The 55704-nt window shown below is 71.5% G+C and carries 57 protein-coding genes (2 of these 57 only partly in view); 33 read left to right on the plus strand and 24 right to left on the minus strand.

Annotated elements, in window-relative coordinates; genetic code table 11:
* On the plus strand, nt 1-78 hold the 3' end of the coding sequence (locus ABZ911_RS19370) for an ankyrin repeat domain-containing protein (protein WP_358057045.1). 1275 nt of this gene lie to the left of the window's left edge; the window shows 78 of its 1353 coding nt (coding positions 1276-1353); its start codon lies beyond the left edge, outside the window; its stop codon occupies nt 76-78.
* On the opposite strand, the gene ABZ911_RS19375 is transcribed toward ABZ911_RS19370, so the two are convergent.
* From ABZ911_RS19375 to ABZ911_RS19385, 3 genes are all read right to left on the minus strand, one after another.
* Complete coding sequence (locus tag ABZ911_RS19375; protein WP_358057048.1) at nt 67-957, minus strand: maleylpyruvate isomerase family mycothiol-dependent enzyme; 891 nt, start codon at nt 955-957, stop codon at nt 67-69. The two genes, ABZ911_RS19370 and ABZ911_RS19375, sit on opposite strands and share 12 nt — an antisense overlap.
* On the minus strand, nt 957-1508 hold the full coding sequence (locus ABZ911_RS19380) for a sigma-70 family RNA polymerase sigma factor (RefSeq protein ID WP_358057051.1): 552 nt from the start codon (nt 1506-1508) through the stop codon (nt 957-959). Before ABZ911_RS19380 ends, ABZ911_RS19375 begins: the two co-directional genes overlap by 1 nt.
* 61 nt (nt 1509-1569) lie before the next feature.
* A complete protein-coding gene (locus ABZ911_RS19385) occupies nt 1570-2103 on the minus strand; it encodes a hypothetical protein (protein ID WP_358057054.1) in 534 nt (177 codons plus the stop codon).
* A gap of 106 nt (nt 2104-2209) precedes the next feature.
* Between ABZ911_RS19385 and ABZ911_RS19390 the strand changes: the two genes are divergently transcribed.
* Nucleotides 2210-2761 (plus strand): hypothetical protein, encoded by a 552-nt coding sequence (locus ABZ911_RS19390; protein WP_358057057.1) that lies wholly within the window; start codon nt 2210-2212, stop codon nt 2759-2761.
* Between the two features lie 33 nt (nt 2762-2794).
* Here ABZ911_RS19390 and ABZ911_RS19395 read toward each other — a convergent pair whose 3' ends face one another.
* Together ABZ911_RS19395 and ABZ911_RS19400 are read right to left on the minus strand one after the other, a co-directional pair.
* Entirely contained in the window at nt 2795-3832 is a 1038-nt protein-coding gene (locus ABZ911_RS19395; RefSeq protein WP_358057060.1) for a hypothetical protein, read from the minus strand.
* Entirely contained in the window at nt 3825-4331 is a 507-nt protein-coding gene (locus tag ABZ911_RS19400) for a sigma-70 family RNA polymerase sigma factor (protein WP_358057063.1), read from the minus strand. The genes ABZ911_RS19395 and ABZ911_RS19400 overlap by 8 nt, the downstream gene beginning before the upstream one ends.
* A 137-nt stretch (nt 4332-4468) precedes the next feature.
* On the opposite strand from ABZ911_RS19400, the gene ABZ911_RS19405 reads away from it, so the two are divergent.
* The gene (locus tag ABZ911_RS19405) at nt 4469-4897 is read left to right on the plus strand and encodes an OsmC family peroxiredoxin (protein WP_358057065.1); all 429 of its coding nucleotides are present in this window, start codon (nt 4469-4471) and stop codon (nt 4895-4897) included.
* Between the two features lie 63 nt (nt 4898-4960).
* On the plus strand, nt 4961-7105 hold the full coding sequence (glgX, locus tag ABZ911_RS19410) for a glycogen debranching protein GlgX (RefSeq protein ID WP_358057068.1): 2145 nt from the start codon (nt 4961-4963) through the stop codon (nt 7103-7105).
* Here the strand turns inward: glgX and ABZ911_RS19415 are convergent.
* A complete protein-coding gene (locus ABZ911_RS19415; protein ID WP_358057071.1) occupies nt 7102-7485 on the minus strand; it encodes a hypothetical protein in 384 nt (127 codons plus the stop codon). The two genes, glgX and ABZ911_RS19415, sit on opposite strands and share 4 nt — an antisense overlap.
* 160 nt (nt 7486-7645) lie before the next feature.
* On the opposite strand from ABZ911_RS19415, the gene ABZ911_RS19420 reads away from it, so the two are divergent.
* Genes ABZ911_RS19420 through ABZ911_RS19430 form a run of 3 tightly spaced genes read left to right on the plus strand, consistent with a single transcriptional unit; the run spans nt 7646 to nt 9865 of the window.
* Nucleotides 7646-8365 (plus strand): pyrimidine reductase family protein, encoded by a 720-nt coding sequence (locus tag ABZ911_RS19420; protein ID WP_358057074.1) that lies wholly within the window; start codon nt 7646-7648, stop codon nt 8363-8365.
* Between the two features lie 22 nt (nt 8366-8387).
* The gene (locus ABZ911_RS19425; RefSeq protein WP_358057606.1) at nt 8388-9488 is read left to right on the plus strand and encodes an ATP-dependent DNA ligase; all 1101 of its coding nucleotides are present in this window, start codon (nt 8388-8390) and stop codon (nt 9486-9488) included.
* Between the two features lie 26 nt (nt 9489-9514).
* Complete coding sequence (locus ABZ911_RS19430; RefSeq protein ID WP_358057077.1) at nt 9515-9865, plus strand: hypothetical protein; 351 nt, start codon at nt 9515-9517, stop codon at nt 9863-9865.
* A gap of 91 nt (nt 9866-9956) precedes the next feature.
* Here the strand turns inward: ABZ911_RS19430 and pgeF are convergent, their stop codons facing one another.
* Nucleotides 9957-10667, minus strand: coding sequence for a peptidoglycan editing factor PgeF (gene pgeF, locus ABZ911_RS19435; RefSeq protein WP_358057080.1), 711 nt, complete (start codon nt 10665-10667; stop codon nt 9957-9959).
* A 52-nt stretch (nt 10668-10719) separates the two neighbouring features.
* On the opposite strand from pgeF, the gene ABZ911_RS19440 reads away from it, so the two are divergent.
* The 3 genes from ABZ911_RS19440 (at nt 10720) to ABZ911_RS19450 (ending at nt 12778) form a co-directional block, all read left to right on the plus strand.
* Nucleotides 10720-11568 carry a tetratricopeptide repeat protein gene (locus ABZ911_RS19440; RefSeq protein ID WP_358057083.1) on the plus strand — a complete coding sequence of 283 codons (849 nt, stop codon included), beginning with the start codon at nt 10720-10722 and terminating at the stop codon, nt 11566-11568.
* Between the two features lie 9 nt (nt 11569-11577).
* Nucleotides 11578-12219: an epimerase gene (locus ABZ911_RS19445; RefSeq protein WP_358057086.1), complete on the plus strand. Its 642-nt coding sequence runs from the start codon at nt 11578-11580 to the stop codon at nt 12217-12219.
* 142 nt (nt 12220-12361) lie between these two features.
* Nucleotides 12362-12778: a peptidase inhibitor family I36 protein gene (locus tag ABZ911_RS19450; RefSeq protein WP_358057089.1), complete on the plus strand. Its 417-nt coding sequence runs from the start codon at nt 12362-12364 to the stop codon at nt 12776-12778.
* Nucleotides 12779-12829: 51 nt separating this feature from the next.
* Here the strand turns inward: ABZ911_RS19450 and ligD are convergent, their stop codons facing one another.
* Nucleotides 12830-13849 carry a non-homologous end-joining DNA ligase gene (gene ligD, locus ABZ911_RS19455; RefSeq protein WP_358057092.1) on the minus strand — a complete coding sequence of 340 codons (1020 nt, stop codon included), beginning with the start codon at nt 13847-13849 and terminating at the stop codon, nt 12830-12832.
* 315 nt (nt 13850-14164) lie between these two features.
* Between ligD and msrB the strand changes: the two genes are divergently transcribed.
* The 3 genes from msrB (at nt 14165) to ABZ911_RS19470 (ending at nt 16431) form a co-directional block, all read left to right on the plus strand.
* On the plus strand, nt 14165-14566 hold the full coding sequence (gene msrB, locus ABZ911_RS19460) for a peptide-methionine (R)-S-oxide reductase MsrB (protein ID WP_358057095.1): 402 nt from the start codon (nt 14165-14167) through the stop codon (nt 14564-14566).
* 243 nt (nt 14567-14809) lie between these two features.
* Complete coding sequence (locus tag ABZ911_RS19465; protein ID WP_358057097.1) at nt 14810-15223, plus strand: hypothetical protein; 414 nt, start codon at nt 14810-14812, stop codon at nt 15221-15223.
* 182 nt (nt 15224-15405) lie between these two features.
* On the plus strand, nt 15406-16431 hold the full coding sequence (locus tag ABZ911_RS19470; RefSeq protein ID WP_358057100.1) for a WD40 repeat domain-containing protein: 1026 nt from the start codon (nt 15406-15408) through the stop codon (nt 16429-16431).
* A gap of 22 nt (nt 16432-16453) precedes the next feature.
* Here ABZ911_RS19470 and ABZ911_RS19475 read toward each other — a convergent pair whose 3' ends face one another.
* Nucleotides 16454-17104 (minus strand): hypothetical protein, encoded by a 651-nt coding sequence (locus ABZ911_RS19475; protein ID WP_358057103.1) that lies wholly within the window; start codon nt 17102-17104, stop codon nt 16454-16456.
* A 197-nt stretch (nt 17105-17301) separates the two neighbouring features.
* On the opposite strand from ABZ911_RS19475, the gene ABZ911_RS19480 reads away from it, so the two are divergent.
* Nucleotides 17302-17970 carry an ATP-binding protein gene (locus tag ABZ911_RS19480; RefSeq protein ID WP_358057106.1) on the plus strand — a complete coding sequence of 223 codons (669 nt, stop codon included), beginning with the start codon at nt 17302-17304 and terminating at the stop codon, nt 17968-17970.
* 12 nt (nt 17971-17982) lie between these two features.
* Here the strand turns inward: ABZ911_RS19480 and hemQ are convergent, their stop codons facing one another.
* Together hemQ and hemG are read right to left on the minus strand one after the other, a co-directional pair.
* The gene (hemQ, locus tag ABZ911_RS19485; protein WP_358057109.1) at nt 17983-18669 is read right to left on the minus strand and encodes a hydrogen peroxide-dependent heme synthase; all 687 of its coding nucleotides are present in this window, start codon (nt 18667-18669) and stop codon (nt 17983-17985) included.
* A 4-nt stretch (nt 18670-18673) separates the two neighbouring features.
* A complete protein-coding gene (hemG, locus tag ABZ911_RS19490; protein WP_358057112.1) occupies nt 18674-20086 on the minus strand; it encodes a protoporphyrinogen oxidase in 1413 nt (470 codons plus the stop codon).
* 199 nt (nt 20087-20285) lie between these two features.
* On the opposite strand from hemG, the gene ABZ911_RS19495 reads away from it, so the two are divergent.
* Nucleotides 20286-21215, plus strand: coding sequence for a DUF4349 domain-containing protein (locus tag ABZ911_RS19495; protein ID WP_358057115.1), 930 nt, complete (start codon nt 20286-20288; stop codon nt 21213-21215).
* A gap of 17 nt (nt 21216-21232) precedes the next feature.
* On the opposite strand, the gene hemE is transcribed toward ABZ911_RS19495, so the two are convergent.
* The gene (gene hemE, locus ABZ911_RS19500) at nt 21233-22258 is read right to left on the minus strand and encodes a uroporphyrinogen decarboxylase (RefSeq protein WP_358057118.1); all 1026 of its coding nucleotides are present in this window, start codon (nt 22256-22258) and stop codon (nt 21233-21235) included.
* 611 nt (nt 22259-22869) lie between these two features.
* Between hemE and ABZ911_RS19505 the strand changes: the two genes are divergently transcribed.
* The 5 genes from ABZ911_RS19505 to ABZ911_RS19525 all read left to right on the plus strand — a co-directional run bounded on the left by ABZ911_RS19505 (nt 22870) and on the right by ABZ911_RS19525 (nt 27972).
* Nucleotides 22870-23475, plus strand: coding sequence for a DUF3000 domain-containing protein (locus ABZ911_RS19505; RefSeq protein WP_358057121.1), 606 nt, complete (start codon nt 22870-22872; stop codon nt 23473-23475).
* A gap of 42 nt (nt 23476-23517) precedes the next feature.
* Complete coding sequence (locus ABZ911_RS19510; RefSeq protein ID WP_358057124.1) at nt 23518-24744, plus strand: ribonuclease D; 1227 nt, start codon at nt 23518-23520, stop codon at nt 24742-24744.
* A gap of 68 nt (nt 24745-24812) precedes the next feature.
* A complete protein-coding gene (locus ABZ911_RS19515; protein ID WP_358057127.1) occupies nt 24813-25958 on the plus strand; it encodes a Gfo/Idh/MocA family oxidoreductase in 1146 nt (381 codons plus the stop codon).
* On the plus strand, nt 25955-27118 hold the full coding sequence (locus ABZ911_RS19520; RefSeq protein WP_358057130.1) for a dihydrodipicolinate synthase family protein: 1164 nt from the start codon (nt 25955-25957) through the stop codon (nt 27116-27118). The genes ABZ911_RS19515 and ABZ911_RS19520 overlap by 4 nt, the downstream gene beginning before the upstream one ends.
* Nucleotides 27115-27972, plus strand: a complete 858-nt coding sequence (locus ABZ911_RS19525) for a sugar phosphate isomerase/epimerase (RefSeq protein WP_358057133.1) — start codon at nt 27115-27117, stop codon at nt 27970-27972. The genes ABZ911_RS19520 and ABZ911_RS19525 overlap by 4 nt, the downstream gene beginning before the upstream one ends.
* Here the strand turns inward: ABZ911_RS19525 and ABZ911_RS19530 are convergent.
* From ABZ911_RS19530 to ABZ911_RS19540, 3 genes are all read right to left on the minus strand, one after another.
* Entirely contained in the window at nt 27957-28733 is a 777-nt protein-coding gene (locus ABZ911_RS19530; protein WP_358057136.1) for a sugar phosphate isomerase/epimerase family protein, read from the minus strand. The two genes, ABZ911_RS19525 and ABZ911_RS19530, sit on opposite strands and share 16 nt — an antisense overlap.
* Nucleotides 28730-29761, minus strand: a complete 1032-nt coding sequence (locus tag ABZ911_RS19535; RefSeq protein WP_358057139.1) for a LacI family DNA-binding transcriptional regulator — start codon at nt 29759-29761, stop codon at nt 28730-28732. Before ABZ911_RS19535 ends, ABZ911_RS19530 begins: the two co-directional genes overlap by 4 nt.
* A 118-nt stretch (nt 29762-29879) precedes the next feature.
* The gene (locus tag ABZ911_RS19540; protein WP_358057142.1) at nt 29880-30821 is read right to left on the minus strand and encodes a hypothetical protein; all 942 of its coding nucleotides are present in this window, start codon (nt 30819-30821) and stop codon (nt 29880-29882) included.
* Between the two features lie 204 nt (nt 30822-31025).
* Between ABZ911_RS19540 and ABZ911_RS19545 the strand changes: the two genes are divergently transcribed.
* The 4 genes from ABZ911_RS19545 (at nt 31026) to ABZ911_RS19560 (ending at nt 35509) form a co-directional block, all read left to right on the plus strand.
* Nucleotides 31026-31739 (plus strand): hypothetical protein, encoded by a 714-nt coding sequence (locus ABZ911_RS19545; RefSeq protein WP_358057145.1) that lies wholly within the window; start codon nt 31026-31028, stop codon nt 31737-31739.
* Between the two features lie 60 nt (nt 31740-31799).
* Complete coding sequence (locus tag ABZ911_RS19550; protein ID WP_358057609.1) at nt 31800-32978, plus strand: thiolase family protein; 1179 nt, start codon at nt 31800-31802, stop codon at nt 32976-32978.
* The gene (locus ABZ911_RS19555) at nt 32975-35047 is read left to right on the plus strand and encodes a 3-hydroxyacyl-CoA dehydrogenase NAD-binding domain-containing protein (RefSeq protein WP_358057148.1); all 2073 of its coding nucleotides are present in this window, start codon (nt 32975-32977) and stop codon (nt 35045-35047) included. The genes ABZ911_RS19550 and ABZ911_RS19555 overlap by 4 nt, the downstream gene beginning before the upstream one ends.
* 72 nt (nt 35048-35119) lie before the next feature.
* The gene (locus tag ABZ911_RS19560; RefSeq protein WP_358057151.1) at nt 35120-35509 is read left to right on the plus strand and encodes an SSI family serine proteinase inhibitor; all 390 of its coding nucleotides are present in this window, start codon (nt 35120-35122) and stop codon (nt 35507-35509) included.
* On the opposite strand, the gene ABZ911_RS19565 is transcribed toward ABZ911_RS19560, so the two are convergent.
* From ABZ911_RS19565 to dxs, 3 genes are all read right to left on the minus strand, one after another.
* Nucleotides 35499-36191: a hypothetical protein gene (locus ABZ911_RS19565; RefSeq protein ID WP_358057154.1), complete on the minus strand. Its 693-nt coding sequence runs from the start codon at nt 36189-36191 to the stop codon at nt 35499-35501. The genes ABZ911_RS19560 and ABZ911_RS19565 overlap by 11 nt on opposite strands.
* 36 nt (nt 36192-36227) lie before the next feature.
* A complete protein-coding gene (locus ABZ911_RS19570) occupies nt 36228-37688 on the minus strand; it encodes an amino acid permease (protein WP_358057157.1) in 1461 nt (486 codons plus the stop codon).
* A 91-nt stretch (nt 37689-37779) separates the two neighbouring features.
* Nucleotides 37780-39669 carry a 1-deoxy-D-xylulose-5-phosphate synthase gene (dxs, locus tag ABZ911_RS19575; RefSeq protein WP_358057160.1) on the minus strand — a complete coding sequence of 630 codons (1890 nt, stop codon included), beginning with the start codon at nt 39667-39669 and terminating at the stop codon, nt 37780-37782.
* A 170-nt stretch (nt 39670-39839) separates the two neighbouring features.
* Between dxs and ABZ911_RS19580 the strand changes: the two genes are divergently transcribed.
* The 4 genes from ABZ911_RS19580 (at nt 39840) to ABZ911_RS19595 (ending at nt 43152) form a co-directional block, all read left to right on the plus strand.
* A complete protein-coding gene (locus tag ABZ911_RS19580; RefSeq protein ID WP_358057163.1) occupies nt 39840-40643 on the plus strand; it encodes a neutral zinc metallopeptidase in 804 nt (267 codons plus the stop codon).
* Between the two features lie 61 nt (nt 40644-40704).
* A complete protein-coding gene (locus ABZ911_RS19585) occupies nt 40705-41496 on the plus strand; it encodes a neutral zinc metallopeptidase (RefSeq protein ID WP_358057166.1) in 792 nt (263 codons plus the stop codon).
* Between the two features lie 34 nt (nt 41497-41530).
* Complete coding sequence (locus ABZ911_RS19590; RefSeq protein ID WP_358057169.1) at nt 41531-42328, plus strand: neutral zinc metallopeptidase; 798 nt, start codon at nt 41531-41533, stop codon at nt 42326-42328.
* A 41-nt stretch (nt 42329-42369) separates the two neighbouring features.
* A complete protein-coding gene (locus ABZ911_RS19595) occupies nt 42370-43152 on the plus strand; it encodes a neutral zinc metallopeptidase (protein WP_358057172.1) in 783 nt (260 codons plus the stop codon).
* A gap of 28 nt (nt 43153-43180) precedes the next feature.
* Here the strand turns inward: ABZ911_RS19595 and ABZ911_RS19600 are convergent, their stop codons facing one another.
* The gene (locus ABZ911_RS19600; RefSeq protein WP_358057175.1) at nt 43181-43906 is read right to left on the minus strand and encodes a sulfite exporter TauE/SafE family protein; all 726 of its coding nucleotides are present in this window, start codon (nt 43904-43906) and stop codon (nt 43181-43183) included.
* A gap of 69 nt (nt 43907-43975) precedes the next feature.
* Here ABZ911_RS19600 and ABZ911_RS19605 point away from each other — a divergent pair, with 69 nt between their 5' ends.
* Complete coding sequence (locus ABZ911_RS19605) at nt 43976-44716, plus strand: neutral zinc metallopeptidase (RefSeq protein ID WP_358057178.1); 741 nt, start codon at nt 43976-43978, stop codon at nt 44714-44716.
* Between the two features lie 50 nt (nt 44717-44766).
* Nucleotides 44767-46701 (plus strand): S41 family peptidase, encoded by a 1935-nt coding sequence (locus ABZ911_RS19610; RefSeq protein WP_358057181.1) that lies wholly within the window; start codon nt 44767-44769, stop codon nt 46699-46701.
* Nucleotides 46702-46880: 179 nt separating this feature from the next.
* Here the strand turns inward: ABZ911_RS19610 and acnA are convergent, their stop codons facing one another.
* The 3 genes from acnA to ABZ911_RS19625 all read right to left on the minus strand — a co-directional run bounded on the left by acnA (nt 46881) and on the right by ABZ911_RS19625 (nt 51934).
* Nucleotides 46881-49595, minus strand: a complete 2715-nt coding sequence (acnA, locus tag ABZ911_RS19615) for an aconitate hydratase AcnA (RefSeq protein ID WP_358057184.1) — start codon at nt 49593-49595, stop codon at nt 46881-46883.
* A gap of 164 nt (nt 49596-49759) precedes the next feature.
* Nucleotides 49760-50488 carry a metal-dependent hydrolase gene (locus ABZ911_RS19620; protein WP_358057187.1) on the minus strand — a complete coding sequence of 243 codons (729 nt, stop codon included), beginning with the start codon at nt 50486-50488 and terminating at the stop codon, nt 49760-49762.
* Between the two features lie 165 nt (nt 50489-50653).
* Entirely contained in the window at nt 50654-51934 is a 1281-nt protein-coding gene (locus ABZ911_RS19625; RefSeq protein WP_358057190.1) for an MFS transporter, read from the minus strand.
* A gap of 63 nt (nt 51935-51997) precedes the next feature.
* On the opposite strand from ABZ911_RS19625, the gene ABZ911_RS19630 reads away from it, so the two are divergent.
* From ABZ911_RS19630 to ABZ911_RS19640, 3 genes are all read left to right on the plus strand, one after another.
* Nucleotides 51998-52537 carry a CGNR zinc finger domain-containing protein gene (locus tag ABZ911_RS19630; RefSeq protein WP_358057193.1) on the plus strand — a complete coding sequence of 180 codons (540 nt, stop codon included), beginning with the start codon at nt 51998-52000 and terminating at the stop codon, nt 52535-52537.
* A 66-nt stretch (nt 52538-52603) separates the two neighbouring features.
* On the plus strand, nt 52604-53344 hold the full coding sequence (locus ABZ911_RS19635; protein ID WP_358057196.1) for a helix-turn-helix transcriptional regulator: 741 nt from the start codon (nt 52604-52606) through the stop codon (nt 53342-53344).
* 26 nt (nt 53345-53370) lie between these two features.
* Nucleotides 53371-53949 (plus strand): DUF1707 domain-containing protein, encoded by a 579-nt coding sequence (locus tag ABZ911_RS19640; RefSeq protein WP_358057199.1) that lies wholly within the window; start codon nt 53371-53373, stop codon nt 53947-53949.
* A gap of 18 nt (nt 53950-53967) precedes the next feature.
* Here the strand turns inward: ABZ911_RS19640 and ABZ911_RS19645 are convergent, their stop codons facing one another.
* Nucleotides 53968-55368, minus strand: coding sequence for a sugar porter family MFS transporter (locus ABZ911_RS19645; protein WP_358057202.1), 1401 nt, complete (start codon nt 55366-55368; stop codon nt 53968-53970).
* Nucleotides 55369-55493: 125 nt separating this feature from the next.
* Nucleotides 55494-55704, minus strand: the end of a protein-coding gene (locus ABZ911_RS19650; RefSeq protein WP_358057205.1) for a polynucleotide kinase-phosphatase. 2309 nt of this gene lie beyond the right edge of the window; only the last 211 of its 2520 coding nucleotides appear in the window; the start codon falls outside the window, past its right edge; it ends in the stop codon at nt 55494-55496.

Genomic DNA, 55704 nt, shown 5'->3' on the forward strand with positions numbered 1-55704 from the left:
AAGCGGGTGCTGGCGGAGAGCGACGACGACTACGCCCGCGACCTGGTCACCGAGGCCGCCACCAAGCTAGGGACCTGACAGCGCCGGGGCGGACCTGAGGACGTCCCCGGCCAGGCCGACGTCGCCGCCGAGTTCGGCGGCGACGGTGCCGGGCTCGCCCCGACCGCCCAGCAGGAAGCAGAAGTCCACCACGTCGGCCGTGACGTACGCGTCGATCGGCCCGCCGGGCGGGTCCTCGACGCCGAGCGGCACGTCCCAGGCGCCGCCGCCGGCGCCGGTCAGCGTCAGCCGCAGCGTGCGGCCGGTCCCGTCCAGGCCGGACAGCAGCATGGTCCAGGGCAGCAGCCGCGCGCACAGGTCGGCGGTCGGGTGCACGTGCTCGGGGACGGGGTGCGGCAGCCGCAGGCCCGCGATCCTGGCCGCGTCGTCGGTGTGCACCCAGGTCTCCAGTCCCCTGGCCAGCACCTGGTCGCGGACCGGCGCGGCGGGCCCGCCCGCGCTCACGATCCGGTCCGGGTCGGCGCCGGCCACGTGGCGGCAGAGCGCGTCGGCCTGCGCCCGCCAGTCGCGCCGGGTCTGCTCGGGGCTGCGGGCCCGCTCGTGCGCCTGCATCTCGGCGGTACGGCCGAGCGCGTCACCGGCCCCGATCGGCGGCCCGAGCACGGGCGCGCCCACCGCCGCGGCCACCAGCCCGTCCTTGGCGGCCAGATGCGCGACGAGCTCCTGCAGCGTCCCGCCTTCGACGATCACCCGCGACCAGTCGTCGTCGACGGCGGAGGCGAGCAGCGCGTCCAGCGCGGCCACCCGCCCCGCGTACGGCGCGGCCCAGCTCACGGTCGCCGCCGCGGGCCTGCGCCTGGCCCTGGCCCCCGCCAGCAGTTGGGGCCGCAGGGAGCGCTCGGGCACCGGGGAGTCCTCCGCCACGGCGTCGAGGTACAGCCGTCCGACCGGGTCCATCACGCCTCCTGTTCCGCCAGGTCCTCGGCCAGGCGGCGCAGCGCCGTCCTGATCCGCGACTTGGCCGTGCCCTCGGGCACGCCGAGCTCCTCGCCGACCTGCCGGTAGGTCCTGCCACCGTAGTAGGCCAGCTCGACCGCCGCCCGCAGCGCCTCGGGCAGCCGCCGTACGGCCCGTCGCACCCGGTCGGCCTCGTCGGCGTCCAGCACCGTGTCCTCCAGCCGGGGCGGCGCCGGCTCGAAGAGCCGGGGGGCCAGCACGGACACGCGGCGGCGTTCCTCGGCGCGCACGTGGTCGACGGCCCTGCGGTGCGCGATGGTGGCCAGCCAGGCGCGCAGCGAGCCCCGGTCCGGGTCGTAGGCGAGGGGGCGCTCCCAGAAGATCAGGAACACCTCCTGGGTGATGTCCTCGGCGATCACCCGGTCCCTGGTGACCCGGACCGAGAGGCCGAAGATCAGTGAGGAGAGCCGATCGTAGATCTCCCCGAGTGCGGACTCGTCGCCGCCGACCACCCGCTGGTGCAGCAGGCGATCGTCGTTCGGTGCCGCCACTGGCACCACGCTCCCGTGATCCGGACCAAGGCGGCAGGGGCGCCGCGACCCGAGCATGTCATTATTCGCCGGAAAAGTTGAGTCGGATGACGTAATCCCGGACGACCTGCCGGTGGTAGTCCATGACGATCTCCACCAGCTTCCGGTCGCCCCCGAGCAACTCGGCCAAGGGGCCCGCGTCGCGGCGGGCGAACGACTCGGCCCACCAGTCACGGGCGACCACCGACCACGGCAGCCCGCCTGGCCTGGTCGGGCAGAGCCGCGCGATGGCGCGCCACTGCGGGGTCTCGTCCAGCGCGTCGAGGTCGCACAGCGCGTGGGCCACCAGGTGCCGGGCGGGCGAGGCGGAGCGCGGCATGCCCTGGCCGAGCACCAGGACCCGGGCGACGGCGCCGCGCCTGCTCCGGCACACGTAGCCGATGCTCCGCTCGGCCAGCCACAGCTCGTCGATGCTGGCGGCGAGCCGTACCGCGAGTTCGGGCTCGAGGTCGGCGAGGTCGCGCGCGGCGGTGGCGACCTCGGTGCCGGGCAGGCCCGTGTCCGGGTCCCAGAGGCGGTTGATGACCTGTTCCAATTCACCGCAATGGGTCGTCATTGGTCGTGCCTCCTTCTGGGCCCTGTGAATGTCAGAAGTCCGGCAGCGGAAATGGCATTACAGCTACCCTGCTCCCGGTTCTGGAATTCAATAGTCAGGAGAATGCGTGAGAATCAGACTGACCGTCGCACTCGTGCTGTTCGGCGCGGGCTGGCCGGCCGTCCCTGCGGGGGCGGCCGTGGCCGACCACGACCAGTGCCTGATCGACACCGAGCTGGCCATCGCCCGCCAGCTTGAGAGCCATCCCGGCGGCCGGCGGGTCGGCCCCGACACCGTCGCCTACGACCGCGGCGCCCTGCTCATCACCTTCAGGCCCGACTCGTGCCTCCGGTTGCGCTCGTTCTCCGCCTGCCAGATCGCGGGCAGCAACCGCCGCTTCGCCTGTCTGTGGACCCGGCCGAACACCGAGGGTGACCTGCGCAGATACGACATCAAGAACAAGTGGATCAATCTCCGGGCCGACCCGCTCGCCATCCGCGCCTTCGGCTCGCTGGAGAACGACCACCCCGGCGATCTGCTGATCAAGAAGACCAGGTCCGGCGTGGCCAAGGCCTACCGCACCGGCTCGATGGACCCCGACACCCTCGACGGCACGAACCCCGTCGGTTACTGGCCGCTCATCTGCCTGAAGACGGCGGCACGCGGAAGCTGCGCCTGATCTTCCCGGTGAGTGCCGGTCCGCGCCCGGCACTCACCACGCCGCCGCCCATTCCTGGCTGATAAATGTCTGATAACCCACGGTCGCCGGTCCTTTGGGCGTGGAAAGGGAAATATCTTCGGCGGCGATAAGGCGACCCGTTTCAGGACTGATGACAATAATCCGCATTCGCGGTGGGCCGTCGTCGAATCCGATCGCGCGGCCCGCCCGCCCGAGCCGGTCGGCCACCGCCCCCAGGTCGTACAGGTCGGGGCGCTCGGCCAGCACCCGCCACAGCGCGGCGGCGAGGCCCGGCTCGACGGCCTCGCGCGCGTGCAGGTCGAGGACGGCCTGCAGCAGCCGGGCGGTCGGCGGGCGCCCGGGATCCTGGCCCTCGGCGAGCTGGTCGCGCAGCGTCGCGGGCGTCCTGGACAGGCGCGCCGCCCACGGCCCCATCGACGCCCGCACCGGCTGCACCCGGTCCCGCGCGGGCGCGGGCGAGGCGGGCCACACCGGCCGCACCCCCGCGAACCCCTCCAGGTGCGGTTCGCCGGGCCGCTCGTCCCTGCGGTACACCCCGGTGCCGCTCACCGGCATCCACATCTCGACGATCCTCGGCACGATCACCGCGTCGGCCGCCGCCGCGCCGATCGTCGCCTCGGTGCTCCACTCCTCGATGACCAGATGGCTGTACGGCAGGCCGGGCTCGCGGGTCCACGGCGGCTGCCGCTCGGCCGCCTCCGCCAGCCGCAGCAGCCGCTCCCCCGCCGGGGCGAAGGCCGCCGCGCGCAGCCCGCCGCGCGAGGACGCGCTCATCGTGCGGTAGTTGCGCTCCACCATCGCCAGCACCGAGCCCGGCGGCCCGCCCGCGCCGTCGCGCAGCACCACGACGGCGAGCAGGCAGCCCGCGAGCGCGAGGGACGCCGCGAGCGCGGGGAAGCCGAACCGCCGCCACCGCGGCGCCCGCCCGCACCGCAGGCGGGCCAGGATCGCCTCCCGCGCGTGCGCGGTGAGCAGGGCCCCGGCGGCGTCTCCCGGCACCGGGTTGTGCCCGGCGATCAGGGCCCCGAGCCGGTCCTCGCGCTCAGACATCACAGGTCCTCACGATCTCCTCCAGCCGCCTGCGGGCTCGGTGCAGCCGCACCGCGGCCGCGTTCGGCTTGCACCGCAGCACCTCGGCGACCTCGCCCACGGTCAGCTCCTCCCAGTAGTGCAGGCGCAGCACCTCGCGGTCCCGCGCGGGCAGCCTGGCCATCAACTCCTCGAAGGTGACCCGGTCGGCGACCTCGCCCGCCGGGTCGGGTACGGCGGAGCTCTGCCGTACCCCCTTCATCCGGCCGAGCAGCCGGCCGCCGCGCAGTTCGGTGCGCAGGCCGTTGCGGACGTGGCCCCAGGCCACGCCGTACAGCCAGAAGAGCGCCTGGTCGTCGGACTCCGGGATGGCGTCCACCTTGCGCCAGGCCGTCTCGAAGGTCCTGGACACGACGTCCTCCACCATCGCCGCCGGCACGCGGCGCGCGGCGTAGGCGGCGACCTGCCCGCAGAACGCGTGGAACAGTGTCACCAGCCGCTTGTCGTCGTCGTCGGTCACCAAGGCCCTCCCAAGGCATGGAAGTCCGCACGGCCGCCACTGATTACACGCCCGTTCACCCCTGTCACGGAAGGTAGCCATGAGGTATGCGCGATATGTTCGGAGCTGAACAGCAAGCGATTGAAGGGATATCCGCCATGGCGACGACCCGCACCGCGACCACGCAGTGGAAGGGCGCACTGCTCGACGGTTCCGGTTCCGTGAAGCTCGAATCCTCGAGGGTCGGCACCTTCGACGTCTCGTGGCCGTCACGTGCCGAGGCCCCGAACGGCAAGACCTCCCCTGAGGAGCTCATCGCCGCGGCCCACTCCTCCTGCTTCTCGATGGCGCTCTCGCACGGCCTGGCCGGCGCGGGCACGCCGCCGCAGACGGTGGAGACGACGGCGGACGTGACGTTCCAGCCGGGCGAGGGCATCACCGGCATCGTCCTCAGCGTGAAGGCTCAGGTGCCCGGCATCACCGCCGAGCAGTTCCAGCAGGCGGCCGAGACCGCCAAGGCCAACTGCCCGGTGAGCAAGGCCCTGGCCGGCACCACCATCACGCTCAACGCCGAACTGCTGGCCTAGCAGGTGAAACGGCCTCGCCGCCCGCCCGGCGGCGGGGCCTCTTCCATGCGAGAATGGGGCCACATGCGAGAGATATGGCCGGGCGAGCCCTATCCACTCGGCGGCACCTGGGACGGGGTGGGCACCAACTTCTCGGTGTTCTCCGAGGTCGCCGAGCGCGTCGAGCTGTGCCTGTTCCACGACGACGGCTCCGAGGAGCGGGTCGATCTGCCCGAGGTCGACGGCTTCGTCTGGCACGGCTACCTGCCGGGAATCGCCCCAGGTCAGCGGTACGGCTTCCGCGTCCACGGCCCCCATCGGCCGTCGACCGGGCATCGGTGCAATCCGGCGAAGCTGCTGCTCGATCCGTACGCCAAGGCGATCGAGGGTGAGCTGCGGTGGAACGAGGCGGTCTTTCCGTACCACTTCACCGATCCGGGCAAGGTCAACACGGTGGACAGCGCGCCGTACATGCCGAAGAGCGTGGTGATCAATCCGTTCTTCGACTGGGGGACCGACCGGCGGCCGCACACGCCGTACCACCAGACCGTCATCTACGAGGCGCATGTGCGCGGGCTCACCATGCGGCACCCGGCGGTGCCTCGGGAGCAGCGCGGCACCTACGCGGGGGTCGGGCATCCCGCGATCATCGATCACCTGCTGTCGCTGGGGGTCACGGCGGTCGAGCTGATGCCGGTGCACCACTTCGTGCCCGAGCACTTCCTGGTGGCGCGGGGGCTGACCAACTACTGGGGCTACAACACGATGGCCTACCTGGCCCCGCACGGGCCCTACTCCAGCGCGGGGCAGCGCGGGGAGCAGGTGCTGGAGTTCAAGGCCATGGTGCGGGCGCTGCACGAGGCGGGCATCGAGGTGATCCTCGACGTGGTGTACAACCACACCGCCGAGGGCGATCACATGGGGCCCACGCTGGGCTTCCGCGGCATCGACAACGCCGCCTACTACCGGCTGCACGACGGGGACCGGCGCTACTACCTCGACTACACGGGGTGCGGCAACTCGCTGAACGTGCGGTCGCCGCACGCGCTGCAGCTCATCATGGACTCGTTGCGCTACTGGGTGCTGGAGATGCACGTCGACGGGTTCAGGTTCGACCTGGCCTCGGCGCTGGCCCGTGAGCTGCACGACGTGGACCGGCTGTCGGCGTTCTTCGACCTGATCCAGCAGGATCCGGTGATCTCGCAGGTTAAGCTGATCGCGGAGCCGTGGGACGTGGGTCCGGGCGGGTACCAGGTGGGCAACTTCCCGCCGCTGTGGACGGAGTGGAACGGGAAGTACCGGGACGTGGTCCGGGACTTCTGGCGCGGGACGGGGTCGGCGATGCCCGAGTTCGCCTCCCGGCTGGCCGGGTCCGCCGACCTGTACGCCTCCTCCGGGCGCCGTCCGGTGGCCTCCATCAACTTCGTCACCTGTCACGACGGGTTCACCCTCACCGACCTGGTCTCCTACGACCGCAAGCACAACCAGGCCAACGGCGAGGACAACCGCGACGGCACCGACGACAACCGGTCCTGGAACAGCGGCGCCGAGGGCCCGGTCGAGGACCCCGCGATCGTCCGGCTGCGGCAGCGGCAGCGGCGCAACTTCCTGACCACGCTGTTCCTGTCACAGGGGGTGCCGATGCTCTCCCACGGCGACGAGATCGGGCGCACCCAGCGGGGCAACAACAACGCCTACTGCCAGGACAACGAGATCGCGTGGGTCGACTGGTCGCTCCTGCACACCGAGGCCGACCTGCTGGAGTTCGTCCGCGCGCTGTCCGACCTGCGCCGGGCTCACCCGGTCTTCCAGCGGCGCCGGTTCTTCCACGGGCGCTCGCCCGAGGACGGCCGGCGCGACCTGGTGTGGCTGACGCCCACAGGGAAGGAGATGACGGCGGGCGACTGGCACACCGGGTACGCCAAGTCGATGGGCGTCTACCTGAACGGCGAGGCCATCACCGAGCCCGGCCCGCGCGGGGAGCGGATCGTGGACGACTCCTTCCTGCTGCTGATCAACGCCCATCACGAGGACATGACGTTCACCCTGCCGGGGGCGGAGTTCGGCAGCAGGTGGACGACGGTGCTGGACACCGCCGATGACTCCCCCCGGCCGGAGGCGCCCGCGGACGAGGACCGGCGGCCGGGGGCGCGGGTGACGGTGACGGCCCGCAGCGTCCAGGTGATGCGTCACCCGCTGTCGTCCGGCCCGTACGACGGCACCCGCTAACCGATCGCCACCGCCGCCGCCAGCAGCACCAGCACGAACGTGGTCACCCCCGCCAGGCCGTGCAGCACGACCGCGATCAGCGGGAAGCGCTTCTCGGCCCCCTTGGCGTGCCGGCCCGCGCCCAGCCACCGGGTGAACATCGTGAACCCGAGCAGCGCCGACGTCGCCAGCACGGCGAACGCCACCCACGCCATCACCCGCGACCCGGTGACCAGGTGCACGATCCAGCAGGCCAGCGCGGAGAGCGCGAGCATGGGGTGGGAGAAGATCAGCGCGGCGGGGAAGCGCGTGACCTTCGCCGCCTGCTGCCGCATCCCGCCACCCGACAGCCACAGGTAGAGCAGGTAGATGCCGACCATCGCGGTGATCAACCATGTCACGACAGTGACCAGACCCACTGGGCCTCCTCGAAGTCCCCGATCCCTGCCGCCACGCTATGCACAAGAGCCGACGCACGTCACCGGATACACCAAAGTGCTATCCGTCCTACGAAATCGCCCGCCGAGCCGGCCTGTCGGTGGCGTGTGCCAAGGTAGAGGAGTGCGTCGCATCCATCCCGACATCGAAGACAATCCAGACATCGAACAGGCCTACGCCTACCCGCCCGACCGGCCCTGGCTGCGCCTCAACATGGTCTCCAGCGCCGACGGCGGCGCCTGGCTGAAGGGCCTGTCCGCCGGCCTGTCCAGCAAGGGCGACCGGCGGATCTTCGGAGTGCTGCGCGGGCTGAGCGACGTGATCCTCGCGGGCGCCGCCACCGTCAGAGCCGAGGGGTACGGCCCGGCCAAGCCCCGCGAGTCGTGGCGCGGCCTGCGCGCCGGGCGCCCCGCCGCCCCGCCGGTCGCCGTCCTGACCCGCCGCCTCGACCTCGACCTGTCCCGCCCGCTGTTCACCGAGGCCCGGCCGGACGCCCGCCCGATCGTCATCACCTGCGCCGCGGCGCCCGCCGACCGGCGCGCCGAGGCCGCCGCGCTGGCCGAGGTGATCGTGGCCGGTGACGACCGGGTCGACCTGGAGCGGGCGGTGCGCGAGCTGCACGACCGCGGGCTGACGCGGATCCTGTGCGAGGGCGGGCCGAAGGTCAACGGCCAGCTCGCGGCGGCGGGCCTCATCGACGAGCTGTGCCTGAGCGTCAGCCCCCTGCTGATCGGCGGCGACGCGGCCCGCGTGCTCAACGGCGAGACCTGCCAGGTGAACCTGACCCTCCGGCAGGTGCTGGAGGAGGACGGCGCCCTGTTCTGCAGCTACGTGAGGGAGTGACGACATGGACGAACCCGTCGAGATGAGGCTTCCGGTCCTGCCGCCGGTGGCGCCGATGCTGGCCAAGGCGGTCAAGGGCATGCCCGCGCAGGACGGCACGCTGTTCTACGAGCCGAAGTGGGACGGGTTCCGCTGCATCATCTTCCGGGACGGCGACCAGGTCTTCCTGGGCAGCCGCAACGAGCGGCCGTTCACCCGCTACTTCCCCGAGCTGGTCGAGGCGGTCAAGGCCGAGCTGCCCGAGCGGTGCGTGGTCGACGGTGAGATCGTCCTGCGCAAGGGGCAGGAGCTCGACTTCGAGGCGCTGCAGCAGCGCATCCACCCGGCGGCGTCGCGGGTGCGGATGCTGGCCGAGCAGACCCCGGCCTCGTTCGTCGCCTTCGACCTGCTGGCGCTGGGCGACGAGTCGCTGATGGAGACCCCGTTCGCCGAGCGCAGGACGCGACTGGAGTCCATCTTCGGCGCGGCCGGCCGGTCGATCAGGCTGACCCCGATCTCCACCAGCGACGGGCAGGCCGCCGACTGGTTCGAGATGTTCGAGGGGGCGGGGCTCGACGGCATCATCGTCAAGCCCGGCGACCAGCCGTACGTGCCGGACAAGCGGACGATGTTCAAGGTCAAGCACGAGCGCACCGCCGACGTGGTGATCGCGGGCTACCGCGAGCACAAGAGCGGGCCGATCGTGGGCTCGCTGCTGCTCGGGCTCTACGGCGACGACGGGCGGCTGCACCATGTCGGGGTGGCGGCCTCGTTCCCGATGGCGCGCAGGGCCGAGCTGGTCGAGGAGCTCAAGCCGTACCTCGCCGAGCTGGGCGAGCACCCGTGGGGGCACTGGGCCGAGCAGGCCGCCGCCACCGTCGGCCAGCCCGCGGCGGGGCCCGCGACGGGCGGGCAGCGGGTGCCGGGGGCGATCTCGCGGTGGAACGCCAAGAAGGACCTGTCGTTCATCCCGCTCAGGCCGGAGCTGGTGATCGAGGTGGCCTACGACAGCATGGAGGGCGACCGCTTCCGGCACACCGCGCACTTTCGGCGCTGGCGGCCCGACCGTACTCCGCGGTCGTGCACCTACGAGCAGTTGGAACGACCGATTTCGTACAACCTTGATGACATCCTTGCCCGATAGCGAAGAAATGCGTTATATCTCGTCTCATGAGCAGTTCTACCGGTGACGAGCTGAAGGCGGCCGTTTCCGCGCGCCGCGACCTGGGCCCGGACTTCGAGGACGCCATCGTCGAGTCGTTCCTCGACAAGATGGGCCAGGAGGTCGACCGGCGGGTGGACGAGCGCCTGGCCGCCGCCGCCCCGTCGATGCGGCAGGTCACCAACGACAAGGTCGCCGACGGGCAGCGCCTGGCGCTGGCGATCGTGTCCCTGGTGATGGGCACGGGCGCCACGATCGCCATGGCGGAGAGCAAGTCCCCGATGGAGATGTTCCTCATCGTGTGGCTGGGCATCGTGGCGCTCAACGCCGCCTTCACCCTGGGCCGCCGCCGCTCCTGAACCCCGCCGCCCTGAAGCCGTGCCGGTCCTGAAGCCCGCCGCTTCTGAAGCCCGCCGCTTCTGAAGCGCGCCGGTTCTGCGACCGCGCCGGTCAGGGGGCGAGCCAGATGAGGCCCGCGAAGCGGCCGGCTCGCTGCTCCCTGCGGTGGGAGTAGAGTTCCGCCGACTCGATGGTGCAGCGGGCGTCATGGCGTACCTCGCCGACCCCGGCCGCGCGGAGCTGGGCGTCGATACCGGCGCGCAGGTCGAGCGCGGGGGTGTCCCAGGAGGTCCGCGACCAGGTCTCCGGCACCCGGCCTGCCACCCGCTCGCGCAGCTCGGCCGGCACCTCGTAGCAGCGCCCGCACGCCCCCGGCCCGACCAGCGCCACCATCCGCGCCGGACGGGCGCCCTCGGCCGCCATCGCCTCGACCAGCGCCGTCGCCACCCCCGCCTCGGTGCCCGGCCGCCCCGAGTGCGCCGCGCCGACCATCCGGGCGACGGGATCGGCCACCAGCACCGCCGGGCAGTCGGCCCCGAGCGCCGCCAGCGCCAGCCCCGGCTCGGTGGTGAAGACGGCGTCGAGCGGCGGCGGGTCGTCGCCGAACGGCCCGCTGACACGAGCGACGTCGGCGCCGTGCACCTGGCGCATGAACACGATGTCCCGCACGCCCAGCTCGGCGGCCGTCAGCCGCCGGTTCTCCCGCACGGCCGCCGGGTCGTCGCCGACGAGCCCGCCGAGGTTGCGCGAGCCGTACGGCGGCGCGCTCACGCCACCGTGGCGATCGGTCACGACGGCGTGTACACGGTCGGCGAGAAGCATGCCTCGATTTTAGGCCGCTGCCCGCGACGATCATCCGGATATGATCGGTTAGATGAACGCGGATGCCGACGAAGCCGCGCGGGGCCGCGCGAACGTCCTCTACAGCAGGGCCGAGTCGTACTTCAACCTCGACCGCAACGACGCCGCCATCGCCGACCTGACCGAGGCGATCACCCTCGTGCCCGGCATGGCCAGGGCCTGGCGGATGCGCGGCGAGTGCCACCGCCTGAACGACCGCTACGACGCGGCGCTCAGCGACTTCGACGAGGCGCTCAAGCTCGAACCGGACAGCGCGTTCTCGATCGGCTCGCGCGGCCAGGTGTACGCCGCGCTCGATCGTCCCGAGGAGGCGCTGGCCGACTTCGAGCACGCGCTGACGCTGGCCCCCGGCGAGCACTGGATCCTCGACTCCAGGGCGGGGCTGCTGGCCGACCTCGGCCGCTGGGACGAGTCGCTGACCGACCTCACCAAGCTCATCGAGCTGGACGGCGAGTCCGCCCGCTCCTGGTCGCGCCGGGGCGACCTGTACTACCGCATGGACCTGTACACCGAGGCGCTCGACGACTTCACCCAGGCGTTGCGCGTCGAGCCCGGCAGCGTGCGGGCGCTCACCGGCCGCGGCGACACCCTGCGGATGCTGGACCGGGACGAGGAGGCGCTCGCCGACCTCACCTCCGCCGTGCAGCTCGCGCCGGACAACGCCAGCGCCCTCGCCAGCCGCGGCGCGACCCTCGCCGACCTCGAACGCTTCGAGGAGGCCATGGCCGACCTCGACCGGGCCGTCGAGGCCGCCCCCGGGTACGCCTGGGCCTACCAGGTGCGCGGTGGGGTGCTGCAGACCCTCGACCGCCATGAGGAGGCGGTGGCCGACTTCACCAGGGCACTCGACCTTGAGCCGTAACATGCGGGCATGAAGGTCATCCTGTTCGGCGCCACCGGCATGGTGGGACAGGGGGTCCTGCGCGAGTGCCTGCTGGACCCCGAGGTCGAGTCCGTGCTGGCCGTGGGCCGTACCGCCACGGGGGTACGGCACGCCAAGCTGCGCGAGCTGCTCCGCCCCGACCTGTTCGACCTGCCCGCCCTGGACGGCTTCGACGCCTGCTTCTTCTGCCTGGGCGTGTCGTCGGTGGGCATGAGCGAGCAGGACTACCGGCGGGTCACCCACGACCTGACGCTGTCGGTCGCCGGGCGGCTGGCCGGGCAGGAGAAGCTGACGTTCGTCTACGTCTCCGGCGCGGGCACCGACGAGCGGGGCAGGAGCATGTGGGCCCGGGTGAAGGGCCGCACCGAGAACGCGCTGCTCGCCCTGCCCTTCCAGGCGTACATGTTCCGGCCCGGCTACATCCAGCCGCTGCACGGCATCACCTCCAGGACCAGGTGGTACCGGCTGGCCTATGTCGTCGTCGCCCCGCTCTACCCGCTGCTGCGGCGGCTGTTCCCGGCCCAGGTGACCACGACCGAGCAGATCGGCAGGGCGATGCTCGGGGTGGCCAGGCGCGGGTGGCCGCGCCGCGTGCTGGGGCCGAAGGACATCAACGAGGTCCGGCCGTAGCCTGGCGGCCGCGTCGCCACCCCGGCGTTCACCGTCGGCGGCATGAGACGCGCGCTCGGGCTGATCTGGGTAGGGGGGTACTCATGCCCGTTCTCTCCCGTTGCCGGATGCTCAACGCAGCCACTGACAAGGGGAGAACGACATGTGGAGCATCCGAAAGACAGCGGGGGTGGCGGCCTCGGCCGCTCTGCTCTTCTCGATGGCGGGTACGGCCGCCGCGGCTGAGGCGTCCAGCGCGCCGCCGTGGAAGTCCTGCGCCAACGGGTCGGCCTGCCTGTACGAGAAGGCCAAGGGCCAGGGCGTGCGGACCACGCTCGACTGCGGCCTGACCTTCCTGCCCGCCGGCGTCGCCAACAACACCGTCTCCGCCTGGAACAAGTCGGGCCAGCCGCTCTACCTGTTCGACGCGCTGGCCGGCGCGGGACAGCCCGACATCCTCGACATCATCCCGGTCGACGACAAGGGGACGAAGGAGAAGGAGAACCAGGTCGCGCTCGACGCCGACGCCGCCAAGAAGGCCGACTTCGCCTTCTACGCGTGCGCCGACGAAGAGGATTGACCCTAACGCCCCCGGCCCGCCGCCCCCTCCAGGGCGGCGGGCTTCACAGGTTCAGCCCGGCCCGTCTTCCTCACTCACAGCCCTGGCCTTGCTGGGCTGGACCCTCATCGGCTCGCCCGGCATCTTCGGGTAGTTCGGCGGGTACGGCATGTCCCCCCGTTCGTCCCGGTCGTACCACTCCAGGAGTGTCTCGAGGGAGAACGCGCGGTCGTCGATGGCCGCGTGCACATCGCCCAGTTTGGCGAAGCGCGCGGGCACGGTACGGATGTCGAAGTCGGCCGGGTCGGCGTCGACCAGCTCCTCCCAGGTCAGCGGGGTGGAGACGGGCGCGTGCGGCTTGGCCCGCACGGAGTAGGCGCTGGCCACGGTGCGGTCGCGGGCGTTCTGGTTGTAGTCGATGAAGACCTTCTCGCCGCGTTCCTCCTTCCACCAGTTGGTGGTGGCCAGCGCGGGCGCCCGGCGTTCGATCTCCCGGGCGAAGGCGATGGCGGCGTGCCGTACCTGGGTGAAGTCCCACTGGGGCGCGATGCGGACGTTGATGTGGATGCCGCGGCTGCCGGAGGTCTTGGGGAAGCCGATCATGCCCAGCTCCTCCAGGACGGCCCTGGCCTCGAAGGCGACCTTGCGCGCCTCGTCGAAGCCGGTGCCGGGCTGCGGGTCGATGTCGATGCGCAGCTCGTCCGGGTGCTCGACGTCGCCCGCGCGGACCGGCCACGGGTGGAAGTCGATGGTGGCGAGGTTGGCGCAGTAGGCGATAGCGGCCACCTCGGTCACCTTGAGCGCGTCGGCGCTGCGCCCGCTGGGGAAGCGGATCGTGACGGTCTCCAGCCAGTCGGGCCGCTTGGCGGGCATCCGTTTCTGGTAGATCGCCTCGGTCTGCACCCCATCCGGGTGCCGTTTGAGGTAGGTGGGCCGATCCTTGAGCGCGCGCAGTGCCCCCTCGCCGACGCTCACGTAGTACTCCACCAGCGCCCGCTTGGTGGCGCCGATCTCCGGAAAGTAGATCTTGTCGGGATTGGTGACCTTCACGGTCCGCCCCCCGACCTCAAGCTCTATGTACGGCGATGCCATGAGGCGAACCTACCCGGGGATAGGCGGGGGTGTCCCGGAGCGGCCACGGCGGCGGGACCGGGCGGGCTCGACAGGACACCCCGACGACCACCCGCCGATCTCGCCGGTCGGGCGCTGGCGCGCCACCCGGCCGGCCATGACAGGTCGCCGACGGCTCCAGCACGGGCGTTGGCTGTGCCGCCACTGCGACCTGGCAGGTGATCTCACCCTCTGGAAGGCGATGTCACCCCCCATAACCATAAAGACGCATATTTCACCAGAAGGGATGCTCGACGGGTGGATATCTTCTTTGACCTGCCTGGTTAGGCTGGGAGCATGGACAAGGTGGTCAAGAGCGACGCCGAGTGGCGCGTACAGCTGTCTCCCGAGGAGTTCCACGTGCTCAGGGAGGCCGGCACCGAGCGCCCCTACACCGGGGAGTACGTCGACACCAAGACCGAGGGTGTCTACTCCTGCCGCGCGTGCGGGGCCGAGCTGTTCCGATCCGACTCCAAGTTCGAGTCCCACTGCGGCTGGCCCAGCTTCTACGAGGCGCGGGACTCCGACGCGGTGGTGCTGATCGAGGACCGCGCCCACGGCATGCTCCGTACGGAGGTCCGGTGCGCGACCTGTGACAGCCATCTGGGCCACGTCTTCCACGGCGAGGGCTACGCCACGCCCACCGACGACCGCTACTGCATCAACTCGGTCTCCCTGAGGCTCGAACCCGCCAAGTAGGCCCCCTGGTCTCGGCCGTACAGACCCCGCAGAGCGTCAACCGACGGGAAATCCCGCACTTCGGCGCCCTCGGAGATGGCACGATAGGCGCTCACACGGAGCACCCGGCCGGTCGCGCGTTGTGTCCGCGCTCGCCGCCGGGCTCCGCGTCCGATTCAGGCGAACGATACGTCGACGCCGGCCGTCGCGCCTGTCGTGGTGTCGGTGGGTGGCGTCCGCGCCGTCCAGAAGGCGGGATGGATCGTGCAATGGCAGCAAGTGGTGATGCTGGGCGCCACCGGCGGGCTGGTCGTCGAGGTCATCACCCTCTGGGGGCATCTGACCTCATGGCAGCGTGCCCGGCACATCGCCCGGGTGGGCAGGAAACGCGTCCTGCCCTCACTGTCGCAGTACATCGACCCGCAGGCGGACACGCTGGTCGCGGTCACCCGGCTGCTGCTGGGCGCCGCGGCCGGCGTGCTCATGCACGATCAGATCGACGGCCCGATGGCGGCGATCGCGGTGGGCGCCGCCGGTCCCGCGCTGCTACGCCATCTGGGGTCGGGCCGTACCGTCCATGACGCCCTGGCGCGCGGCGAAAGCCCGGCGCGGCCCGCCGCGGACGCCCCGGTGGTCCCGCCCGCGAGGCAACGGCAGAAGCAGGGGGCGGTCGAGTGAGAACGCAGTCCTCTCTGCGGCGCCGGTACTGGGAGTCGCTCACCGACGCCTCCCCAGGAGATCCCCGGGGTTGTCCGGGCCGCGGTCTGCCGCACCGCTACCGCGCCGCGCTCTTGGGTGCCTGCCCTCCTCCCCGTGACGCCGAACGGGCTGTGGAGCGTCCTCCGCGAAGGACGCAGAACGTGTCCGCCGTCTTGTCCGGGCTGCTGGTCGCGGCCACGGTCCTCGGGGTCGTCGCCATCCGTTTCGCTCACGAGAGTGCCACGGTGGCGCTCTCGCCCCGCCGCACCGGCCCCGTGAACTCGGTGGCGTTCAGCCCCGACGGCCGCACCCTGGCCAGCGGCAGCACCGACGGCGGCATCCGGCTCTGGGACACGCTCACCCGCCGCCCCCGCGTCACCCTCACCGGCCACACCGGCCCCGTGAACTCCGTGGCGTACAGCCCCCTCCGCCACACGCTGGCCAGCGGCAGCGCGGACCGCACCATCCGGCTCTGGGACACGCTCACCAACCGCCAGATCGCCGCCTCCACCAACAGCGGCCCGGTGAGCTCACTGGCCTTCAGCCCCGACGGCCGCATCCTGGCCAGCGGCGGCACCGACGGCGGCATCCGGCTCTGGGACACCCTCACCCGCCGCCCCCGCGTCACCCTCACCGGCCACACCGGCCCCGTGAACTCGGTGGCCTTCAGCCCCGACGGCCGTATCCTGGCCAGCGGCGGCACCGACCGCACCATCCGGCTCTGGGACACCCTCACCAACCGCCAGATCGCCGCCTCCACCAACAGCGGCCCGGTGAACTCGCTGGCCTTCAGCCCCGACAGACGCACCCTGGCCAGCGGCAGCCAAGACCGGATCATCCGCCTCTGGGACACCACCGGCCGCCGGATCGGCTCCTTCTTCACCGGCCACATCGGCCCCGTGAACGCCCTGGCCTTCAGCCCCGACGGCCGCACCCTGGCCAGCGGCAGCGGGGACCGTACCGGTGACGGCACCGTGCGCCTCTGGGACATGACCACCGACCGCAGGGTCGGTGTCGCCTTCACCCACCACACCGGCCCCGTCAAGTCCGTGGCCTTCAGCCCCGACGGCCACACCCTGGCCAGCGGCAGCGCCGACGGCACCCTGCGCCTCCGGGACACGGCGATGCCGGGCCAGGGGAGACCCGGCTGCCGGGACAGGAAGCCCGCCGAGGGCGCCGCCTGCTGAGCGCGGAGAAGCCAGGCTTGGCTCAGCCGGGCTCCGGGTGGGTCACCTTGCAGCTGTCGTCGTCCGGGCCGAGGATGTTGGCGAGGACGGGGTTGCCGTTCTCGCCGAACTTCGCCTGGACGAACACGACCGGGACGGCGACGCCCCGCTCCCTGAGGTACTCCAGGCCGCGCTCGCACAGGGTGATGGCCTGCGACGAGTTGTCCGCCGACTCCGGCAGATCCGTGTAGATCCTGAGATAGCCACCCACAGTCCGGATGTCCTTCAGTCTCTTGGCCGCCTTGTCGCTGTTGCCCCACCGCTCGGTGAAATACGCGGCAGCCCTCTCGTCGGTGTGCTCGGACTTCGCCCGCACACCCTGCTCACCGGCGCCCGGCTGCACTGGTGGTGGCCCGCCCTGTCCGGCCGCGAGGTGCCCGCCCGCGTCCTGCGCGACCGGAGGCCGGACGTCCGGGACCGGTTCGCCGGCGTCCCGCCCACCCGGGACCGGCGCCCCGGCCGGGGGCACCAGCTGGATCACCACCCCGCCCGGCGTCCGCGACGGCTCGTCCGCGAGCGTGCTGCCCGCCACCACCAAGCCCGCGACCGCCAGCGCCGCCACCACGGCCGACGCCTCCAGCGCCCAGCCCCGCCGCCTCGGCCTGCGCCGCCGTCCCGCCCGTCTGGATCGCACCTGGCCGCCGCCTTCGTCCACCCGTTGCCTCGCTAGGACAGGGATTTCCGCTGATTATGGCAAACGCGGACGGATCAGGACCGGTACATCACCGATCCGGAATGGTCCCGAGAAGATCAGGGCGCTGGTCCCATGCCCTTGGGAAGGCGGGCATGGCTGAATAGGGCATCCGGTCCGAACCAGTCCGAGGGGGTCTGATGGTGCTGGGGTGGAACGTCTACGCCCTGCAGTGCGTGCTGGGTGCGCTGGTCGAGGCGGCCAGGCGCGAGGAGCGGCGGCGCCTCGGCCAGGACCTGCACGACAGTCTCGGCCTGGCGCTGACCGGGATGGGGTTCGCGCTCGACGCCGTGGCGCGCATGCTGCGCGCCGGGGAGCACGAGGCGGCGCTCGCCCTCGTCGGGGAGATTAGGGGCCAGCTCAGTGAGACGGCGGCGGGCGCGCAGGCCGTCGTACGCGGCCTGCGACCGCCGGAGCTGGACCGGCTGGGCCTGACGGGGGCGGTCCGGGAGGCCACGACGGCGCTGTCGTCCAGCGGCGTCGAGGTGGACGTCGAGGCCGACGACACCGGCGGCCTCGACCCCGAGGTCGAGACCGCCGCCTACTGGACGGTGCGCGAGGCGCTGGCCAACGCGGCCAGGCACGCGACCCCACGCAGCTGCTCGGTACGGCTGCGCCGCAGCGGGGACGCCCTCGCGGTGACGGTCAGCGACAACGGCCGCGGCCTGCCCGCCCGCGCGGTGCCGGGCACCGGCCTGTCGTCCATGCGCGAGCGGGTGACCAGGCTCGACGGGGCGTTCACCATCGACACCGGCGCCAAGGGCACCACGATCGCCGCGTCCATCCCGCTGGTCAGAACAGCCCTCTGACGGGACGCCCGGCTAGGGCAGCGTGGCGATGAGGTCGCCGATCGGCTTGCGGACGCCGGTGAAGAACGGGGTCTCCTCACGGGTGTGCCGCCGCGCTTCGGCGCCGCGCAGCGTACGCATCAGGTCGACGATGCGGTGCAGTTCGTCGGCCTCGAAGGCGAGCATCCACTCGTAGTCGTTCAGCGAGAAGCAGGCGACCGTGTTGGCCCGCACGTCCGGGTACTCACGGGCCATCTTGCCGTGCTCGGCCAGCATCCTGCGCCGGTCGGCGTCGTCGAGGAGATACCACTCCAGCGAGCGCACGAACGGGTAGACGCTGACGTAGCCGCGCGGCTCCTCCTCGGCCAGGAACGCCGGGATGTGCGACTTGTTGAACTCGGCCGGCCGGTGCAGCGCCATCGCCGACCAGACCGGCTGGCTGAGCCGTCCGAGGGTGGTGCGCCGGAAGCGGGAGTAGACCTCCTGCAGGTCCTCCGCGGTGGGCGCGTGCCACCAGAACATGTAGTCGGCGTCGGCCCTGAATCCGGCCACGTCGTAGCAGCCGCGGGTCACCACGTCCTTCTCGGCCATCTGCTCAAGCAGTTCGTTGACCTCGTCGGCCATGCCTTCCCGGTTGCCGGGGCTCTGCTCGGTGGTCTTGAACACCGACCACATGGTGTAACGGATGACCTGGTTCAGATCGCGTGCCTTCAAGCTCATGGCCTCATTCTCCTCCGAGGGACAGGTGGTCCAGAATCCGGGCCGCCGCCGTACGGGCGGTGGACACGCAGGCGGGGACGCCGAGGCCGTCGTAGGCCGCGCCGCAGACGGCGAGGCTCGGCTCGACGGCCACGGCCGCGCGGACGCGGGCCACCCGGTCGAGGTGGCCGACGTTGTACTGCGGCAGACCGCCGCCCCAGCGGCTGACCCGGCTGTCGCGCGGCAGCCCGCGCACGCCCAGCACCTCGCTCGCCTCGGCCATCGCCAGCGAGACCAGCTCGCCGTCCTCGCGGTGCAGCAGGTGCTCTTCGCCGATCCGGCCGATCGAGTAGCGCAGCACGATGAGGTCGGGCGCGGACCGGGCCACGTGCGGCCACTTGATCGAGGTGAACGTCGAGCCCTTGATCGGGCGCCCGTCCACCGGCGGGACCAGGTAGCCGCTGCCGGTGGGGATCTCCGGGAAGGCGGTGCGCGGGAAGGCGAGGGTGATGATCGCCATGCTGGCGTAGTCGATCCTGGCCAGTTCGGCGGCGGCCTTGGGCACCTCGTCCGCGAGCAGCCTGGCGGCGGCGGGGCCCGGCGCGGCGACGATCACGGCGTCCGCGTCGATGACCTCCGGCCGGGGCACCGGCCCCGTCACCAGCCGCCAGCCCTCGGGCGTGCGGTGCAGCTCGCGCACGGTCACGCCGGTCCTGACGTCCGCGCCGGAGGCCTTGGCGACCGCCTCGGGCAGCGTGCCGAGGCCGCCGCGCAGCGTGGTGAAGACCGGGCCCGCGTTCTTGGGCGTGTCGGCCACGATCTCCCTGGCCGCCGACAGCAGCGAGCGCTCGGAACGTGCCACCGCGGCGATCCTCGGCATGGTCGCCTCCAGCGACAGCATGTCGGAGCGGCCCGCGTACACGCCGCCGAGCAGCGGCTCGACCAGGCGCTCGACCACCTCGGCGCCCATCCTGGCGCGGATGTAGGCGGCGACGGACACGTCCGTGCGGACCAGCGTGGCCGGCAGCACCTGGTCCAGCGGCACCCGCAGGAGCCCGCCCGGCGAGACGATGCCCGATCTGGCCAGTTCGGCGAGGTCCGCGGGCACGCCCATGACCTGCCCCTTCGGCATCGGCCGCAGCGCTCCCCTGGTGTAGACCGCTCCACCGGTCGGGCCCGGCGCCACCAGGTCGTCGGCCAGCCCCACCTGGGTCGCCAGGTCCTTGCCCTCGGGCCGCCTGGCCAGCATCGCCTCGGCGCCCTCGTCCACGCTGACGCCCGCTATCTCGGAGGCGATCAGCTTGCCGCCGATGCGGGAGGCGCCCTCCAGCACGGTCACCCGAAGTCGTTCGCCCGCGCTCTGGCGGAGAAACCACGCGGCGGCGAGGCCTGAGATCCCGCCCCCGACGATCACTACATGCCGTCGATTCCCGTCCACGTCTCAAGACGCTACCGCCTCGGGTGTCCGCCCTTCATCGTGACCACCCGGAAGACGGAACGTGACGCCTTCGAGACACCTCAGATCAAACCGACCTGAACCCACACCCGTCGTACAGGGCATGAAGAGTCTCCGGTACGGCGTTGCACTCACGGCGGCGTGTGCTGCCCTCCTCCTGTCGGGTTGTGGCGGGGGTGAGATGAGCCAGACGCTGAGCAGGGGCGGCGGCGCCGCCCCCGTGGCCCCCGCAGCGGAAGGCCCCATGCAGGACGCCGCCAGCTCTGCGATGCAGCGGAACGACGGCAAGACCGCCGAGCAGGTGAAGATCACGCCGGAGCAGCGCTCGATCGTCTACGTGGCCGAGATGACCGTCCGAGCAAAGGATGTGAGCACCGCCTCCGACCAGGCCAAGCAGCTCGTCGCCGGCGCCGGTGGCCATCTGGCCAGCGAGGAGTCCAACTCCTACGACAGCGGCGACGGCTCCGCCACGCTGGTCTTCAAGATCCCTCCGGCCCGCTACCAGGAGGTGCTGAACAAGCTCGCCAAGGACCTCGGCAAGCGCGAGACGCTCCAGCAGAACACCACCGACGTCACCGAGCAGGTGGCCGACGTGGAGAGCAGGCTGAAGTCGTCGGAGCAGGCGCTGGCCTCGCTGCGCACGCTGCTGAAGCGGGCCGACACCATCGGCCAGGTGCTGCAGGTCGAGCGGGAGATCTCCGCGCGCGAGGCCGAGCTGGAGTCGCTGCAGGCCAGGCAGAAGTCGCTGACCTCGCAGGTCGCGATGGGGACGCTTACGCTGCGCCTGGTCGGCCCTGCCGCCCTGGTGGTCGAGCCCGAGGACGAGCCGGCCGGCTTCCTCGGCGGCCTGAAGTCGGGCTGGGACGGCCTGGTGTCCTTCGTCAAGGTCGTCCTGACCGTGGTCGGCGTCCTGCTCCCCTGGCTGATCGTGATCGTCCCGCTGACGTTCCTGGCCCTCGCCCTGGTACGGCGCCGCCGCGCCAACCGCCCCCGCCCCGGTCCCGCGCCGTACTTCGCCACGGGCTCCGACCTGCCGCCGCACCACCCGGGTGAAGCCTCGTCGCGCCCCGCTGACGACGACGAGCCGTCAGGCGCGACCCGCGCCCAGTGACACGCGGGGTGCCGCGGTCAGGCGGCGCTGGTCTCGTGGACCAGGTCGGTGAGGCGCTTGAGCTGGTCGGGGTCGGTCGAGGGGAGCACGCCGTGGCCCAGGTTGAACACGTGCCCCTCGGCCGCCTTGCCCCTGTTCAGGATGTCGAGGGCCTTGCCCTCGACCGCCTCCCACGGCGCCAGCAGGATGGCGGGGTCGAGGTTGCCCTGCAGCGCCTTGCCGGGCCCGACCCTGCGCGCGGCCTCGTCCAGCGGCACCCGCCAGTCGACGCCCACCACGTCCGCTCCCGCCTCGCCGAGCAGCCCGAGCAGCTCCCCGGTGCCCACGCCGAAGTGGATCCGCGGCACCTCCCCGAGCCCCTCAAAGATCCGCCGCGTGTACGGCAGCACGAACTCGCGGTAGTCGTCCGGCGCCACCGCACCCACCCAGGAGTCGAACAGCTGGATCGCCGAGGCGCCCGCCCGCACCTGGATGCGCAGGTGCTCCAGGACGATGCCGGTCAGCCGCTCCATGAGGGCGTGCCACAGGCGCGGCTCGCCGTACATCATGGCCTTGGTGTGGTCGTGGTTCTTGGACGGGCCGCCCTCGATCAGGTAGGAGGCCAGCGTGAACGGCGCGCCCGCGAAGCCGATCAGCGGCGTGTCGCCGAGCTCGCCGACCAGCCCCTGGATCGCCTCGGTGACGTACGGCACGTCGTCGGGCTCGATGGGGCGCAGCACCTCGAGCCCGGCCGCGTCGCGGATCGGGTCGGCGACGACGGGACCGACGCCGGGCTTGATGTCGAGGTCGACGCCGATGGCCTTGAGCGGCACCACGATGTCGCTGAAGAAGATGGCCGCGTCCACGCCGTAGCGGCGCACCGGCTGCATGGTGATCTCGACGATGAGGTCGGGGGTCGCGCAGGCCCGCAGCATCGGCACCCCCTCGCGCACGGCGAGGTACTCGGGAAGCGAGCGCCCGGCCTGGCGCATGTACCACACCGGGGTGTGCTGGACGGGCTGGCGGCGGCAGGCGCGAAGGAACGCTGACTCGGCGAGACTCACTCTCCAAGGGTCCCACGCCGGGGCTCCGCCCCCGTCATCAGCCACTGGGCGCAGTGTCGGAAAAGTAGGCATTGCACTACTCAAATCATCATCAGGCGCGCGGGCCAAGGTTTAGCGGCGGCATCCGCGACCCGCCTGCCGCGCGGCCACCGCGGGTACAGTGCGTCTCACGGATGGCCACTACACCCGTCCGGACTGGACCAAATGTTCGCCAAGTCACCGCGCGGCATCGATTACGGCACCACTTTCGGGACACGCCGAGCGCGTTGCGCGGAATTGTCAGCGAGGCGTGCCAACGTCGGAGCCACGACCCGAAGAAAGGCTCCGGTGCGATGACCGCGTTGTGGAGTTCCCCCGAGTGCCGCAGAGAGCACTGTGCTTCCTGCGCTGCCGAGCGGCTGTTCACGCAGCCGCCCTGCCTCGACGGACACCAGTCCGGCGAGTGCCCCGAATGGGCATGCGCCGACTGCGGCCACGCGATCATCATCGGCCTCGCCGAGCCCGTCAGGTCGGTGGAACGCCTGGTTACGGCAGCGGCTTGAGCGACTTGATCGGATCCCATGCGCACCCCTGTGGTCCCCACCCGCCCGTCTTCGACCTACGCTTCGGCTATGACCACCGGTGACGAGCCTTCGGCCCCCGCCGCCTTCCGGCGGGCCGCCGAGAGCCTGCGTCCAACCGAGGTCAGGCCGGAGATCGAGCTCGAGGACCTGCCCGCGCCGCAGCGGCTCGCGCCGCACGCCGCGGCCATCGGCGCGTCCGTGTACCGCGATGACGAGGAGATCGCGGTAGGCAGGCTGATCCTGCTGTTCGACCCCGAAGGCCAGCGCGGCTGGGACGGCCCCTTCCGCCTGGTCGCCTACGTCCGGGCGGACATGGAGCCGGAGATCACCTCCGACCCGCTGCTCGGCCCCGTCGCGTGGAGCTGGCTGACCGAGTCGCTCGACGCGCACGAGGCCGGCTACTCCGCCGCGGGCGGCACGGTGACCAAGGCGGTCTCGGAGGGGTTCGGCAACAAGGGCGACGACCCTGTCACCACCGAGCTGGAGCTTCGGGCGTCCTGGTCTCCCGCGGGGGAGGACCTCTCCGGCCATGCCGCCGCCTGGTGCGATCTGATGTGCCTGGCGGCGGGCCTCCCACCCCTCCCACCCGACGTGGCCGCACTGCCACGCCGCCGCGAAGATCCGGAGTCCTTCAGGCGTGACCGAACGAAGTAAGGGAACGAACCCCATGGTCCTGAGACCGTCCAAGGAGGTCTCATGACCGAGGAACCGACCATCGTCCCGCTACTGGAGCCCCGCGAGGGGATCCCGCCGGTCGTCACCGACGCGGTGGCGCTGGCCGAGACCGTCGAGGCGTTCGCGGCGGGCACCGGCCCGGTGGCCGTCGACGCCGAGCGTGCCTCGGGTTACCGCTACGGCGGGCGCGCCTACCTGGTGCAGCTCCGGCGGGCGGGCGCGGGCAGCGCGCTCATCGACCCCATCGCCTGCCCCGACCTGTCCGCGCTGCACGACGCCGTGACCGGCGCGGAGATCGTCCTGCACGCCGCGTCCCAGGATCTGCCGTGCCTGGCGGAGGTGGGGTTCAGGCCGCGCACGATGTTCGACACGGAGCTGGCCGGGCGGCTGCTCGGCTACGAGCGGGTCGGGCTCGGCACGATGGTGGAGACCGTGCTCGGCCTGCGCCTGGAGAAGGGCCACTCGGCCGCCGACTGGTCGACCAGGCCGCTGCCCGAGGACTGGCTGCGCTACGCCGCGCTCGACGTCGAGGTGCTGATCGAGCTGCGCGACGTGCTGCACGCCGAGCTCGTCGACAGCGGCAAGCTGGACTGGGCGCGCGAGGAGTTCGACGCGATCCTCGCCACCCCGCCGACCGCGCCCCGGCCCGACCCGTGGCGGCGCACATCGGGCATCCATCGGGTGCGCAACGTGCGGGCGCTGGCCATCGTGCGCGAGCTGTGGACCATGCGCGACCGGATCGCCCGCGAGGGTGACATCGCGCCCGGCCGGGTGCTGCCCGACACCGCGATCATCACCGCCGCGCTCGAGGTGCCGCGTACCAAGAAGGCGCTGACCGAGATCTCCGCCTTCACCGGCCGCAGCGCGCGCCGGCACATGGGCGACTGGCTGGCGGCGGTGGCCAAGGCGCGCACGCTGCCCGACGCAGACCTGCCGCAGCCGAGCACGCCCGGCGACGGGCCGCCCCCGGCCAACCGCTGGGCCGACCGCGATCCCGCCGCCGCCAAGCGGCTCGCGGCCGCCCGCGCGGCGGTCGCCGCACTGGCCGACGAGCACCGCATGCCGACCGAGAACCTGCTGCAACCCGACGTGGTGCGCCGGCTGACCTGGGAGCCGCCCGCCGACATCACCGACGAGACGGTGACCGGCAGGCTGCGCGAGCTCGGCGCGCGCGAGTGGCAGATCTCGCTGACCGCGCATCCGCTCACCAAGGCCCTCGACAGGCTGGAGACCAGGGGCGAGATCTGAGCCACTCTTGACGGCCCTCCCGGGCCGCCGTACGGTCATCTGGAAAGCGCTTTCCAGAGGAGACATCAATGAGCGTGCGTACCCTCGGCGTCGTGATGAACGGCGTCACCGGGCGGATGGGCTACCGGCAGCACCTGCTGCGCTCGGTTCTGGCCATCAACGAACAGGGCGGCCTCACGCTCGCCGGCGGCGACCGGGTCACGCTGAAGCCGGTGCTGGTCGGCCGCGACGCGAACAAGATCGCCGACCTCGCGGCCAGGCACGGCATCGCCGACCACACCACCGACCTCGACGCCGCCCTGGCCGACGACGGCAACGTGATCTACTTCGACGCCCAGGTGACCCAGGCCAGGGTGAAGTCCGTGCTCAAGGCCATCGAGGCGGGCAAGCACGTCTACACCGAGAAGCCCACCGCCGAGTCGGTACGGGAGGCCGTCGCGCTGGCCGAGGCCGCGACCGCCAAGGGCGTCAAGAACGGCGTCGTGCAGGACAAGCTCTTCCTGCCCGGCCTGCTCAAGCTGAAGCGGCTGATCGACGGCGGCTTCTTCGGCCGGATCCTGTCGGTCCGCGGCGAGTTCGGCTACTGGGTGTTCGAGGGCGACTGGCAGCAGGCGCAGCGGCCCTCGTGGAACTACCGGGCCGAGGACGGCGGCGGCATCATCCTCGACATGTTCCCGCACTGGCACTACGTGATGGAGAACCTGTTCGGCAAGGTCACCTCCGTGTACGCCAAGGCCGTCACGCACGTGCCCGAGCGGGTGGACGAGCGGGGCCTGGCGTACCGGGCGACCGCCGACGACGCCGCGTACGGCATCTTCGAGCTCGAGGGCGGGATCGTCGCGCAGATCAACTCCTCCTGGACGGTCCGGGTGAACCGCGACGAACTGGTGGAGTTCCAGGTGGACGGCACGCACGGCAGCGCCGTCGCCGGGCTGCGCGGCTGCCGGTTCCAGCACCGGGCCGCCACCCCCAAGCCCGTCTGGAACCCCGACCTGCCGGTGACCGCGCGCTTCCGGGACGGCTGGCAGGAGGTGCCCGACAACGCCGAGTTCGACAACGGGTTCAAGATCCAGTGGGAGCTGTTCCTGCGGCACGTGCTGGAGGACGCGCCCTTCCCGTACGACTTCGCGTCGGGGGCCCGTGGCGTACAGCTCGCCGAGCTGGGGCTGCGCTCGTCGGCCGAGGGGCGCAGGATCGCGGTGGAGGGGCTGTGAGGATCGACCTGCCCGGCGGGCCGTACACCCTGCGCGAGCCGGTGACCTGGCCGGTCGTCGAGCGGCCCGCCGCGAGCCGGGTCGTGTACGCGGCCGCGCACGTGGTCGCCGACCCGCTCGGCGACAACACGCCCGGCTCCCCCGCCGCCGTCGACTGGGACGTCACGCTGCTGTTCCGCCGCCACCTGTGGTCGCACGGGCTGCGCGTCGCCGACGCGATGGACACCGCCCAGCGCAACATGGGCCTCGACTGGGAGGCCACCCGCACGCTCATCCGGCGCAGCGCCGCCGAGGCGAAGGACTTCGGCGACCCGGCGACGCTGGTGGCCTGCGGCGCGGGCACCGACCACGCCCCCGAGGCGGCCACCCTCGACGCGATCACCGCCGCGTACGCCGAGCAGCTGGCGACCGTCCAGGAGGCGGGCGCCGGGGTGATCGTGATGGCCTCCCGCCAGCTCGCCCGGATCGCCACCGGCCCGCAGGACTACCGGCGGGTGTACGACAGGCTGTTCGAGCTGGCCGACCGCCCGGTGATCCTGCACTGGCTCGGCCCGATGTTCGACCCGAACCTGGCGGGCTACTGGGGCTCCCCCGACATCCCCGCCGCCACCGACTCCCTGCTGGACCTCATCCACGCCAACGCCGCCCTGGTCGACGGCGTGAAGGTGTCCCTCCTCGACGAGCACCACGAGGTACGGCTCCGCGCCGCGCTGCCGCCGGGTGTCCGGTTGTACACCGGGGACGACTTCAACTACCCGTCGCTGATCAGGTCGGGCTCGCACGCGCTGCTCGGGATCTTCGACGCGATCGCGCCCGCCGCCTCGGCCGCCCTCCAGGTGCTCGACGCCGCCGAGGCCGCGTGCGACGAGTCGGGCCGGGACCGGCTGCTCGCCGCCTACGACGAGATCCTCGCCCCCACCGTCCCGCTGTCCCGCAAGATCTTCGAGGCGCCGACGTACCACTACAAGACCGGCATCGTCTTCCTGGCCTGGCTCAACGGCCACCAGGACGCGTTCACCATGGTCAACGGGGCTCAGGCGGCGCGGTCGCTGACCCACCTGGCGGAGGTGTTCCGGCTGGCCGACCAGGCAGGGCTGCTGGCCGACCAGGAGCTGGCCGTGCACCGGATGAGGGCGTTGCTGGCGGTGCACGGACTGTGAGCCTCTCGTTGAACCAGTGGACGACCAGGCGGTGGTCGGTGGCCGAGGCCGTGGACGGGTGCGTGCGGCATGGCGTCGAGGCCATCGGGCTGTGGCGGCAGGAGGTCGCCGCCCAGGGGCTGGACGAGACGATCGCCCTGGTCGAGGCCGCGGGCCTGCGGGTGTCGTCGCTGTGCAGGGGCGGCTTCCTGACCGCGGACACCTCCGCCGCCTTCGCCGCCGCGCTGGACGACAACCGGCGCGCCGTCGACGAGGCCGCGGCGCTCGGCGCCTCCTGCCTGGTCATGGTCGTCGGCGGCCTGCCCGGTGTCACCCCCGGCGAACCCCTGGCCGCGTTCTCGCGGGACCTGGCCGGGGCGCGGGCACGGGTGGCCGAGGCGCTCGCCGCGCTCGCGCCCTACGCGGGCGAGCGCGGGGTACGGCTGGCGCTGGAGCCGCTGCACCCCGTGTACTGCCCGGACAGGGCGGTTCTGTCCACCCTGGGGCAGGCGCTCGACCTGGCCGAGCGGTACCCGGTGGAGCAGGTCGGGGTCGTCGTCGACACCTTTCACGTGTGGTGGGATCCGCAGGTGTTCGAGCAGATCGCCCGCGCGGGTGACCGGATCGCCTCCTACCAGGTGTGCGACTACCTGCACCCGCTTCCGGCCGACGTGCTGCTGGGCCGGGGCATGATGGGCGACGGCGTGATCGACTTCGCCCCGATCACCGAGGCCGTCCGCGCGGCGGGCTACACCGGGGACGTGGAGGTCGAGATCTTCAACGCCGCCGTCTGGGCCGCCGACCCCGACGAGGTCGTCACCACGATGAAGGCCCGCTACGCCTCCCTCGTGGAACGGCCTCAGCGGGCCGTGTAGCGCTCGACCCAGGTCGCGGCGGCCGGGAGGATCTCCTCGACGGAGGGCACCTGCGGGTACCAGGTGCGTTCCCACTCCAGCGACGCCCAGCCGTCGTACCCGTGGTCGCGCAGCAGGGCGCCCGCCTCGTCGAGAGGGGCGGCGCCCGTCCACAGGGGGACCGGGGTGGTGTCGTCGGCCGACACGGCGTCCTTGATCTGGACGTATGCCAGATGCGGGGCCAGGTGGCGCAGGGTGTCGGCGGGGGACTCGCCGTTACGCCAGGGGTGGAGCAGGTCCCAGAGCGCTCCCGTGGTCTCGGGGCGGTCCGTCTCGTCGAGGAGGCGGGCCACGGCGGCGCCGGTGGCCATCAGGTCGTGGGTCTCGACGAGGACGCGTACACCGAGGGCGCCCGCCGTGTCCGAGACGGCCCTGAGCCTGCGGGCGCCGACCGACGGGTCCGCTCCTCGCGGGAAGACGCGCACCCCCGGGGCGCCGAGGGCGGCGGCCAGCTCAAGGTCGGCGCGCAGCCCGTCGAGCACCGGCTCGTCCGGACCCGGCTCACAGATACGGATGTATCCGGCCAGCGCGGCGACCTCTAGGCCCGCCTTCTCGATCCGCCGCCGCGCCTCCACCCGTTCCGCGTCCGTCAGTCCGGCGTGGACACCGGTGTCCGGATGCAGGCGCAGCTCAAGCCCTTCGCACCTGTACTCACGAGCGATCCCGATCGCGTCGTCGAGCCCCAGCCCGGGCATCCCGAGCGTGCTGACCGCCAGTCTCATCCTGCCTCCACCTCATCAGTCGTTGTCCTCGGGGCGCCGGGCAGGCGGCGGACGCTGTCGCGGAGGACGACGGTTCCCGGCACTCTCTCCACCGTGGGCGTCCGCTCACCCGACAAGGCCAGTTCCAGCGCCCGCGCACCCATGCCGGCCAGCGGCAGCCGTACCGTCGTCAGGGCCGGCACGTGGTCGCGCAGCGTCACGATGTCGTCGAACCCGGCCACCGACACCTCGTCCGGCACCCGCACCCCCCGCTCCCGGTACGCGGCCAGCGCGCCCACCGCCATGACGTCGTTGACCGCGAACACGCACGTCGCCTCACCGGTACGGGTGGCCGCCTGGTATCCGCCGTCCCGGTCGAACGCCCCGTGCACCACCTCCGGCTCCGGGAGGCCCAGCGCGGCCAGCTCCTCCAGGAACCCGGCGCAGCGATCGGCCGCGGTCAGCAGGTCCGGCGGCCCGGCCAGGACGGCGAAGCGGGTGTGACCAAGCTCGGCCAGCGAACGGGCCAGCGCTGCCGCCCCCTCCCGGTTGTCGGGCGCGACGGTGTCGGCGCCGAGCAGATCCTGCCCGACGCAGGCGACCCGGCCGCCGCTCTCCTTGTAGCGGTCCAGCTCCTCGCGCAACCTGGCGGTGACGCCGGGGTCGGCGACCCGGGAACCGGCCAGCAGCACGGCACGCACCCGCTGGGCGTTGAGCGTGGCCACGTACGCGATCTCCTGCTCGGGGTCGCGGTGCGTGGTGGCGACCATCACGAGCTGGCCGTGCCCGGCGGCGACCCGCATGGCGCCGTCGGCGATCGCGGCGAAGTACGGGTCGGTGAGGTCGTGCACGACGATGCCGATGACGTTGCTCGCGCCCCGGGCCAGCGTCTGGGCGGCCACGTTGGTGCGGTATCCCAGGTCGGTGGCGGCGCGTTCGACCCGCGCCCGCATCGAGGCGCCCACCTGGCGGGTGCTGCCGTTGAGCACGCGCGAGGCGGTGGCGAGTGAGACGCCCGCCTGCCTGGCGACGTCTTCCAGCGTGACCACGAGGACCTCCAGGAAAGCGATTTCCCCAGTCTGGCAGACGGGAAGGTGCGGGCGCATCCACGCGCGATGCTACGGCCGGCAGGGCTTCCCCGCACGAAACCCGCCACCGCATCGGCCTCTAACCGAGCAGCCAGTCCAGCAAGCCGCCGCCGCGCTTCTCCTCGGGCTGCTCGTTCTGGATCGGGGGTTCCTGCGTCGGGGCGGTCTCCTGCGTGGGCTCCTCGGTGGGCTCGGACTTGACCTGCTGCTCCGGCGTGGACTTCTCCTCCTGCTGCCCGGTCTCGCCGCGCAGCGTCTCCTGTGGCTTGGCGGTGGCCTGGCGGGTGGGGGTGCCGATGCGCGTCGGGGTGGCGCGCGGGGTGGGCGTGCGGGTGGCCCGGGGCGGGTCCACCACCGGGTCGGGCGTCTCGCTCTCGGTCGCCGACGCCTCGGGGGTCAGCTCCGGCTCCGCCTCGGTGGGCTCGGGCTCGGGCAGCGGCGCCTCGGAGATGGACGGCGCCACCTGGCCGATCGACGCGCACCCCGCACCCGCGCACGCGCCGTCGGACGACGACCCGCTCAGCAGCCAGCCGCCCATCGCCCCGACCAGCACCACAGCCGCGGCTCCCACCAGCAGCACCTTGGTACGGCGCCGCACCTCGCCGTCGGCCTCCTGCTCCTCGGTCCACCCCGACCCGAGGAACCCGCGCGAGAGCTTGTCCGCATCAGCCTCGTATCCGAGGTCGAGCGGCAGGTAGCGCGCCTCTCCCGCCCCCTGCTCCCCCGTCGGCCGGTAGCCCTGCGCGAGCAGGGCGTCGTCTGACGCGAGGTATCCCTGCGCGGGCGTCTCGACCGACTCATCACGGGGCTGGTATCGGCTGTCCGCTTCCACCGGCCGGTCGACCGGAATCGCGTGGATCGCGCCCGTCACCGGCGAGGCCGGAGTGTCCTCGACCACCACCGCCGGCTGCTCGTCGGTGTCCGCCGAGTCGGGCGTCCACCGGTCGGAGAGCACGTCACCGGTCAGGTCCCGCTGCGGGGAGCCCGCTTCACATGGTCTGTCGTTCTCGTCGCGCGACACGAGGAACCTCTCTAGGACGAATCGTGATCGCGCACTTTCCTAACAGACTCGACCACACCTTGTCCGGAAATTTCACTCCATCAGAGTAAAGAGCTGGCGCTCCAATCTCTCCAGGACGGCTCCCGGGGCCCGACTTCCGGCCCGCCGTCCACAAAGCCGGTGAAAGCTTCACCTGATCACCGGCCGCGACGTCATGATTACCCCATGCTCTCGACCGAGACCGCCCCCCTCCCCGGCGCCGAGGTCCTGACCGCGCTGCGAGTCAAGGCGCGGCAGGCCCGCCGGACCGCCCTCATCTCGCTCACCACGTCGATCGCGACCCTGCCCACCGCCCAGCTCCTCGCCGAACGGGCCCCGACCCGCGAGACGACCCAGCCCCTGGCCATCCTCGCCCTGACGCTGTTCCTCCTGGCCCTGCCCGCGATGGCGATCACCCAGGTCCTCTGGTGCCGCCGCGCCCGCCGGGTGCGCGCCCGTGAACGGGAGCTGTTCGCCGCCTCCACCCCGCCCCGCCCGCTGCCCCGCCTCGCCCTCGCGTCCACCTGGGCGCTGACCCTGCTCCTCGGCCTCACCATCCCCCGCCTGTTCAAGGAGGCCGCGCTCTACGACACCGCCGACGTCCTGGTCTCGGCAGGCGAGACTCTCACCCTCACGGGGTACGCGACTGGCCTCTTCTTCGCCCTCTGGTGGATCAGGGACGCGCTCCGCAAGCGGTCCCCGGGCGACCCCTGGGACCCGGGAGAACAGCGCGCCCGCCGTCCCGCGAGCACGCTCCTCTGGATCATCGCCGCCACGGCGACCACCGCCCTGCTCGCGGCCCGCGCCCACCTGTGGGAGCCCCCGACGCCCCTGCTGTACGTCCTGCTGTCCGGCGCCCTGCTGTCGCTGGCCGTCAGGGGACTAGTTACCGACGAGTAGCATAGGCGCGGAAGCTGTCCAGCAACGAGGAGCGAATCCGTGCCTTCCTCTCGTGACGTCGTGTTCGTCGACGGCGTGCGCACGCCGTTCGGCAAGTCGGGCCCCAAGGGCCTGTACGCGGAGACCCGCGCCGACGACCTGGTCGTCCGCGTCATCCGCGAGCTGATCAGGCGCAATCCCGGGCTGCCACCCGAGCGCGTGGACGAGGTCGCGATCGCGGCCACGACCCAGATCGGCGACCAGGGCCTGACGATCGGCAGGTCGGCGGCGGTGCTCGCGGGCCTGCCGAAGAGCGTGCCCGGCTACGCGATCGACCGCATGTGCGCGGGCGCGATGACCGCGGTCACCTCGGTGGCGGGCGGCATCGCCTTCGGCGCCTACGACGTGGCGATCGCCGGCGGCGTGGAGCACATGGGCCGCCACCCGATGGGCGAGGGCGTCGACCCCAACCCCCGGTTCCTGTCGGAGAAGCTGGTCGACGGCAGCGCGCTGGTCATGGGCATGACCGCGGAGAACCTGCACGACCGCTACCCGACGATCTCCAAGGAGCGGGCCGACTCCTTCGCCGTCTCCTCCCAGGAGAAGGTGGCCAAGGCGTACGCCGACGGCAAGATCCAGCCCGACCTGGTGCCCGTGGCGATCAGGACGGCGGAGAAGGGCTGGGGCCTGGCCGTCGAGGACGAGGCCCCCCGCCCCGGCACCACGCTCGACGGCCTCGGCGCGCTGAAGACGCCCTTCCGCGCACACGGCCGGGTGACCGCGGGCAACGCCTCCGGCATCAACGACGGCGCCACCGGCTGCGTCCTCGCCGCCCGGGACACCGCCGACGAACTCGGCCTGACCCCCAAGATGAAGCTCGTCTCGTACGCCTTCGCGGGCGTCGACCCCGAGGTCATGGGCGTCGGCCCGATCCCCTCGACCGAACGCGCCCTGCGCCTGGCCGGCCTGTCCGTCGAGGACATCGGCCTGTTCGAGATCAACGAGGCGTTCGCCGTCCAGGTCCTGGCCTTCCTGGAGCACTTCGGCCTCGCCGACGACGACGCCCGGGTCAACCCGTACGGCGGCGCGATCGCCTTCGGCCACCCGCTCGCCTCCTCGGGCGTGCGGCTCATGACCCAGCTCGCCCGCCAGTTCGGCGAGCGCCCCGACGTCCGCTACGGCATCACCACGATGTGCGTCGGCATGGGCATGGGCGGGACTGTCATCTGGGAGAACCTCGCCTGGGAAGGTGCGAAGTGACGGACATCAGGGAACTGTTCGCCGACGAGGTCGTGACCAAGGCGCTGGTACGCGACGTCGCGCTGCCCGACGGCGCCGGCACGATGGCGCTGATCACCCTCGACAACGGCTTCGACCACACCAAGCCGAACACCTTCGGCCCGGGTGGCCTGAGCGCGCTGGACGAGGCCCTGGACGCCGTCGCCGCGCGCACCGACCTGGTCGCGGTGGGCGTCACCGGCAAGCCGTTCATCTTCGGCGTCGGCGCCGACCTCAAGGGCGCCGCGCTGGTGCGCGAGCGCGCCGAGGCGCTGGCGATCGGCTCGCTCGGCCACGCGGTCTTCCGCCGCCTCGGCGAGCTGCCGGTGCCCTCGTTCGCGTTCGTGAACGGCGCGGCGATGGGCGGCGGCCTGGAGGTCGCGCTGCACTGCACCTACCGGACGATCTCCTCCGGCGTACCCGCGGTGGCGCTGCCCGAGTGCTTCCTCGGTCTGGTGCCCGGCTGGGGTGGCACCCAGTTGCTGCCCCGCCTGATCGGCCCCGCCGCCGCGATCAAGCTGATCATCGAGAACCCGCTCGCGCAGAACCGCATGGTCAAGGGCCGCGACGCCTTCCGGCTCGGCGTGGCCGACGCCATGTTCGAGCCCGCCGACTTCCTGGAGGAGTCGCTGCGCTGGGCCTCGCGCGTGCTGCGCGGCGCCGAGACCGTGGAGCGTCCCGACCACTCGGCCGACGACTGGGACAAGGCGGTGAACGACGCCAGGTTCCTGGTCGACATGAAGCTGCGCGGCGCCTCCCCCGCCCCCTACCGGGCGCTGGACCTGATCTCCCTGGCCCGGACCGCGTCCCGCGACGAGGGTTTCGCCGCCGAGGACGAGGCGCTGGCCGACCTGCTCATGAGCGACGAGCTGCGGGCCGGGCTGTACGCCTTCGACCTGGTGCAGCGCCGGGCCAAGCGGCCCGCGGGCGCGCCGGACAAGGCGCTGGCGCGCAAGGTCGCCAAGGTCGGCGTCGTCGGCGCCGGACTGATGGCCTCGCAGATGGCGCTGCTGTTCGCCCGCCGCCTGGAAGTGCCCGTCGTGCTCACCGACCTGGACCAGGCGCGCCTGGACAAGGGCGTCGGCTACGTGCACGCCGAGGTGGACAAGCTGCTGGCCAAGGGCCGCGTCTCGGCCGACCAGGCCAACCGGCTCAAGGGCCTGGTGACCGGCTCGCTGACCAAGGACGCCTTCGCCGACGCCGACTTCGTGATCGAGGCCGTCTTCGAGGACATGGCCGTCAAGCGGAAGGTGTTCGCCGAGGTCGAGGCCGTCGTGTCCGCCGAGTGCGTGCTGGCCACCAACACCTCCTCGCTGTCGCTGAGCGAGATGGGCGCCGGCCTGAACCACCCCGAGCGGCTGGTCGGCTTCCACTTCTTCAACCCGGTCGCGGTGATGCCGCTCCTGGAGATCATCAAGGGCGTCGCCACCGACGACGCGACGCTCGCCACCGCCTTCGCGGTCGGCCGGTCGCTGAAGAAGTCCTCGGTCCTGGTGAAGGACGCGCCCGCGTTCGTGGTCAACCGGCTGCTGACCAGGTTCATGGGCGAGGTCATCGCCGCCGTGGACGAGGGCACGCCGCTGGAGGTCGCCGAGCACGCGGTGGACGACCTCGGCCTGCCGATGAGCCCGTTCGCGCTGCTGCAGCTCGTCGGCCCCGCCGTCGGCCTGCACGTCGCCGAGACCCTGCATGAGGCCTTCCCAGACCGTTTCGGCGTGTCGGCGAACATGGCCGCGCTGGTCGCCTCGGGCAAGCCGGGCGTCTACCGGCCCGACTTCTCCCTCGACCCGGAGGCGGTGGCACTGTTCGGCGGCGGCACCTCCCCGTCGACGGCCGAGCAGGTACGGCTGCGCGTGCTGCGGGCGCTGTCGGAGGAGATCCGGATCATGCTCGACGAGGGCGTGGTCGCGGCGGCGCAGGACATCGACCTGTGCATGATCCTCGGCGCCGGATGGCCGTTCCATCTGGGCGGCGTCACGCCGTACCTGGACCGGGCCGGGCTGTCGGAGCCGCGGTATCTGCCCGCGGGTGTGGCTTCGGTGCCGGTCTGACCTGGGCGGACACGCCATACCGAGTGGTTCTCGCTCCCGGACGGGCGGGGGCTCGCCGCGTAGCCTGAGCAGATGAAGATCACTCTCAGTGCCGCGGCCATCGCCCTGTCGGGCGCGTTCCTGATGTCGGCGGCCGTTCCGGCGGCCGCCGACCAGGGGCCGAAGGCCGTGCTCAAGGTGCGGTTGGCGATCGCCGGCGAGAAGGTGCGGACCGTCAAGCTCACCTGCGACCGCGACGGCGGCTCCCACCCGACGCCGCGGGCCGCCTGCCGGCTGCTGCGCGCCGTCGACGGCAGGCCGGGGGAACTCGAGCTCGAGTCCCACCCGACCTGCACCAGGGAGTTCCGCCCGCACATGGTGGCGATCTGGGGCCAGTGGCGCGGCCAGCAGGTGAAGTTCTCGCACGTCTACGCCAACGAGTGCGTCATGAAGGCCGCGGGCGGCGCCGCCTTCACCATCTGACCGTCTCTCCCGAGGATCGCCGCCGCGGCCACGGGGCCAGCGCGGCCAAGGCGGCGAGCACGAGAGCGGCGGCCACCACGGCGGCGGTCGTCCGCCACCAGGGGGTCTCGCTCTCCACCACCGCGACCGTGGCGGCGCCGGTCAGCGGCTCGGCCGCGGCGGGGGCCGCCGCCGTGCCGGACGCGGCGCCCTTGCGGGGAAAGCCCGGCGGGCGAATGGCTCCCCAGGGGTCCTTGCCGCCGTTCATCTCCAGGAAGCGCGGGATCGTCGAGGTGGTCTGCGGCGGCAGCGGCGCGATCTTCAGCGCCCCCGGGACGCTCAGCGTGCCGAGTTCGACGGGCTGGAACCTGCCCTGGATCGCCTCGACCCGCCAGGTCCCCTTCGGCAGGGCGACCGCGGTCGCGTAGTGGGCGGGCTCCTTCAGCTCGACGGCGGTGAACTCCAGGGTCCTGGTCCCGGCGGTGAACTTGAGACCGACCTTGCCGAGGTTCGTGCCCGAGTACGGGTGGTTGCCGTGCTGCAGCAGCCAGTGGCCGACGGTGTAGGTGGCGTCCGGCTGGAAGGCTGCGGGCACCGGGTCGAGGTAGGTGGCCGCCCAGCCGCCCGCGTCACCCGCCCGCGCGGGGACACCGAGCGCCAGCGTCGGTGCGATGAGTGCGAGAACGAGCAGAATGCGTCTCATGCGATGGGTACACCGCCCACGCCCCGCCGGTTCCCGTCAGAGCGGGGTACGGCTGGCGCGGCTGTGGCGGTAGCCGTACACGAAGTAGAGCACGGCGCCGATGATCATCCAGACCACGAACCTCAGCCACGTCTCGACCGGCAGGTTGAGCATCAGGTAGAGGCAGGCCAGCACCGACAGGATCGGCAGCACCGGCACCATCGGCGTGCGGAAGGCGCGCGGCAGGTCGGGACGGGTGTGGCGGAGCACGATCACGCCCGCCGACACCACCACGAACGCGAACAGCGTGCCGATGTTGACCAGTTCGGCCAGCGCCCCCAGCGAGATGAACCCGGCCAGCACCATCGTGACGAAGCCGACCAGGAGCGTCACCCTGGCGGGCGTGCCGAAGCGCGGGTTCACCACGGCGAGTTGGCGGGGCAGCAGGCCGTCGCGGCACATCGCGAACAGCACCCGCGTCTGGCCGAGCATGAGGATCATGACGACCGTGGTGAGCCCGGCTATGGCGCCGATGCTGATCAGCGTGGCCGCCCACGGCTGGCCCACCGAGGTGAACGCGTCGGCCAGCGGCGCCTTGGTGCTGAGCTGGGTGTAGTGCTGCATGCCGACGACCACGAGCGAGACGGCGACGTACAGGACCGTGCAGATGACCAGCGAGCCGATGATGCCGCGCGGCAGGTCGCGCTGCGGCTCGATGGTCTCCTCGGCGGCGGTGGCGACGATGTCGAAGCCGATGAAGGCGAAGAACACGATCGCCGCGGCGGAGAAGATGCCGATGACGCCGTAGGCGACGGGCGTGATGCCGAACAGCACCTGGATCATCGGCGCGCCGAGCCCTTCCACTTCGGGGGTCGACCTGGCCGGCGGGATGAACGGCTGGTAGTTCTCGGCCTTGATGAAGAACAGCCCGGCCACGATGACCAGCATGATCACCGAGACCTTGATCACCACGATGACGAGGTTGACCCGCGAGGAGAGCTTGATCCCGGCGACCAGGATGCCGGTGAGGATCGCCACGATGACCATGGCGGGCACGTTCACCACCGGTTCCTCTCCGGCGATGGCGGCGGGCAGTTCTATCCCCAGCGTGGACATCAGCGAGCCGAAGTAGCCCGACCAGCCGACCGCGACGACCGCTCCGGCCAGCGCCATCTCCAGCATCAGGTCCCAGCCGATGACCCACGCGGGGAACTCGCCCAGCGTGGCGAAGGAGAAGGTGTAGGCCGATCCGGCGACCGGGATGGTCGAGGCGAACTCGGCATAGCACAGGGCGGCGAGGCCGCAGACGATCCCCGCGGCGATGAAGGAGAGGGCCACGGCGGGCCCCGCGGTCTCCTTGGCCACCTTTCCGGTCAGCACGAAGATGCCGGTGCCGATGATGACACCGATGCCGAACACGGTCAGGTCGACCGCCGAGAGCCGCTTTCGCAGTCGATGCTCGGGCGCCTCGGTGTCGAGGATCGACTGTTCCACGGTCTTGGTGCGAAAGATCTCCACATGGTGATGTTGCCCACACTGTGCGTGAACATGCCCCTCCGGCCGAACCCCGGCGGTCGTGCGCGGACGACCGCCAGGGGGTGCCGGCCGGTCAGCGGCGGGCGGGCTGGCTCTCCAGCGGGGCGCTGCGCTTGGCCACGGCCTCGGTGATGTCGCGGGCCAGGTCCTGGCCGGTCAGACCGATGGCGCCAAGGATTTTGGCGCGCTTGGCGTGGTCGAGGAACTCCTGCGGGATACCGAAGGTGCGTACGGGCACGTCCACGTCGGCGTCGCGCAGCAGCCGGGCGACCGCGTCGCCGACGCCGCCGACCCGGCCGTTGTCCTCCACGACCACGACCAGCTTGTGCGCGGCGGCGGCCCGTACGAGGGCCTCGTCGAGCGGCTTGACCCAGCGCGGGTCGACCACGGTCGCCGAGATGCCCTGCGCGTCGAGCAGGACGGCCGCCTCCATGGCGGCCTGCGCCATCGGGCCGACCGCGACGATCAGCACGTCGGGGTCGCCGGAGCGCAGCACGTCCATCTGGCCGAGCTTGCCGACGGCCTCGATCGACTCGGCCACCGGGCCCTTGGGGAAGCGCAGGACGCTCGGCCCGTCCTCGATCGCGACCGCCTCGTTGAGCAGCTCGGCCAGCCGCTCGCCGTCGCGCGGCACCGCGATGGCCAGGCCGGGGACGACCTGCAGGATCGACAGGTCCCACATGCCGTTGTGGCTGGCCCCGTCGTCGCCGGTGACGCCGGCCCGGTCGAGGACGACCGTGACGGGCAGCCTGTGCAGCGCGACGTCCATCAGGAGCTGGTCGAAGGCGCGGTTGAGGAAGGTCGCGTAGACGGCGACGACCGGGTGCAGGCCGCCCATGGCCAGACCGGCGGCGCTGGTCAGCGCGTGCTGCTCGGCGATGCCCACGTCGTAGATGCGGTCAGGGTAGGCCTCGGCGAAGCGGTTGAGGCCGGTCGGGTGGAGCATGGCGGCGGTGATCGCGACGATGTCGTCGCGCCGGGCGCCCAGCTCGACCAGCTCCTCGCTGAAGACGTTGGTCCAGATCCGGCCCTTGGGCTTCTCCGCGCCGGTGGCCCGGTCGAAGGCGCCGGGTGAGTGGAACTGGTCCTCGTCGTGGTTCTCCGCCGGGGAGTAGCCCCGGCCCTTCTGGGTGACCACGTGCACGATGACCGGCCCGCCGAAGTCGCGGGCCTTGCGCAGCGCCGCCTCGACGGCGGGCTCGTCGTGGCCGTCGATCGGGCCGATGTACTTGAGGCCGAGGTCCTCGAACATGACCTGCGGGGCCAGGACGTCCTTGACGCCCTTCTTGAAGCCGTGCAGCGCGTCGTAGAGCACCGGCACGCCGCCGATCTTGTCCTTGACGAACTCCAGCACCTCCTCGTAGCCGCGGGTGACCCGCAGCGAGGACAGGTGGGAGGCCAGGCCGCCGATCGTCGGCGAGTAGGAGCGGCCGTTGTCGTTGACCACGATGACGCAGGGCAGGTCCTTGATCCCGGCGATGTTGTTGAGCGCCTCCCAGGCCATGCCGCCGGTCAGCGCGCCGTCGCCGATGACCGCGACGGCCTTGCGCCCGCGCTCGCCGCGCAGCTTGAGCGCCTTGGCCAGGCCGTCGGCGTAGGACAGGGCGGTGGAGGCGTGCGAGTTCTCCACGAAGTCGTGCTCGGACTCGGCCTGGCTCGGGTAGCCGGACAGGCCGCCCTCCTGCTTGAGCCGGTCGAAGCCGTCGGCCCGGCCGGTGAGCATCTTGTGCACGTAGGACTGGTGGCCGGTGTCCCAGAAGATCGCGTCGCGCGGCGAGTCGAAGACCCGGTGCAGGGCGATGGTCAGCTCGACGACGCCCAGGTTGGGGCCCAGGTGGCCGCCGTTCCTCGCGCACGAGTCGACGAGCAGCTCCCGGATCTCCGCGGCCAGCCGTGGCAGCTCCTCGGCGCCCAGTCGCTTGACGTCGTCTGGTCCCTTGACTGAGCCAAGAAGCCCGTCCACGGAATCATCCCCTCTGCTCCACTCGCCAACAGGACGAGTCTAGTTCGTGGCTTGGTCGATGACTCACCGGAGTCAAATGCGCCCACATATGTCCGATCTTGACCTAGGGTTTACCCACTATGCACACCATCCCCAAGAGGACATTCACGTCACTTGCGGCCACTGGCCTGGTGCTCGCACTCGTCGGTGTGGGCACCGCCAACGCCGCGGCGCTACCCGTCAGCGAGGTCGCGCAGGCCGTCCAGACGCAGCAGGCGCAGCAGGTGGCGCCGCCGCGAGGCAAGGCCGCGGCGACGTCGAGCCCCCTTTACAAGACCGGCAGGCTGGCCGACTCCAACTGCTCCCCCGGCGACCTCCCGCGGGGCAGCACCGCCGCCTACTCCCGTTTTCTCAAGGCTTTCACCAACTGTCTCAACCGCTCGTGGGCCAGCCAGTTCAGGAAGGCCCGGCTGGGCTTCTCCAAGCCGAGGCTGAGGATCTTCACCACGAAGCGGAAGACCCCTTGCGGCGGGTGGTCCAGAGGGGCCGCCGGGGTCTACTGCTCGGCCGACCGCACGATGTACATGCTGATCACCAAGACCGAGCTGCGCAATCCGTCGCCGGCGGGCATCGGCCGGCTGATGGCTCACGAGTACGCCCACCACGTGCAGCAGATCTCCGGCATCCTGCCCTACTACGCCCAGGCGAGCTGGCGTGCGGGCAAGGCCGCCAAGCTGCAGTACTCCCGCCGTCTTGAGCTGCAGGCCGAGTGCCTGTCGTCGGTCTTCATGCGGACGATCGAGGACACGCTGCCGGTCGACCCCACCGAGTGGGGGCAGATCGTGGACTGGTTCCGCCAGAACGGCCACAAGGGCTGGGCGCAGAACGACCACGGCAAGGGCAGCAGCCAGGCCTTCTGGATGGAGCGAGGCTGGAGCTACGCGGCCCCGGCGGCCTGCAACACCTGGAGCGTCGGTTCCCGCTACGTCGCCTAGCGCCGACACGCGGTGGCCGTGCTTCCTGCACGGCCACCTTCTGGTCTAAAGTCCCATAACTATGCGTACCCCCTTATTCGCGCTGCTTTGCGGCGCTCTGGCGAGCCTCCTGTTCGCAGGTACGGCCACCGCCGGCACCTCCGTCCCGAGCGCACCGCCGAAGGGCAAGGCCGTCCTGGTCGCCAATCCGATCTACAAGACGGGTGCGCTCCAGCTCCAGCCCTGCCAGGAGCAGCCGGTCCAGCGTGACGACCTGGACGGCTCGCGCGTGTACCTGATGTTCGTGCTCGACTGCCTGAACGCCTCGTGGGAGCCGCAGTTCGCCAAGGCGAAGATCCCCTTCGTCAAGCCCAAGTTCTCCGTGGTGTCCGCCCCGGGCAAGCCGACGCCGTGCGGCAAGTTCCCCGAGGGCGCCCAGGCGTTCTACTGCCCGGAGAAGAAGGCCATCGTCTTCCTGCTGGACAAGAACATCCTGTCGGTGCCCGACGACCTGTTCCTGATGAACGTGATGTCGCACGAGTACGGGCACCACGTGCAGAACATCACCGGCATGTTCCGCGCCCTCACCAAGGCGACCGCCAAGAGCGTGCGCACCAAGCGGTACCTGGCCGAGAGCCGCCGCGTCGAGCTGCAGGCCGAGTGCTTCGGCGGGGTCTTCATCGGCAGCATCTGGCACTCGCTGGGCCGTCGCGACTTCGACTTCAAGTACATCGTCAAGGTCGCGCAGAGCGGCTACGACTACGTCAGCCACGGCAAGGCGGCCAACATCGCCCACTGGTTGAAGAAGGGCTTCGACTCCGAGTCGCCCGGCTCCTGCAACACCTGGGCGGCCCCGGCCAACAGAGTTTCCTAACTTAGCTGGACATATTGCTCTATGATCCGCGATCATGCGAACTCCCCTCGTCGCCCTGACGGCATGTGTGATCGCGGGTCTGACCTTCTCCGGCACCGCCGCCGCCGACGTCGCCCAGCCTGCTCCCGCGGCCAAGCCCGCGGCCGCCGAGCTGGCGCCCCCCTCGGTCCTGGCCAAGAACCGGATCTACCGCTCGGGCTCGACCTCGCCCACGAACTGCGCCGTGCCCGAGATCCAGGAGGGCAGCGCCAACTCCGTCAAGCGCTTCCACGTGGCGATGGCCGCCTGCGCCAACCGGTTCTGGACGACGAGGTTCAGGTCGGCCAAGCTGCGCTACACGCCCCCGAAGCTCGCCGTGACCACCTCCAACCGCACCGTCTGCGGCAAGTTCACCTCCTCGGGCGCCCTGTACTGCCCGGCGCAGCGCACGGTCGCCATCCGGATCACCAAGCGGGATCTGCGCAACCCCTTCCGGATGAACATCGCGCACTCGGTGGCCCATGAGTACGGCCACCACGTGCAGCAGCTCACCGGCATCATGGACGCGCACAACGTGATCCACTGGCGTTCCCGGGGCACCGCCCGCACGACCGCCAGCCACCGCCTGGAGATGCAGGCCGAGTGCTTCGCCGGCGTCTTCTACAGCGCCGCCCTCGACGCGATCAACCCGGGCATCGAGTGGGACCAGTGGGTCGACGCGGTGAGCCGCTCCCCCTACAGCAAGGTGCACGGCAGGCCCGCCAACCTCGCCTACTGGAACAACCGCGGCTACCAGGGCGCCTCCGCGAGCTACTGCAACACCTGGACGGCTTCCAACGCACGCGTTCGGTGAGGGTCAATCAACTCTCAACAGAGAACGCGGACACTCCGGTCATGAGACTTCCCCTCCTGGCCCTGCTGACGGGGCTGCTCCTGGCCGCGGGCGCCGTCCCCGCGACTGCCCAAGCGGACGGTTACCCGATCAAGAACCCCAGGCTGACCGGGAACGCGCTCTACGCGAGCGGCGCCCTCGGCCCGGCCGCCTGCCCGCAGCGGCCGGTCGCCCCGGGTGACCCGGTCGCGGCCAGGCGCTACCTGCGGGCGGTCTACGGCTGCCTGAACGCCGTGTGGGGGACCCACCTCAGGGCCGCGGGCCTGCCCTTCGAGCGGCCGGGGATGGCCGTCGCCACCCGGGCGCCGGCCCGCTTCTGCGGCGAGCCGTGGGAGGAGGCGGCGGGCGGCTACTGCAACCCGCAGCGCCGGTTCCTGATCCTGCTCGACAAGGACGTGCTCGACGATCCCGGTGACCTGTGGCTGCTCGACGTCATCGCCCACGAGTACGCCCACCACGTGCAGAACGTGACCGGGCTGCGGCGGGCCTTCGAGAGCGTGCCGTACCGGGGGGAGCGGGAGCTGCACGAGCAGACCCGCCGCTACGAGCTGCAGGCCGAGTGCCTGGCGGGCGTGTTCATCGGCAGTGTCTGGTCCTCGCTGGAGCGGAGCGAGGAGGACTGGGAGGAGTTGCTGGCCATCGTCGGCGACGGCGGCGACGAGCGGCACGCGGTGCCCGACCACGGCCGGGGGCGGACCATCGTCTCCTGGCTGAAGCGGGGGTTCACCGCCGCCGACCCCGGCGCCTGCAACACCTGGAGCGCCCCGGCCCGGCGGGTGGCCTGAGCCTCCTGGGCCGCGGGTCCGGCGGGGCTCAGCGCACCAGGCTGTACACGATCAGCACCAGCGCCGACGTCACGGCCACCACCTGGATCGCCGCCCGCACCCGCCCGCCGTCCAGGTAGCGGCGCAGCGGGCCGGACAGCAGGAAGCCGACGACGAGGAACGGGATCAGCAGCGCGCCCGACACGAGCGCCCTGGCCGGGAGGCGGTCGACGAACCAGAGGATCAGCAGCGACTGGGAGGCGCTGAGGAAGAAGAACATCGCCAGCGTCGCCCTGATCTGCGGGCCCTTGGCGTTCTGGTACACCAGCGCGATGGGCGGCCCGCCGATGCCGGTCGCGGTGCCCGTCACCCCCGAGAGGAGACCGGCGGTCGTGATCGTCAGGCCGTTGCGCGGCACGCTCATGGCCCGCGCGGTGAGCGCGACGGCGATCAGCACCATCACGCCGACGAAGACGCCGAGCGTCTGCGTCGAGACGTACACCACCACGAACGCGCCCGCGACGCTGCCCGGCACCCGGCCGAGCAGCGCGAAGCCGAGCCCGCGCCAGTCGACGCGGCGCCACTCGACGGCCAGCGTGAACAGCGGGAGGGTGCCGTTGACCACCTGGATGGCGCCCGGCATGAGGGTCGGGTCCAGGATCGTCAGCACGGGCGCGGCCACCAGGCCCAGCCCGAATCCGACGCTGCCCTGCACGATCGCCCCGATCATGGCGGCCACACCGGCGATGATCAGGACCCAGGTCTCGTGCGTCATGCGCCGACCCTAGAGTCCGACATTTCCGATAGGTACACCAGCCTAGCGGCACCGATAGGCTGCGTGATCGTGTTCCTCTCCCTCGCCGCCGGAGCCGGCGCGCTGACCCTGGCCCTCGCCCCCGCCGTGCCCGTGCAGGACCTCTACGACAGCGGGAGGCTGCGGCGGGCGTCGTGTCCCGAAGAGAAGATCTCCCATGGCGGCATCCCGCGGACCAGGCAGTACCTCAGCGCGGTCGTGAAGTGCCTCGACACCACCTGGTCGGCGCACTTCAAGCGGGCCGGACTGCCGTTCAGCCCGCCGGTCGTCCGCTTCTACGACGAGCCCGCGGACCGGGTCTGCGGCGTGCGCTGGCCCGCGGGCGCGGCCGCCTTCTACTGCACCGACCGGCGCACCCTGGTCTTCCCGCTACAGGGCCGCTGGATCGAGGAGCGCAAGGACCTCTACCCCTTCAAGATCGCCGCCCACGAGTACGGTCACCACCTGCAGAGCCTGACGGGCATCCGGGCCGCCTACGAGCAGCGGGTCAGGGCCCGCCAGGGCGACCACCACGAGCTGGGACGCCGCTACGAGCTGCAGGCCGACTGCCTGGCCGGGGCGTTCATCGGCGGCGTGTGGTCCTCGCTCGGCCGCCCCTCCGCCGACTGGACCGCCCTCGTCGAGTCCACCAAGGCCAGCGGCGACGAAGGCGACACCCCGCGCACCCACGGCACCGGCACCAGCCGCACGTACTGGCTCAAACGCGGCTTCGCCGCCACCTCCCCCGCCGCCTGCGACACCTGGAAGGCCCCGGCGTCACGCGTCTCTTGAGTAGGGGGTTACTCATCCGCTTCGCGGCCCGCCCGGCCCACACTCCGGACATGACACAGGATCGATTCCCCGTGGTGAGCAAGGAGCTCGCGGCGGTCATCCCCCTGCCGGAGTTCCTCGAGACCACGAGCGCCGGCACCCTCACGATCGCGGAGCGGCAGCGGATCGTCGAGCAGGCGCTGCTCATCCTGGAGCAGAACTACGCGCACCTGCCGCTCAAGGTGGCCAGGTACGCCGTCAACCCGCTGCAGCGGCTGCGGCTGCTGCTGGCCAGGCAGGGCAGGGCGGGCGAGCCCGAGCCGGAGTGGCGCTTCCACGCCGACCTGCTCGCCGTCTTCCAGTCCGTCCGCGACCTGCACACCCGCTATCTGCTGCCGCCGCCGTTCCGGCGGGCCGGGGCGTTCGTGCCGTTCCTGCTCAAGGAGTTCACCGAGAACGGCCGGCGGCGCTACCTGGTGGCCAGGCACACCACCGACGTGCTGCTGCCCGAGGAGCCCGCCTTCCGGATCGGCGTCGAGATCACCCACTGGAACGGCGTGGCCGTCGACCGGGCCGTCGAGGTGTTCGCCGCGACGATGGCGGGGGCCAACCCCGAGGCCCGGCACGCCAGGGCGGTCGACCAGTTCACCAACCGCCCACTCGGCTCCGCCCTGCCGCCGGACGAGGAGGAGGTGATCATCCGCTACGTCCGCGAGGACGGGCGGCCCGACGAGGTGCGGATGCCGTGGAAGGTGGTGCTGCCCGCCGAGGACGCCCCCGACGCCCTCGCCGAGGACGGCGCGCTGCCGCTCGGCATCGACGTGGAGGCCGCGCAGGTGGCCAGGCTCCGCACGCTGCTGTACGCGCCGGAGTTCCTCGCCGCCGAGCAGAGCGGCCGTCCGGTCGACACCGGACCGCGGGGCGTCGACGTCTCGCCGGAGATGTCCACGGTCTACCAGGCGCGCACGGTGAACGCGGCGGGGCTGGAGTTCGGGCACCTGCGGATCAGGACCTTCGTCATCCCGCCCGGCCAGACCCTCGGCGACTTCGTCAACGAGTTCATCCGGCTGCTGGACCGGATGCCGCCGGGCGGGCTGCTGCTGGACATCCGCGGCAACCTCGGCGGCGCCATCCAGGCCGCCGAACTGTGCCTGCAGGCGCTGACCGCCCGGCCGATCGAGGCCGAGCCCGCGCAGTTCCTCAGCAGTCAGCTCAACCTGCGCATCTGCCGGGCCAACCCGAGCCTGAAGCCCTGGCTGGACTCGATGGAGCAGGCGGTGGAGTCGGGCGCGGCGTACTCGGCGGGCATCCCCTTCACCACCCGCGAGGACCTGGAGCGGGTGCCGCAGGCGTACTTCGGGCCGGTGGTCCTGCTGACCGACGCGCGCTGCTACTCCTCTGCCGACATCTTCGCCGCCGGCTTCCAGGACAACCGGATCGGGATCGTCCTCGGCCTGGACGGCAACACCGGCGCGGGCGGCGGCAACGTGTGGCGGATGCCGCTGCTGCAGGGCGCGCTGCCCGGCGACGGCGAGTCGCCGTACCGGCCGCTGCCCGGCGGCACGGACATGACGCTGACGATCCGCCGCATGCTGCGCGTCGGGCGGAACGCGGGCGTGCCGCTGGAGGACTTCGGGGTGGTCCCCGACGAGCGCTACCAGATCACCCGCGCCGACCTCGTGGGCCAGGAGGCGGGGCTGATGGCCCGCGCCGCCGGGCTGCTGGCCGCGGGCGGGCGGCGGCGCTTCGAGGTGGCCCTGGCTCTGGCCGGGGGTGAGGTGACCGCGACCTTCCGGGTGGAGGGGATCGACCGGGCCGACATCTCGGTGGACGGCCGCCCTCGGGTCAGCGCCGACCTGGGCGGCAACCCGGGCCCGGTCACGGTCCCCGGGGCGGCGGGCGCCCGGCGGATCCGCGTCGAAGGCTACGACGGCGGCCACTTGGTCGCCGCCAGGACCTTCGGCACCGGGGAGGACGGCCTGGCCATCCGGACCACCCTGGCCTGAACAGGCGAGCGCCGCCCGGCGGATGTGGTCCGCGGGCGGCGCTCGTGGGATCTCGGGTGGATCCCCCGATGGGGGCGCGAGGATCGCGCCCGCCGTACCGCCTTACAAGGCGGCGGTACGGTCCCCGCGGTCCCTCCCCCGCTGGTGGCTGGGGGAAGGGCGCGGGACGTCCAGGTGGGTCAGCTCTTGGCGAGCAGCGAGCGCAGGACGTACTGCATGATGCCGCCGTGGCGGTAGTAGTCCGCCTCGCCGGGGGTGTCGATGCGGACGACCGCGTCGAACTCCACCTCGCCCGCGCGGACCTTCACGGTCTGCGGGATGCCGCCCTGGTTGAGCCCCTCGACACCGGTGATGTCGAAGGTCTCCTCGCCGGTCAGGCCGAGCGAGGCCGCGGTCGCGCCCTCGGGGTACTGCAGCGGCAGCACGCCCATGCCGATCAGGTTGGAGCGGTGGATGCGCTCGTAGGACTCGGCGATGACGGCGCGGACGCCGAGCAGCGCGGTGCCCTTGGCCGCCCAGTCGCGCGAGGAGCCCGAGCCGTACTCCTTGCCCGCGAGCACGACCAGCGGGGTGCCCGCGTCGGCGTAGTTGACGGAGGCGTCGTAGATGAACGACACCGGGCCGCCGTCCTGGGTGAAGTCGCGGGTGTAGCCGCCCTCGGTGCCCGGCGCGATCTGGTTGCGCAGGCGGATGTTGGCGAACGTGCCCCGGATCATCACCTCGTGGTTGCCGCGGCGCGAGCCGTAGGAGTTGAAGTCCTTGACCGCGACGCCGTTGGCGTCGAGGTACTGCGCGGCGGGGGTGCCGACCTTGATGGAGCCGGCCGGCGAGATGTGGTCGGTGGTGACCGAGTCGCCGACCTTGACCAGCACGCGCGCGCCGGCGATGTCGGTGACGGGCTCGGGCTTCTCCGGCATGCCCTCGAAGTAGGGGGCCTTGCGCACGTACGTGGAGGCCGGGTCCCACTCGAAGGTGTTGCCGGTCGGGATCGGCAGCGAGCGCCAGGTGTCGTCGCCCTTGAAGACGTCGGCGTAGTCACGGGTGAACATCTCGCGGTCGATGGAGTCGGCCACCACGGCGGCGACCTCCTCCGGCGCGGGCCAGATGTCCCTGAGGAACACCGGCTGCCCGTCGGCGCCGACGCCCAGCGGCTCGTTGTCCAGGTCGACGTCCATCGAACCGGCGAGCGCGTAGGCGACCACCAGCGGCGGCGAGGCCAGGTAGTTCATCTTCACGTCGGGGTTGATGCGGCCCTCGAAGTTGCGGTTGCCGGACAGCACCGCGGTGACCGCCAGGTCGTGGGCCTGGATCGCGGCCGAGATCTCCTCGTCCAGCGGGCCGGAGTTGCCGATGCAGGTGGTGCAGCCGTAGCCGACCAAGTTGAAGCCCAGCTTGTCGAGGTACGGCTGCAGCCCCGACCGCTCGAAGTAGCCGGTCACCACCTGCGACCCGGGCGCCAGCGAGGTCTTCACCCACGGCTTGCGGGTCAGGCCCTTGTCCACGGCGTTCTTGGCCAGCAGGGCCGCGCCGAGCATGACGTACGGGTTGGAGGTGTTGGTGCAGCTGGTGATGGCCGCGATGGTCACCACGCCGTGGTCGATCTCGAAGCCGGTGCCGTCGGCCAGGGTGACCGGGACGGGCTTGTGCGGGCGGCCGTTGGGGCTGACCGCGGGGGCGTCGGAGGCGGGGAAGCTCTCCTCGCCGGCCTCGTCGTCGGAGACGTAGTTGGAGACGTCGCGGCGCCAGGTCTCCTTGGCCGCCGACAGCGCGATGCGGTCCTGCGGGCGCTTCGGCCCGGCGATCGAGGGGACGACCGTGGCCAGGTCGAGCTCGATGTACTCGGAGAAGTCCGGCTCGGCGGCGGGGTCCAGCCACAGGCCCTGGGTCTTGGCGTAGGCCTCGACGAGGGCGATCTGCTCCTCGGCGCGGCCGGTCAGGCGCAGGTAGTCGACGGTCTGGCCGTCGATCGGGAAGATCGCGCAGGTGGAGCCGAACTCGGGGCTCATGTTGCCGATGGTGGCCCGGTTGGCCAGCGGCACGCTGGAGACGCCCTCGCCGTAGAACTCGACGAACTTGCCGACCACGCCGTGCTGGCGCAGCATCTCGGTGATGGTCAGCACCAGGTCGGTGGCGGTCGCGCCGGCCGGCAGCTTGCCGGTCAGCTTGAAGCCGACCACGCGCGGGATCAGCATCGAGATGGGCTGGCCGAGCATCGCGGCCTCGGCCTCGATGCCGCCGACGCCCCAGCCCAGCACGCCGATGCCGTTCTCCATCGTGGTGTGGGAGTCGGTGCCGACGCAGGTGTCGGGGTAGGCCTTGCCGTCGCGGATCATCACGACGCGGGCCAGGTGCTCGATGTTGACCTGGTGCACGATGCCGGTGCCGGGCGGGACGACCTTGAACTCGTCGAAGGCGGTCTGACCCCAGCGCAGGAACTGGTAGCGCTCGCGGTTGCGCTCGTACTCGCGCTCGACGTTGCGCTGGAAGGAGTCGGGGTGGCCGAAGTAGTCGACGATGACGGAGTGGTCGATGACCATCTCGGCCGGCGCCAGCGGGTTGATCTTCGCGGGGTCGCCGCCGAGGTCGCGTACGGCCTCGCGCATGGTGGCCAGGTCGACCACGCAGGGCACGCCGGTGAAGTCCTGCATGATGACGCGCGCGGGAGTGAACTGGATCTCCACGCTCGGCGCGGCCTTCGGCTCCCACTCGCCCAGGGCGCGGATGTGGTCGGCGGTGATGTTCGCGCCGTCCTCCGTCCGCAGGAGGTTCTCCAGGAGGATCTTCAGGCTGTACGGGAGGCGCGCGGAACCCTCGACGGCGTCAAGCCGGAAAATCTCATACGACGCGTCACCGACGCGTAGCGTGTCACGGCTGCCGAAGCTGTTCGCGGACACGATGGTTCGCCTCCTCCATAGACAGATACTCAGTCAAATCCTGCCGCACCCACGGACCCCGGCGAACGTTAGGTCACCCTAACCGCGGACCAACGGCAATCTCTCGACATCAAGATATCTCCGAACATATCTCGACATCAAGTTACCCGCGAGTAGGGGTGAGCCTAGGCGGGCATGAGCCGCCAGTAGAGCAGCCCGACGACGGCCACCGAGAGGACCGGGGCGAGGATCTTCTGCTCGAACTTCTGGCCGGTCTTGATACCGATCTTCCATGGCAGCACGAACTTGACCGCCATCGGCCACAGCACCGGGCAGCCGCGCTCGGTCATGCAGTCGCCCGCCACATGGATCAGGCATCCGACGCCCACCGCCAGCCCGAGCCAGGCGTACCCCACCGTGAAGGACATGAAGACCGCGAACAACCCGGCCGTGAGCCCGATGTTGACCATCGCCGAGCCCGCCTTGTTACCGGGGATGCCGATGCCGATCGCGCGTAAGGCCAGGCCGATGAGCAGCACGACCATGATGTCGCGGCCGATCGGATAGGTGTTGGCCAGCCAGTGCGCGCCTAACCCCGTCGCGACCGCGAAGACCAGCGAGTGGGTGGCCCCGCGGTGCCCGCCGGCCAGCCAGTTGACCGCCTTGCTCAGCACCCAGGTCACCGGGCCGAAGGTCTGCGCGATCGTCGCGCTCGGATGGTCCAGGTCGGGCAGCATCGCCGCCCCCGCGCACACCAGCGCGCCCGCGATCAACTCGGCCGGGCTCATCGCGTTGGCCATGATCCCGGTATCGATGAACCGGCTGGACTCGTTCAGCAGCGGAAGCGCGGACAACACCGGAGCCAGGCCGAGCCAGGCCGCCGCTCCGGTCAGCGCGTGCGTGTGCCCCATCATGACAAGATCACGCTACGTCAATGTACGGCAAAGCGCGCAGGAGAAAAGAGCCCTCCTCGAGGTTCGCGGGGAGGGCCCTTTCCTATCAGGGAGAAACACAGACGAGGTCGTCACCTCGGCGACAGCACCCCCCAGCCCTGCCGACGCGGAACGACCTCGTCTGACCTAGATAACGTGCTGCTCCGAGGTCCTGTTCCCGAATTCCGCGACATTTTCGTGATCTGTCTCACTCCGGGATAGTTCCCGGACGGTGACCGTCCTGAGGAAGGGCACGACGAGCACGGCGGTCGCGACCGCGAACAGCGCGAAGGCCACCCGGATCCCGGCGAACTCGGCGATCAGCCCGGCCAGCAGCGTCGCCAGGGGCATCGCGCCGTAGCCGAGCAGCCGGGCCGCCGCGCTGTAGCGGCCGAGCAGGCGGTCGGGCACCAGGCGCTGGGAGATGGTGCGCGCGTTGACCGTCCAGAGGGTGCCGCCCATGCCTCCGGCGAACGCGGCGGCGCCCACGGCCCAGGCGTCGGGGAGCACGACGGGCACGGCCATCATCAGGAAGGTCCCGACGAGGTCGGCGAAGAGCGCCCAGCGCACGCCCAGCAGCCGGTTGATCACGGTGACCAGGGCGGCGCCCGCCAGGCCGCCGATCCCGATCGAGCTGATCAGCAGGCCGTACCCCTGCGGGCCGAGGCCGAGCACCGAGGTCGCGTACACCGGCAGCAGCGCCAGCCACGCTCCCCAGCAACCGCCCAGGACGGTGATGGTGAGGCTCAGGGTGCGCAGCAGGCTGTCACGCCACAGGAAGGCGATCCCTTCCCGGATCTCCCCCATCACCGAAGGACGCACCGCCGCGGCCTCGGTCGTGGGCGCGGACTTGGTGGCCGCGCGGAAGCGGCCGGTCAGCAGGAGCAGGAGGACCGCGCCGAGGGCGAAGCCCGCCGCCGCCGAGCCCAGGGCCACCGAGACGCCGATACCGACGAGCAGGCCGCCGACGGCCGGGCCGCAGAACTCGTTGGCCACCGTCTCCGCGCCCGCGATCCACGCGTTGGCCCGGGTGAGCCGCCGCCGGGGAATCGCCGCGGGCACCAGGGCGCTCACCGCCGAACTGACCACCACCTCGGCCACGCCCATGGCCAGCCCCACGGCGTACAGCAGCGGCAGGCTCAGCCCTCCGGCGAGCACGGCGGCCAGCAGCGTGAACGCCGCCGCCAGCCTGACCAGGTTGGCCAGCACCGCCAGCCGCCTGCGGTCGCCCCGGTCGACGAGCACGCCCACGTGCAGTGAGGCCAGCAGCCAGGGCAGTGTCAGCGTCAGCCCCACTCCCGCGATGAGCGCGGGCGAGCGGGTGAGCCCCACCGCCATCAGGGGCAGCGCGATCCGGCCGATCCCGTCGGCGAGGTTCGTCACCACGGTGAACCCCACGAGGACGGACTCGTTCCTGTTCTCACCCACGAATCAACCACCTATCTCTCTAGACGGTTAGAGAGTAACCGCCTAAGTGTTTAGATGGAAGACATGGCCGACCCTTCCGCCGCGACCAGGCTCATCGAGGCCTACGCGAACACGATCGACATCGAGGACCGCACCGACGCCATCACCACCCCCGGGGAGCTGGGGGCGTGGCTGTCGGCGCACGACCTGCTGCCCCGGGACGCGCCCGTCTCGGACGAGGACCTGGCCCGCGCCCGCGCGCTGCGGGCGGGGTTGCGCGAGCGCCTGCTGGCCAGCAACGGCGAGGAGCCCGACCGGGACCTCGTCGCCCAGGCCGCGGAGGTGCTCGCCGGCCTGCCGCTGACCGTCCGCCTCAGCCCGGCGGACCCGCTCGCGCCGGGCCCTCGGGAAGGAGTGTCCCGGGCGCTCGCCGTCATCGCCGCCGCGTGGGCGCACACCGCCGCGACGGGCGAGTGGCTGCGCCTCAAGCAGTGCCCGAACCACGAGTGCGGATGGGTGTTCTGGGACGCGACGCGCAGCCGTACCCGGCGGTGGTGCTCGATGCGGGTGTGCGGGAACCGGGCCAAGGCGCGCGCCCACGCGGAGAGGAATCGGGCGACTTAGTATTGCTCTCGACATGTTCTCGATATATCTTTGAAGCATCGAAAACAGTCTTTGAGAGGAAGTTTCATGACATCAGCACAGGCGGCTGGCGGGTCGTGGCCCGATGCCGGAGAGTTCAAGCGCGCCGCGCAGGAGGTGTTCATGAAGGTGAACGCCGCCTGGCAGCAGGGCGGGCACCATCACCACCACCGGGAGGGACCGCCCGAGGGCGGCGGCCCGCACGAGCGCCGGCACCGCGGCCGGGGCGGCGGTCACCGGGGCTTCCCGTTCGACTTCGGCCGCGGCCCGTGGGACATGCGTCCCGGCGGCCCGTTCGGCGGGCGGCAGGGCTTCGGCCGGGGGCGCAAGGCCAAGCGCGGCGACGTCCGCGCGGCGATTCTCGCGCTACTCACCGAGGGCCCGCGCAACGGCTACCAGATCATCCAGGAGATCGCCGAACGCAGCGAGGGCGGCTGGAAGCCCAGCCCCGGCGCCGTCTACCCGGCGCTCCAGCAGCTCACCGACGAGGGCTTGGTCGTCTCCGAGGAGAACGAGGGCGGCCGCAAGGCGTTCCACCTCACCGAGGCCGGGCGCGCCTACGTCGACTCGCACCCCGACGAGGTGAACGCGCCCTGGGACGAGATGCGCCCCGACATCGACGACAACACCCAGGACGTCATGGACATCGCCAAGCAGTCGGCGTTCGCCATGATGCAGATCCTGCACAGCGGCACCGACGCGCAGATCCGTGAGGCGCGCAAGGCGCTGGCGGACACGCGGCGCAAGCTGTACCAGATCCTGGCCGACGGTGACCCGGGCGAGGAATGACCGGCTCACGCCCACGAGGAGCGGACATGACATCCGGTGACGGGCTGCGCGTCGGCGACGCCGAGCGCGACGAGACGACGGCCGCCCTGCGCGAGCACTACGCGCAGGGCCGGCTCACCCGCGAGGAGCTCGACGAGCGCCTCGACCAGGCACTCAACGCACGCACCGCACGCGACCTGGCCGAGGTCTGCGCCGACCTGCCGTCGTACGGCGTGAGCCCGCCCTCCCGGCGGCCCGCCACCGGCTACCGCGAGCCGGGCGAGCACGGCCACGACTGGGAGCACGAGCCCTGGCAGGTGGCGATCCTGGCGCAGCGCGAGCACCTGCACCGGCTGCGCCAGGCCCACCACGAGATGCGGCGGGCGGCCCACCGCGAGATGCGCGCCGCCCGCCACGGCGGCTGGCCGGGCCACCACCACGGCTGGGCCGGGCGCCGTCGCGGCCGGGGTCCCGGGCCGCTCGCGCCCATCCTGCTGATCGCGCTGATCGCGGGCGTGGCGGTGGGCGGGTTCGCGGTGCTGAAGGTGCTGTTCTTCGTCTGGCTGGCGGGCATGCTCTTCGGGGCCCTGCACCGCCGCCACCACCTGCGCAGGACGGGCTCCTGACGCCGGAGCTCGGGGGCCCTACCCCATCTCCTCCAGTTTGCGGCCTCTGGTCTCCCTGATGAAGCGCAGGACGAAGAAGAACGACAGGGCGGCGAAGAAGGCGTAGCCCAGGTAGGTGAAGGTCAGGTTCCATTCGGACAGGCGCGGGAAGGAGACGGTGATCGCCCAGTTGGCCAGCCACTGGGCCGAGGCGGCCACCGACAGGGCCGCGGCCCTGATCCTGTTGGGGAACATCTCGCCGAGCAGCACCCAGACGACCACTCCCCAGGACAGGGCGAAGAACAGCACGAAGGTGTTGGCGGCGATCAGCGCGATCGCGCCCTGGGGCTGCGGCAGGGCGACCACGTTGTCGACCTCGGCCGCGGCGCTGAACGCCCAGCCCGTGGTGGCCAGGCTGACCGCCATGCCCGCCGAGCCGATCAGCAGCAGCGGTTTGCGGCCGATCCGGTCGACCAGCGCGATGGCGATGAACGTGCCGACGATGTTGATGGTCGCGCTGATCACGCTGATCAGCAGCGACTGGCTCTGGTCGATGCCGACCGACTGCCACAGCGCCGACGAGTAGTAGAAGATCACGTTGATGCCGACGAACTGCTGGAAGACCGAGAGCCCGATGCCCACCCAGACGATGGACAGCAGACCGAACGAGGGGCCGCGCAGGTCTCGCAGGGTCGGCCGGCGCTCGCTCTTGAGCACGGCCTGGATCTCCGCGACCCTGGCGTCCAGGTCGACGTCCTCGCCCTCGACCTCGAGCAGCACCTTGCGGGCCTGGCGGGTCTTGCCCACCGCGACCAGGAATCGCGGCGACTCGGGGATCACCGAGGCGAAGATGAGGTAGAGCACCGCGGGCACGAGGCAGGCGCCGAGCATCCACTGCCAGGCCTCCAGGCCGAGCAGTTCGTTGTTCACGTCACCGCCGGCGAGCTGCCCGATCCCGTAGTTCACCAGCTGCGACACCGCGATGCCCAGCACGATCGCGAGCTGCTGGAAGGAGCCGAGCCGGCCCCGGTAGGCGGGCGGGGCCACCTCGGCGATGTAGGCGGGGCCGATCACCGAGGCCATGCCGATGGCGACACCGGCCAGGAAGCGCCAGAAGGCCAGGTCCCAGACGGAGAACGGCAGCATCTGGCCGATCGAGCTGACCGCGAACAGCGTCGCCGCCACCTGCATCGTGCGGGTGCGGCCCCATCGGTCGGCGAGCGCGCCGGCGAACCAGGCGCCCACGGCGGAGCCGAGCAGCGCGATGGCGACCACCAGGCCGATCTCGACCGCGCTGACCTTGAAGTGCCGCTGGATGCCGACGACGGCCCCGTTGATGACGGAGCTGTCGTAACCGAACAGGAAGCCACCTATCGCCGCCGCAGCCGTGATGAACACGACATGACCGAGGTGTTCCTGGTGCGTCCCCGAAGTAGCCATGTAGGTCCTTCCTTCGCGCCTGGACCTACCCATGGCTCACTCTTCACACGAGGTTGATTACTCAAACTTGATCCGCGTACGACCACATTCCGAGTACCTCACCCCAGTGAGTACGGCCCGCCGCGTCACAGCCGCGGGTCGACCGGCTCGGACTCCATCGCGAGGACCCCGAACACCGGCTCGTGCACCCGCCACAGCGGCTCGCCCTCGGCCAGCCGCGCCAGCGCCTCCAGCCCCAGGGCGGACTCGCGCAGCGCCATCGAGCGCTTCTTGCCCAGGAACCGGCGGCGCAGCACGTCCAGCGACTCGGTGTAGTCGGGCCCGTAGATGATGCGC

Origin of the sequence: Nonomuraea sp. NPDC046570 (assembly GCF_040645915.1) — a bacterium.
Classification (GTDB): Bacteria; Actinomycetota; Actinomycetes; order Streptosporangiales; family Streptosporangiaceae; genus Nonomuraea.

Coding starts and splice junctions, on each gene's coding strand:
- ABZ911_RS19375 (WP_358057048.1), bottom strand. CDS start 957: ATGGACCCGGTCGGACGGCTGTACCTCGACGCCGTGGCGGAGGACTCC.
- ABZ911_RS19385 (WP_358057054.1), bottom strand. CDS start 2,103: ATGACGACCCATTGCGGTGAATTGGAACAGGTCATCAACCGCCTCTGG.
- ABZ911_RS19395 (WP_358057060.1), bottom strand. CDS start 3,832: ATGTCTGAGCGCGAGGACCGGCTCGGGGCCCTGATCGCCGGGCACAAC.
- ABZ911_RS19405 (WP_358057065.1), top strand. CDS start 4,469: ATGGCGACGACCCGCACCGCGACCACGCAGTGGAAGGGCGCACTGCTC.
- glgX (WP_358057068.1), top strand. CDS start 4,961: ATGCGAGAGATATGGCCGGGCGAGCCCTATCCACTCGGCGGCACCTGG.
- ABZ911_RS19425 (WP_358057606.1), top strand. CDS start 8,388: ATGAGGCTTCCGGTCCTGCCGCCGGTGGCGCCGATGCTGGCCAAGGCG.
- ABZ911_RS19430 (WP_358057077.1), top strand. CDS start 9,515: ATGAGCAGTTCTACCGGTGACGAGCTGAAGGCGGCCGTTTCCGCGCGC.
- pgeF (WP_358057080.1), bottom strand. CDS start 10,667: ATGCTTCTCGCCGACCGTGTACACGCCGTCGTGACCGATCGCCACGGT.
- ABZ911_RS19440 (WP_358057083.1), top strand. CDS start 10,720: ATGAACGCGGATGCCGACGAAGCCGCGCGGGGCCGCGCGAACGTCCTC.
- ABZ911_RS19445 (WP_358057086.1), top strand. CDS start 11,578: ATGAAGGTCATCCTGTTCGGCGCCACCGGCATGGTGGGACAGGGGGTC.
- ABZ911_RS19450 (WP_358057089.1), top strand. CDS start 12,362: ATGTGGAGCATCCGAAAGACAGCGGGGGTGGCGGCCTCGGCCGCTCTG.
- ligD (WP_358057092.1), bottom strand. CDS start 13,849: ATGGCATCGCCGTACATAGAGCTTGAGGTCGGGGGGCGGACCGTGAAG.
- msrB (WP_358057095.1), top strand. CDS start 14,165: ATGGACAAGGTGGTCAAGAGCGACGCCGAGTGGCGCGTACAGCTGTCT.
- ABZ911_RS19480 (WP_358057106.1), top strand. CDS start 17,302: ATGGTGCTGGGGTGGAACGTCTACGCCCTGCAGTGCGTGCTGGGTGCG.
- hemQ (WP_358057109.1), bottom strand. CDS start 18,669: ATGAGCTTGAAGGCACGCGATCTGAACCAGGTCATCCGTTACACCATG.
- ABZ911_RS19495 (WP_358057115.1), top strand. CDS start 20,286: ATGAGCCAGACGCTGAGCAGGGGCGGCGGCGCCGCCCCCGTGGCCCCC.
- ABZ911_RS19505 (WP_358057121.1), top strand. CDS start 22,870: ATGACCACCGGTGACGAGCCTTCGGCCCCCGCCGCCTTCCGGCGGGCC.
- ABZ911_RS19510 (WP_358057124.1), top strand. CDS start 23,518: ATGACCGAGGAACCGACCATCGTCCCGCTACTGGAGCCCCGCGAGGGG.
- ABZ911_RS19515 (WP_358057127.1), top strand. CDS start 24,813: ATGAGCGTGCGTACCCTCGGCGTCGTGATGAACGGCGTCACCGGGCGG.
- ABZ911_RS19530 (WP_358057136.1), bottom strand. CDS start 28,733: ATGAGACTGGCGGTCAGCACGCTCGGGATGCCCGGGCTGGGGCTCGAC.
- ABZ911_RS19545 (WP_358057145.1), top strand. CDS start 31,026: ATGCTCTCGACCGAGACCGCCCCCCTCCCCGGCGCCGAGGTCCTGACC.
- ABZ911_RS19560 (WP_358057151.1), top strand. CDS start 35,120: ATGAAGATCACTCTCAGTGCCGCGGCCATCGCCCTGTCGGGCGCGTTC.
- ABZ911_RS19565 (WP_358057154.1), bottom strand. CDS start 36,191: ATGAGACGCATTCTGCTCGTTCTCGCACTCATCGCACCGACGCTGGCG.
- ABZ911_RS19585 (WP_358057166.1), top strand. CDS start 40,705: ATGCGTACCCCCTTATTCGCGCTGCTTTGCGGCGCTCTGGCGAGCCTC.
- ABZ911_RS19590 (WP_358057169.1), top strand. CDS start 41,531: ATGCGAACTCCCCTCGTCGCCCTGACGGCATGTGTGATCGCGGGTCTG.
- ABZ911_RS19595 (WP_358057172.1), top strand. CDS start 42,370: ATGAGACTTCCCCTCCTGGCCCTGCTGACGGGGCTGCTCCTGGCCGCG.
- ABZ911_RS19600 (WP_358057175.1), bottom strand. CDS start 43,906: ATGACGCACGAGACCTGGGTCCTGATCATCGCCGGTGTGGCCGCCATG.
- ABZ911_RS19610 (WP_358057181.1), top strand. CDS start 44,767: ATGACACAGGATCGATTCCCCGTGGTGAGCAAGGAGCTCGCGGCGGTC.
- ABZ911_RS19620 (WP_358057187.1), bottom strand. CDS start 50,488: ATGATGGGGCACACGCACGCGCTGACCGGAGCGGCGGCCTGGCTCGGC.
- ABZ911_RS19630 (WP_358057193.1), top strand. CDS start 51,998: ATGGCCGACCCTTCCGCCGCGACCAGGCTCATCGAGGCCTACGCGAAC.
- ABZ911_RS19635 (WP_358057196.1), top strand. CDS start 52,604: ATGACATCAGCACAGGCGGCTGGCGGGTCGTGGCCCGATGCCGGAGAG.
- ABZ911_RS19640 (WP_358057199.1), top strand. CDS start 53,371: ATGACATCCGGTGACGGGCTGCGCGTCGGCGACGCCGAGCGCGACGAG.
- ABZ911_RS19645 (WP_358057202.1), bottom strand. CDS start 55,368: ATGGCTACTTCGGGGACGCACCAGGAACACCTCGGTCATGTCGTGTTC.